27 protein-coding genes and 1 tRNA gene (2 of these 28 cut by a window edge) are annotated in these 57671 nt (G+C 59.7%); all 28 read left to right on the top strand.

Annotation, left to right across the window (positions count from 1 at the left end):
- Positions 1-272, top strand: the 3' end of a protein-coding gene (locus VL688_11250; GenBank protein HTL48623.1) for a tetratricopeptide repeat protein. Its footprint begins 856 nt before the window's first position; only the last 272 of its 1128 coding nucleotides appear in the window; its start codon lies off the left edge, out of view; the stop codon is at positions 270-272.
- Entirely contained in the window at positions 254-1213 is a 960-nt protein-coding gene (locus VL688_11245) for a ParB N-terminal domain-containing protein (protein HTL48622.1), read from the top strand. Before VL688_11250 ends, VL688_11245 begins: the two co-directional genes overlap by 19 nt.
- 51 nt (positions 1214-1264) lie before the next feature.
- Positions 1265-3205: a BatD family protein gene (locus VL688_11240; protein ID HTL48621.1), complete on the top strand. Its 1941-nt coding sequence runs from the start codon at positions 1265-1267 to the stop codon at positions 3203-3205.
- Complete coding sequence (locus VL688_11235) at positions 3196-3984, top strand: tetratricopeptide repeat protein (GenBank protein HTL48620.1); 789 nt, start codon at positions 3196-3198, stop codon at positions 3982-3984. Before VL688_11240 ends, VL688_11235 begins: the two co-directional genes overlap by 10 nt.
- Positions 3985-3994: 10 nt before the next feature.
- Positions 3995-5224: a tryptophan synthase subunit beta gene (trpB, locus tag VL688_11230; GenBank protein HTL48619.1), complete on the top strand. Its 1230-nt coding sequence runs from the start codon at positions 3995-3997 to the stop codon at positions 5222-5224.
- Entirely contained in the window at positions 5224-6015 is a 792-nt protein-coding gene (gene trpA / locus VL688_11225) for a tryptophan synthase subunit alpha (protein HTL48618.1), read from the top strand. Before trpB ends, trpA begins: the two co-directional genes overlap by 1 nt.
- A gap of 1 nt (position 6016) precedes the next feature.
- Complete coding sequence (ruvX, locus tag VL688_11220; GenBank protein ID HTL48617.1) at positions 6017-6442, top strand: Holliday junction resolvase RuvX; 426 nt, start codon at positions 6017-6019, stop codon at positions 6440-6442.
- Entirely contained in the window at positions 6439-7731 is a 1293-nt protein-coding gene (locus VL688_11215; protein HTL48616.1) for a pitrilysin family protein, read from the top strand. The genes ruvX and VL688_11215 overlap by 4 nt, the downstream gene beginning before the upstream one ends.
- A 10-nt stretch (positions 7732-7741) precedes the next feature.
- Entirely contained in the window at positions 7742-8383 is a 642-nt protein-coding gene (gene rpe / locus VL688_11210; protein ID HTL48615.1) for a ribulose-phosphate 3-epimerase, read from the top strand.
- Between the two features lie 4 nt (positions 8384-8387).
- The gene (lepA, locus tag VL688_11205; GenBank protein HTL48614.1) at positions 8388-10172 is read left to right on the top strand and encodes a translation elongation factor 4; all 1785 of its coding nucleotides are present in this window, start codon (positions 8388-8390) and stop codon (positions 10170-10172) included.
- Entirely contained in the window at positions 10169-10804 is a 636-nt protein-coding gene (gene lepB, locus VL688_11200; protein ID HTL48613.1) for a signal peptidase I, read from the top strand. The genes lepA and lepB overlap by 4 nt, the downstream gene beginning before the upstream one ends.
- Before the next feature lie 100 nt (positions 10805-10904).
- A complete protein-coding gene (locus tag VL688_11195) occupies positions 10905-12176 on the top strand; it encodes a glycoside hydrolase family 1 protein (GenBank protein ID HTL48612.1) in 1272 nt (423 codons plus the stop codon).
- A 21-nt stretch (positions 12177-12197) separates the two neighbouring features.
- Positions 12198-12854 (top strand): SPOR domain-containing protein, encoded by a 657-nt coding sequence (locus tag VL688_11190; GenBank protein ID HTL48611.1) that lies wholly within the window; start codon positions 12198-12200, stop codon positions 12852-12854.
- Positions 12855-13119: 265 nt separating this feature from the next.
- The gene (locus tag VL688_11185; protein HTL48610.1) at positions 13120-13401 is read left to right on the top strand and encodes a small basic protein; all 282 of its coding nucleotides are present in this window, start codon (positions 13120-13122) and stop codon (positions 13399-13401) included.
- Between the two features lies 1 nt (position 13402).
- Positions 13403-13900, top strand: a complete 498-nt coding sequence (locus VL688_11180; GenBank protein HTL48609.1) for a GNAT family N-acetyltransferase — start codon at positions 13403-13405, stop codon at positions 13898-13900.
- 275 nt (positions 13901-14175) lie between these two features.
- Positions 14176-14937 carry an SPOR domain-containing protein gene (locus tag VL688_11175; GenBank protein HTL48608.1) on the top strand — a complete coding sequence of 254 codons (762 nt, stop codon included), beginning with the start codon at positions 14176-14178 and terminating at the stop codon, positions 14935-14937.
- Positions 14938-14963: 26 nt separating this feature from the next.
- The gene (locus tag VL688_11170) at positions 14964-15329 is read left to right on the top strand and encodes a PilZ domain-containing protein (protein ID HTL48607.1); all 366 of its coding nucleotides are present in this window, start codon (positions 14964-14966) and stop codon (positions 15327-15329) included.
- 9 nt (positions 15330-15338) lie between these two features.
- Complete coding sequence (locus tag VL688_11165; protein HTL48606.1) at positions 15339-15836, top strand: YajQ family cyclic di-GMP-binding protein; 498 nt, start codon at positions 15339-15341, stop codon at positions 15834-15836.
- A 217-nt stretch (positions 15837-16053) separates the two neighbouring features.
- The gene (locus VL688_11160) at positions 16054-16446 is read left to right on the top strand and encodes a PilZ domain-containing protein (protein ID HTL48605.1); all 393 of its coding nucleotides are present in this window, start codon (positions 16054-16056) and stop codon (positions 16444-16446) included.
- Positions 16447-16566: 120 nt separating this feature from the next.
- On the top strand, positions 16567-18600 hold the full coding sequence (locus VL688_11155) for a patatin-like phospholipase family protein (protein HTL48604.1): 2034 nt from the start codon (positions 16567-16569) through the stop codon (positions 18598-18600).
- Positions 18601-18885: 285 nt separating this feature from the next.
- Positions 18886-19464 (top strand): hypothetical protein, encoded by a 579-nt coding sequence (locus VL688_11150; protein HTL48603.1) that lies wholly within the window; start codon positions 18886-18888, stop codon positions 19462-19464.
- A gap of 43 nt (positions 19465-19507) precedes the next feature.
- The gene (locus VL688_11145) at positions 19508-21313 is read left to right on the top strand and encodes a long-chain fatty acid--CoA ligase (GenBank protein HTL48602.1); all 1806 of its coding nucleotides are present in this window, start codon (positions 19508-19510) and stop codon (positions 21311-21313) included.
- Between the two features lie 10 nt (positions 21314-21323).
- Positions 21324-22169 carry a lysophospholipase gene (locus tag VL688_11140; GenBank protein HTL48601.1) on the top strand — a complete coding sequence of 282 codons (846 nt, stop codon included), beginning with the start codon at positions 21324-21326 and terminating at the stop codon, positions 22167-22169.
- A gap of 9 nt (positions 22170-22178) precedes the next feature.
- Positions 22179-22254, top strand: a tRNA-Ala gene (locus tag VL688_11135).
- An 83-nt stretch (positions 22255-22337) separates the two neighbouring features.
- Positions 22338-22703: a response regulator gene (locus tag VL688_11130; GenBank protein HTL48600.1), complete on the top strand. Its 366-nt coding sequence runs from the start codon at positions 22338-22340 to the stop codon at positions 22701-22703.
- A gap of 75 nt (positions 22704-22778) precedes the next feature.
- Positions 22779-24341, top strand: a complete 1563-nt coding sequence (locus VL688_11125; protein ID HTL48599.1) for an ATP-binding protein — start codon at positions 22779-22781, stop codon at positions 24339-24341.
- Between the two features lie 11 nt (positions 24342-24352).
- Positions 24353-24784 (top strand): response regulator, encoded by a 432-nt coding sequence (locus VL688_11120; GenBank protein HTL48598.1) that lies wholly within the window; start codon positions 24353-24355, stop codon positions 24782-24784.
- A gap of 266 nt (positions 24785-25050) precedes the next feature.
- On the top strand, positions 25051-57671 hold the 5' portion of the coding sequence (locus VL688_11115) for a hypothetical protein (protein HTL48597.1). Its footprint extends 39259 nt past the window's final position; only the first 32621 of its 71880 coding nucleotides appear in the window; its start codon is at positions 25051-25053; the stop codon falls past the right edge of the window.

The following is a 57671-nucleotide window of genomic DNA, read 5'->3' as shown; positions in this document are numbered from 1 at the left end:
TCAAGTCCGCGGCCCACGGCGGCAAGCTCATTCCCATGGACCAGCTGCTCTCGCACGGCGGCGCGCTGTCCCTGCAGGACCCGGTCGCGATCAACCTTTTCTACGAACAGTCTTTTCAAGTCGTCAGCTACCTCATCAACCGCTACGGCATGTTCCGCGTCAAACAAGTCCTGGAAGAAATGGCGAAAGGCAAGAACAGCGATGAAGCGCTTCGCGAAGTCCTTCGCATCTCCACTTCCCGGCTGGAGCAGGAATGGAAAGAAACGCTTTGACCCCCGTGGAAGTTGCGGCCCTGCCTCGGGATTTTCCTTATGGCCTGCGTTTCAGCACGGACGATCCCGGCCTCGAGGCTTCGATTGCCCGGCACGGAGTGCTGTATCCGATCGTCCTGCACGCGGCATCCGGGCATGTGATCGCCGGCCATAAACGCCTGGCCGCGGCGCGCAAGGCAAACGTCCGGCAGGTTTCTGCGATGCTCGTGGAAGAAGATCTGGCGCCGCAGGAGCTTTATCTTCTGGCCGTCCTTTCCAACTGGAACCAGAATCTCTCGGACCTTGACCGCGGCTGCGCCGTTCTCCGCGCGCTGCGGGATTTTGGATTCACCGAAGACGCGGTGCGCGCCGAAGTCCTGCCCGCGCTCGGCATTGAATCCGGCGATCCCGTGCTCGCCGAAGCCAAAGCGCTTGCCGGCCTCGATCCCGCGATCCTCGAAGCGGTGAGCGCCGGTAAAATTCCTTTCCGCGGCGTTTCGTCTTTCCTCCGGTTCTCTCCCGCGGATCAAAAAGCGTTCGTGAAGTTAACAGGGGAGTCCCTGCGCTGGACCTCCGGCCAAATGACCCAGGCCCTGGAATGGCTGGCCGACCTGCTGAAAAGCGGGAAGAAGGGGCTCGAGGTTTACTGGCAGGAACCGGCGCTGCAAAAGGCCTTAGCCGGTCCCAAGAACGACTTGCGGGCCGCAGGCGAAAATCTCTTCCAGGCGATCAAGGAATTGCGTTTCCCGAGGCTGGCGGACTGCCGCGGCAAATTCGACCCGGCCGCTCGGGAAATTGAGCGCGCGTATCCGGGCCTGAAGCTGGAACCGCCGCCTTATTTCGAGGATGAGGGGCTGGTTCTCCGTGCCAAAGTCCGGGATGCGCGGGCCTTCGACGAATTGATGGAAGTCCTTAAAAAGAAAAGAAGTTCCGTTCACTCCTTGTTTGAAATCATGCTATAATACCCCCCATTTATCCGGACCTCATCCATCTACCTTAAGACCGACGGGCTTATGAAAAAAATTTTGGGGGGGATGCTGGCAGCCTGCATCATTGCGGGCGGTCTGGCTTTCGCCGAAGACATTCAGGTCACGTCCACGTTTGACAAGCGCTCCGCTCACGTGGGCGAGGAAATCCGTTTGAGCATCCGGATCGACGGCGCCACAGGCAACATCCAGGCGCCCCGCCTTCCTTCGTTCGAGGGCTTCGACACGTTCTACACCGGCCGCGCCTCCCACATCACGTTTGTGAACGGCCGTTCGAGTTCCACCGTGGAATTCAGTTACGTGCTCGTGCCGCGTACGGCAGGAAACTTCACGCTCAATCCCATCGACGTCACGGTCCAGGGCCGCGTTTTCCGGACCGAACCTATCACGATCGACGTGTCGCAGGGACAGGCGCCGCCGCAAATGGGCGCGCAGAACAATCCCATGCTGCAGCCGCTCAACGCGCCGCCGCCGTCCGCCCCGAGGAGTGCGCCGGTTTCCAATGCCGGGCCCCAAGCACCGATCCAGCCGCCCACGCCCACGACCGAAGGCGCGGACGACAACATCTTCGTCCAGGCCTGGGTCGACAAGAACAGCGTGTATCCCAATCAGCAGGTGCTGCTGACTTACTCGCTTTACACGCGCTACGACACGCGCTACGAAGGCTTCGAGCAGGAACCGGAAATCAGCGGCTTCTGGATCGAGGAATTTCCCATGGAGCGCGAAGTGGAAAGGGAAACTGTCACCGTGAACGGCAAGCGCTATGTGAAGGCCGATATCCGCAAGATCGCGCTTTTTCCGACGTCCGCGGCCGATTACACGGTGAAACCCGGCGTGATCCGCGCGTCCATCCGCCAGCAGCCGCAGCAGACCAGCATCTTCGACGATTTCTTCGACGACAGTTTTTTCAGCGGCGGCAGCTTTTTTGCGCGGCGCGAGAACCGGCTGCTCACGCCCCAGCCCATCCAGATCAAGGTGAAGCCGCTTCCCGAGCAGGGAAAGCCCGCGAGCTTTTCCGGCGCCGTGGGCGATTTCAAGATGACCGCGACGCTCGACAAGACTTCGGTGCAGCAGAACGAGCCCGTGACCATGACGCTCGTCCTGGAAGGCCAGGGCAATCTCGAGACCATGAACCGGCCCAACCTTCCGGAGTTTCCGGACTTCAAGGTCTACGACGGCGACGCGTCCACCCAGCTTTACAAAAGCGGCGTCGTGATCGGAGGCAAGAAAACCTTCGAAGTGGTGTTCATCCCGAAAAAAGCGGGCAGCATGACGATCCCGCCCGTGGAGTTCAGCTTCTTCAATCCGCAGGCCCAGCGCTACGTGCCCCTGAAGACGCCGGAATTCAAACTGGACGTCAAGCCTTCGGACAAGCCTTTCGAAATCCCGCGCGAATTGAGCAAACAGGACGTCTTCAAAAAGGACGTGAAGGCCGAAGGCCAGGACATCCGCTACATCCACGAACGCCTGCCGGACGAGCGGACGGAAACGATCGTGTCCGGACTTTACTATCTTATGCTCGGGCTCGACATTCTCATGGCGGCCTGGCTGATCCTGACGTTTCTACAGCACCGGACCGAGCGTATTTACGAAAAAGACAATGCGCTTCGCCGCCGGCGCCAGGCCAAGTCGCAGGCCCTGTCGAAGGCCGGGAAGCTGAGGCCGCTCATGAACGACGCCAAAGACGAAACCGGCCGCGTTTTTTTTCAGGAAGCGGACAAGGTGCTCACACAATACCTCGCCGACAAATTCAATCTGTCCGCGCTCGGAGGCACGCGCATGGAAGTGGAGCGCGAATTGGCCAAGAGGCTGGGCACGCAGGACCCGCTTTATAAAGAAATCATGGATCTCTACAATATCTTCGACGAATCGCGTTTCGGCATGGTCAAGGTGGACAAGGAAATCAAACACCGCGCCTTGGATGTCATCCGCAAGTCGGTCCAGAGGATGGAGAAAATATGCCGCTGAATGCTCCGCGCTTATTCAAGGCCCTTGCCGTGCTCGCGTTCGTTCTCGGCGCCCGCGCGCTGCCCGCGGCGGCGATGGCTTCCGACGACGTGATGCTTTTTGAGCGGGCGAACGAAGCCTTCCGGCAAAACCATTTCAAGGAAGCCGCGGACATGTACCGCAAGCTCCAGCATCAATATCCCACGGCCGCTGTTTTTTCCTACGACCTGGGCAACAGCCTTTTCAAGGACGGCGATCTGGGCGGCGCCATCCTGGCTTACGAAAGAGCCAAGCTCAAAGCGCCGCGAGACCCGGACGTGCGGCACAATCTGGATTACGCCAACAGCCTGCTCGAATACCACGTCGACGACAAGCGCAACTGGTACGTGAAAGCGGGAGAGGAAGTCCTGAATTATTTCCGGGAAAAAGAAACGAACCTTCTGTTGTTTGCCGCGGCTTTCCTGTTTCTTTCGAGTTGGATCTTTTCCCTGAATTACCGCCGCGGCGAGCCGTGGGGCTGGTTCCGGAAAACGCTGCTCGCATTTTTGTCCGTGGGCCTCGTGCTGGCCGGCGGAAAGAGCGTGGAAACCCACATGATGCGCGATGCGATCGTGACGGCCAAGGAAGCCGAGGTGCGCTTCGGGCCTTCGCTGGATTCTCAGGTCTCGTTCCGACTGGGGCAGGGGCTCAAGGCCTACGTCGTGGACACGCGCAAGGATTGGAGCCGCGTCCTTCTCGTGAATCTGGAAAGCGGATGGGTCCAGAACAAAGACATCGAAGAAGTCTCGAAACTTTCATAAAGGAAAATTTATGGCGTTAAAACAAAAAAAATTCGGCGCGGATGCGCAGGGATATTTCGGCGATTACGGCGGCCGCTACGTGCCTGAGACGCTGGTGAAAGCGCTCGAAGAGCTCAAGGCCGCGTATGCGGAACTGAAAAAAGACAAAGCGTACCAGCGCGATCTGACGTATTACTTCAACCATTACGCCGGACGTCCCACGCCGGTTTACGAGGCCCGGAATCTGACACGTCACTTCGGCCGCGCCCGCATTTTTTTCAAGCGGGAAGATCTTTGCCACACAGGGGCGCACAAGATCAACAATACGATTGGGCAGGGGCTGCTGGCTTTGAAACTTGGCAAAAAACGCATTGTCGCGGAAACGGGCGCAGGACAGCATGGGGTCGCCACGGCGACCGCTTGCCGCGTCTTCGGCCTGAAATGCGTCGTGTACATGGGCGCGCTCGACGTGGAACGCCAGGCGCTGAACGTTTATAAAATGAAATTGCTCGGCGCGGAAGTCGTGCCCGTGCATTCCGGTTCCAAGACGCTCAAAGACGCGACCAACGAAGCCATCCGCGACTGGGTGACGAACGTGGACACGACCCATTATCTCTTAGGCTCGGCGGTGGGCCCGCATCCGTATCCTTCCATGGTCCGCGATTTCCAGTCTGTCATCGGCAAAGAGACGCGCGCTTATTTTTTGAAAGAACACAAGAAGCTCCCGGATTATCTCGTGGCCTGCGTGGGCGGCGGCAGCAACGCCATCGGATTTTTTCACGCGTTTCTCGGCGACCGCCGGGTGAAGATCATCGGCGTCGAGGCTTCGGGACAGGGCCTGAACACGCCTTATCACGCGGCCTCCATGACCAAGGGCCGCCCCGGGATTCTGCACGGCATGAAAAGTTACCTGCTGCAGGACAAGGACGGCCAGGTCCAGCTTGCGCATTCCATTTCCGCAGGGCTTGATTATCCGTCCGTGGGTCCGCAGCATTCGTTCCTGAAAGACTCGGGCCGCGTGACTTACGAAACCGCGACCGACAAAGACGCGCTGGAAGGGTTCCAGCTTCTCACGCTCACCGAAGGCATTATGCCCGCGCTCGAGCCGTCGCATGCGATCGGCTTTCTCAAGCGGCTCATGCCGAAAACCAAAAAGAACCAGCGCGTCGTGGTCTGCCTTTCCGGACGGGGAGACAAGGACATCGATACCGTGAAAAAACTTTTGCACGGCGGAAATTCGAATTCCGGGGGGCATCACTAATGAAAAACAGGATGCTTCCGCTGGCGCGCGCCAAAGCTCGCCGGAAAAAAATATTCTGCGCCTTTTTGACGCTGGGCTATCCGAGCCTCGCCAAAACCGAGGCGTTGGTCAAAGACTTCGAGAAAGCCGGAGTCGACATCCTGGAGCTGGGCTTTCCCTTTTCGGACCCCATGGCCGACGGGCCCACGATCCAGTTTTCTTCGGAAGAGGCGCTCAAGCACGGCGTGCGCTTGGAAGACGCGTTCGAGCTCGTCCGCAAGCTGCGCAAAGACAAAGTCTCCCTCCCGATCATTTTCTTTTCGTATTACAACCCGATCTTCAGCCAGGGCACGAAGACTTTTCTGAAAAAGGCCAAAAGCGCGGGCTTTGACGGGGTCATCATCCCGGACCTTCCGCCGGACGCGGAAGCGGATTTTCACCGCCAGGCCGCGCGCGCGGGCTTGGCCGAAATTTTTCTCGTGACGCCGACGACGAGCCCCGAACGCTCGCTGCGCATCGCGAAGCAGTCGCGGGGTTTCATTTATTACGTTTCGCTCAAAGGCGTGACCGGCGCGCGGAAAAGCCTCCCGGCCGACATCCGCGGGCACGTGACGAAAATCCGCCGCAAAGAAAAAAAGCCTGTGCTCATCGGGTTTGGAGTTTCCGGCCCCGAGCAGGCGAAGTCGCTGGCCGCGTTCAGCGACGGCGTGATCGTGGGCAGCGCCATCATCGACGCGATCCGCCACTCGGGGGGGCGCACGGAACCGGCGACCGTCCTCGTGGCGAAAATGATCCGCGCCATCAGGTCCTGAGATGGCCGTCTTCCTCGGACTGGATCTGGGGACAAAGCGTGCCGGCGTGGCCGTCACGGACGAAGCCGGCATCATGGCCCTGCCGCTCAAGACGATCGAGGTGCGCGGCCGCGGCCAGCTGCTTGCCGAATTGAAAGAGCTGGTACGCCAATACCGCGCCTCAGAAATCGTCGTGGGCCTGCCCAAGACGCTGAAAGGCGAGATCGGCATTGCCGCGCAAAAGATTATCGAAGAAGTCGAGTGGCTCAAAACCGGGCTCGACGTGCCGCTGGTGCTTTGGGACGAACGTATGAGTTCCGCGGAAGTGGAGCGCCTCTTGCGGGACGAAGACGTGAATCCCGCGCGGCGTAAGGAAGTGCGGGACCAGCTGGCCGCGCAAAGGATCCTTCAGAATTATCTGGATGCCAAGCGGAGTTCTCCTTCATGAAGTATGAACTGGACTACCGTCAGACGCGGCTTGCGAACGGCCTGAAAGTGGTTACCGTTTCCATGCCCGGCCGCCAGTCGGTTTCGCTGGGCGTGTGGATCCGCGCCGGCTCGCGGCATGAAGCCCCGAAAACGGCGGGTATTTCGCACGTGCTGGAGCATATGCTTTTCAAAGGCACGCGGCGCCGCTCGGCCCGGCGCATCAAAGAGGAAGTGGAGGGCAACGGCGGCGTGCTGAATGCCTTTACGGCCGAAGAGTGCACCTGTTATTTCGCGAAGATCATGAAGGGCCGCCAGGGCAAGGCCATGGATGTCCTCGCGGACATGGTGAAGAACGCCGTGGTTCCGCCGCGGGAGCTGGAAAAAGAAAAGGCCGTGATCATCGACGAGATCAAGATGATCAAGGACGTGCCCGGCGAGCACATCGAAGACGTGATGGGCGAGATGCTGTGGCCCGGCCATCCGCTTGGCAGGCCGATCTCGGGCTCGGAAGAAAGCGTGGGCGCGCTGAAGCGCGGCCAGATTCTCGAGTACAAAGCGCGGCATTACCACCCCGCGGGCATCGTGGTTTCCGCGGCTGGGCCGGTGTCGCACGCGGAAGTGCTGGAATTCGCGAAGCGCCATTTTCCGGCGGGAAACGGGAAGCCGGCGCCGCAGCCTGTTCCCGCGGATGCGGCGCAGAAACAGCCTAAAGCGGTTTTTCTCGGCAAAAAATCCGAGCAGACGCATTTCATGATCGGGATGCACGGATTTTCGCGTTATCATCCGGACCGCTACAAGCTGGCGCTGCTTAGCCTGGTCCTCGGCGGCAATATGTCCAGCCGCTTGTTCGAGGAGCTGCGGGAAAAACGCGGCTTGGCCTACGACATCCGCGCGAGTGCCGCGTTTTACGAGGAAACCGGCTCGTTTGTAATCGCAGCGGGCGTTGAGCCGAAAAAGGCCTGGCAGGCTTTATCGCAGGTCATGAAGGAATTGTCGAAGCTGCGCAAAACGCCGGTGGGACGCGGGGAATTACGGCGCGCCAAAGATTATTTCATGAGCCAGTTTTACCTGTCGCTGGAGGATACGCTGGAAGCCATGCTGTGGGTCGGCGAGGCCTCGGTCTATCGCGACCATGTGCCTTCTCCGGAAGCGATATGCAGGGAAATCGAAAGCGTTACCGCGGACGAGCTCCGGCAAACCGCGGCCGGGCTTTTTCAGACGCCGCGCCTCAATCTGGCGCTGATCGGTCCGGTCACGGCGCGGGACAAAGCGCGGCTTCGCCGGGCCTTGAGCCTGGAAAACGGATAAGGAGAATTGCATGAACGAAAAGCCATGGATCGCGCCCAGCATTCTTTCCGCGGATTTTGCCCGCCTCGGCGAGGAAGTCCGGGACGTTGAAAAGGCCGGGTGCGACTGGATCCACGTGGACGTCATGGACGGGCATTTCGTACCGAACCTCACGATCGGACCGCCGGTCGTGAAGGCGCTCCGCAAGGTGACGAAGCTTCCGCTCGACGTGCATCTCATGATCGATGAGCCTCTGCGCTACATCGAAGACTTCTGCAAGGCCGGTTCGGACTGGGTGACGATTCACGTCGAAGCCACGCAAAAGGCCAAAGAGACGCTCGACGCGATCCAGGCCCGGGGTGCCAAACGCGGCATGTCTCTGCGGCCGAAAACGCCGGTTGAGGCGCTCGAGCCGTATCTGAAGGAACTGGATCTCATCCTGATCATGAGCGTAGAGCCGGGATTCGGCGGCCAGTCGTTCATGCCGGAAATGATGGATAAAGTGCGCTGGCTCAGGCCGCGCTTCAAAGGGCTGATCTCGGTCGACGGCGGCGTGAAAGCGGACAATTCGCGCATGGTGCGCGAAGCCGGCGCGGACATTCTCGTCGCAGGCACGGCTGTGTTCGGCTTTCCCGACCGCGGCGACGCCATCAAGAAACTGAGGGTTGCTTAAGATTATGGATTCTAAGAAGATTCGCAATTTTTCGATCATTGCTCACATCGACCACGGCAAATCCACGCTGGCCGACCGGCTGCTTTTGGCCACCGGCGCCATCTCCCAGCGCGAATTCCGCGACCAGATCCTGGATGACATGGAGCTCGAGCGCGAGCGCGGCATCACGATCAAGGCGCGCGCGGTCCGCATCAAACACGGCGAGTACATGCTGAACCTGATCGACACGCCGGGGCACATCGACTTCACGTACGAAGTCTCGAAAAGCCTCGCTGCCTGCGAGGGCGTGCTGCTGCTCGTCGACGCGGGGCAGGGGATTCAGGCGCAGACGGTCACGAACCTTTATCTCGCGATGGAACGCGACCTCGCCATCATCCCGGTCATCACGAAAATCGACCTTCCCACCGCGGAACCGGAAAAAGTCAAAAAAGAAGTCATGGACTTTCTCGCCGTGCCGGAGGAAGAAATCATCCTGTGCAGCGCGAAAACCGGCGAGGGCGCGGACCAGGTGCTCCAGGCCATCGTCGACCGCATTCCTGCGCCCAAGGGCAGTAAGGATGCGCCGCTCAAGGCGCTTATTTTCGATTCCAAATACGACGTGTACCAGGGCGTGGTCGCTTACATCCGCATCATGGACGGACGGATCACGAAGGAAGACAAATACCTGATGATGCAGACCGGCGCGACTTACGATGTGGAACAGCTCGGCATCCTTAACCCGCATCCGGAGCCGGTGACCGAGATAGCGGTCGGGGAAGTCGGTTACATCTGCGGGAACATCCGCGACATTTCGGAAGTGAAGATCGGCGATACGATCACGCTTGTCAGCGCGCCGGCCTCCGAGCCGCTGGAAGGCTACAAAGAGGTCAAACCCATGGTGTTTTGCGGCCTTTATCCGATCAATCCCGCGGATTTTGTTCCACTGCGCGAGGCGCTCGGAAAATTGCGGCTGAATGACTCTTCTATTATATATGAGCCCGAATCTTCGGCTTCCCTGGGTAATGGCTTCCGCTGCGGCTTCCTCGGTTTGCTTCATATGGATATCGCCAAAGAAAGGCTGGAACGGGAATTCAATCTGGATCTCATCGTGACCGCGCCGAACGTCCTGTACCGCGTGACCTGCACGAACGGAAAAGTGATCGAGCTGGAAAATCCCACGAAGCTGCCGTCGCCGCAGGAAATCGTGAAAGTCGAAGAGCCCTTCATCCGCGCCAACATTATTATTCCTGTTGCCAACATCGGCATCATCATGCAATTATGCCAGGACCGGCGCGGAATTTATAAGAGCACGGAATATCTGGACCAGACGCGTGTCATGCTCATCTACGAAATTCCTTTTGCCGAAGTCGTCATGGATTTTTATGATAAAATCAAATCTGCGACGTCGGGCTACGGCTCGCTGAATTATGATTTCATCAAGCCGCAGGAATCCAAGCTGGTGAAGCTCGACATCTTGATCAATGACGAGCCCGTGGACGCGCTTTCGAGCATCGTGGTCCGGGAAAGGGCCTACCAGCGCGGGAAGATACTGGCCGAGAAATTGAAGGAAGTGATCCCAAGGCAGCTCTTCGAGGTCGTGATCCAGGCCGCAGTCGGCAGCAAGATCATCGCGCGCGAATCGATTGGGCCGCTGAAAAAGAATGTGACCAGCAAGTGCTATGGCGGCGACATCACACGCAAGCGCAAGCTCTGGGAAAAACAAAAGGAAGGCAAGAAGCGGATGAAGAAGGTGGGGCGGATTGATCTGCCTCAGGAAGCCTTTATCACCGTCCTCAAGGTGGACACATGATCATTTGGATTGCTCTGGCGGCCCTGGGTCTTCTCATCCTTTACCGCCACAAACTCGCCGAAGAATGGCGCGGTTTCCAGACGCGCCGGCGAGAATGGCTTTTCGACAAATGGAAGAATTGGGGCGAGCCGTTCCTGGTTGCCGCGGTGCTCGCCGTCCTGATCCGCACGTTCCTGCTCGGTCCCTACAAGATCCCCACGGGATCCATGATTCCCACATTCCTTGTGGGTGACCGCATTTTCGTCGACAAGATCAGCTACCGGTTCCGTCCTCCGGAACGCGGCGACATCATTGTCTTCAAGTACCCGCTCGACAAAAAGAAAGACTTTGTCAAACGGCTCGTCGGACTGCCTGGCGAAGCGGTGGAGATCAAGGACGGCAAGATCGTCATCAACGGCAAGGTCCTCGACGACAAGGTCTTCACCAAGAATTATTATTACAATGTCAAGGAAGGCCGGCTCGGGCTCGAAAACGAAGTCATCCGCGTTCCCGAAGACAGTTATTTCGTCCTGGGCGACAACTCCGCGCATTCCGCGGACAGCCGGAGCTGGGGATTTGTCCCCCGCAACAATCTCGTCGGAAAAGCTTTTCTGATCTGGTGGCCCCCCCAGCGGATCAAAAAAGCGGAATAGCCTTCTCGATCCTTCATTTTTTAAGGCGACCGGCCGAATCTTTACTGGAAGAAATCGGTACGAAACGTCTTTCCTGAATCCTCCAAAAAGAAAACGATCCATGACCGAATCGAAATTATTTCTCTGGGGCGCCGCGACTTCCTCCCACCAGGTGGAAGGCAACAACCGGAACAACGACTGGTGGGCCTTTGAAAAAGCGGGCCGCGTGCGGACCTGCTCGGAACTCGCGTGCAACCAATACGAGCTGTACCGCAAAGACATCGAGATGATCGCCAAGCTCGGGCATAATGCTCACCGCTTTTCCATCGAATGGAGCCGCATCGAACCGGAAGAAGGCCGCTGGGATGAAAGCGCCTTCCACCACTATGAAGACATGATCCTCGAGATGCGTCGTTTCGGGATCGAACCGGTCGTGACGCTCCACCACTTCACCAACCCGATATGGCTCGCGGAGAAGGGCGGCTGGCTTTCTCCGGAAAGTCCCCGTTATTTCAAAAGATACGCCCGCAAAGTGGCCGAAGTCCTGGGCCGCCACGTGACTTACTGGAACACCATCAACGAGCCGGTGGTTTACCTTTTTCATGGGTATTGCACGGGACTGTGGCCCCCGGGAAAAAAAACTTTTCCGGACGCGGTCAAAGTTTTCCGCCATTTGCTCCAGGGGCACGTCGGCGCTTACGAGGCCATGCAGCAGCACTACGAAGAAGCGCTGGGGACCCGGGCCATGATTTCCATCGCCAAGCATTTGTCTGATTTCACTCCCTGCAATCCTTTGAGCGTGAAAGACCGGTGGTTTACGTTTTTGCGCGACTGGTTTTTCAACCATCTTTTTTTGCAGGCGCTGACAAATGGCTTCCTGTTTTTCCCCGGGCTTTTCTGCGAATTCATTTCGTCACGGAGCACGTTGGACTACATCGGCGTGAATTATTACACGCGCCATTTCGTCAGGGCGGGCGGGGACGCACCCACGCCGCTGGGTTCAGATTGCAATGAAAAGCATCATCCGGGCGAATCCAAGGAAATCAATGCCATGGGCTGGGAAGTCTATCCCGAGGGATTTTACCGCATTCTCATGAGCCTGAAGCAGTACGGGCTTCCGGTTCTGGTTTGCGAAAACGGCATCTGCGCGCACGAGGACGAACAGCGCCAGGCGTTCATCAAATCCCATTTGGGCGCGCTGGAACGGGCGGGCAAGGACGGATTGGACGTCATGGGCTTTTTCTACTGGTCGCTTCTGGATAATTTCGAATGGGCAGACGGATTCAAGCCCCGTTTTGGCCTCGTCGAAGTCGATTACGCTACCCAGGCAAGAAAAGTGCGGCAAAGCGCTCATGTCCTGGCGGAATTGTGCCGTAACATAAAGGCGTTCTAATCATTCCTACTGGGAGGCCTTATGTTTCAAGCAGACTTATTTAAAATTCCGGCATCGGTATCCACGATAACCCCTGTTACACGTCCGGCATTCCTCGAAAAATACCGGTTCACCATCCGCCTGGACCAGGCACTCATCGTCATGATCGCCATGCTGGTGTTCAGCTCGGTCGTTTTCTGCATGGGCGTGGAAAAAGGGAAGCAGTTCGCGGGGCGTGAGATCCACCCTCGGTATGCTGAGCCCGCCAAGACGGTGCTTCCGGAAGGGCAGCAGACCGTTATTATCGACGCCACGCAAATTCCGAATCCTCCGGCCGCCGTCGTGACGGCTGCGCCGGCCATCGAAGCGTCTGCTCCCACTGCCAAAGCCGAACCCGAAGCTCCGACGGCCGCCGTTGCCGAAGCTGCGCCTGCGGCAGCCGCTTCCGCGCCGGCCGCAAAGCCCGATGGCAAATACACGATTCAGGTCGTCACCTATAAAAGCCAGTCCCAGGCGCAAAAGCATATCGAAAAGCTGGCCACCAAAGGCTACCAGGGATTTGTCATTCCCAGCGGCAAGAGCCTGCAAGTCTGCGTGAATGCTTTCGAGAGCCGGTCCGCGGCAACCTCTCTGCTCAAAAATTTAAAGGTGCAAAACCTGGTCCCTCAGGACGCGTACGTCCGGAACATGCCGCATTGATCTCCGGCCGTCCTTAGCCGGTTCGTCACTAGCAATTTCACTCTTTAGCGTCAAATGACCCCATCCGGAGTAACTTTCGAGAGCCGGGAAGACGGTTTGGGAGTATCAATTTCATCTAGCCAAAGGTGCAGGGATTGAGTATAATCCTCGATATTTCAGAGGGATGCGAAGTCCCGGGCGGTTCCCGATTTGCGGCCGAGCCGCGGAAATGCCAACCCGTACTCATGGCTGCTATTAGCCAAATTTTTTAGTCTAAGGAGAGTTCATGTCACAGCATCCGAGTCTTAAAGTCGACAGCGTCGGCGTCAAGCACCGCAACGTGCTGAAGAAATACGAGCGCATCAAAAAAATGGAAGCGGACGGAAAATGGAGCGGAGAGGCTTCCGTTTACGGCCTGCCAAAGTACAAATCCATCAAGATTAAAGTGAAGAAATCTGCCGGCGGTCCGAAAGAAGCTGCCGCGGGTGAGAAGGGTGCTGCGCCTGCTGCCGGAGCCCCTGCTGAAAAAGCCAAAGCCGCCGCGCCGGCCGAAAAAGCCAAGAAATAATATGAGCCAACCGGTCAGCATTCGGCGTTTTCGCGAAGATGACAAGGAAGCGATTAAAGGCCTGATCACCGCCATCATGGCGCGCGAGTTTAAGGAAGATCAGGGCGCGTATCCGATCACGGATATCGAGCAGATCGAAAAGGCCTACGGCAATATCGGCGATATTTTTTTCATTGCCGAAGACGGCAACAAAGTCATCGGCACGGTCGCCATCAAAAAAGAAGACGAACGCATCGCGCTTCTCCGGCGCCTTTTCGTTTCGTTGGATTACCGCAAGAAGCAGATCGGGCAGAAGCTCCTCGAGCGCGCTTTGAAATTTTGCCAGGAAGTGGGCTATCAGGAACTCGTCTTCAAGACGACGTCGCGCATGCAGGGCGCTATTCTCCTTTGCCAAAAGAAGGGTTTCGTGCAGCGCGCCAAGATTCAACTGGGGGACATCGAGCTTCTCAAGTTTACCCTTTCCTTGAGGGACGGCCATAAATCAGGGGAATCTTTCTAAAAGGACGGTCTTTCTTTATGGGGTTGTTCAATAAGGGCAAGAAAAGCAACGGCAGTTTACGCACTTTAAGCGAGAACGACATTCAGAAAAAGCTCTACGGGGAACTTCGCCCGCCGATGCTGCCGTCCACACCGCCTCAAAACAAACCCATGCAACGGCTTGGGTTTTCCCAGAAAAGCGCGACGTTAGAACAGCCTTCCAAAGATCTTTTTTCAGGGCCGGCTCCGCAGACTCAAAGGCCGGAAAATAAAGAGCCGAAGGGCGATCACAACCGCATGGCCCGCCTTGAAGAGCTCGCAGAAGCGGAAAAATCCAAGCAGCAAAAGGCGGCGAATAAGCCGCAGTCCTCAAAGCCGCCTTTCAAAATGCCTTCGATCCCTCAATCCTTTTGGACTAATCTCTCGGCGTTCGCGCTATCCGTCGGAAAATTTCTTTTGAAAGCGGCCATCGTCCTTTTCACGTCGCTGTGGAAGGTGGTCAAACTCGTCGACTTTCGCCGTCCCGCCATACGGCGTGCGTTTTTTGGCGTCGTCGGCGCAGCCCTGCTGATTTCTGTTTTCGCCGGAATTCATGTGCTGAATGTGAATCGTGAAAGAGCCATGAAAAACCCGGGAAAGACCGTTACGAAACAGGCTGCAAAGCCCGCCAAGGCTTCCCGCGCAGAGCGCGCCCGCGGGGAAGAAGAACGCTCTTCCGCACAGGAAACGCCCGCGCCCGCCGCAGCTCCTGCGGTGGAAAATGCCGCGCAGGCTGAGCCGAATGCTCCGAAAGCCGAGGCTGAAACAGGCAAGCGCTACGTCGTGCAAGTCGCCACATATGCGACGGCACAAGATGCGGAACGCGTTGTTCAGGATATTAAAGACAGCGGCGCCCCGGCATTTGTCAAAGCCCTTTCGAGCCGCAGCGGCCGCGTCTATCATTCGGTTTTTTTGGGAAGGTTTTCCGACGCGGACGAGGCTCAGACCTATTTGGAAAAATTCCGGAAAGGCAATGCCTCGAAATCATTCCAGGATGCTTTTGTCAGGACCCTGGATTAAAAGCCTTTTGAGAGGACCCGGCGCTCATGTGGGACGGCTTTGATCAAAGAAAATTTCCCCGGATGAATTTGCATTGCGAAATTCAAATTCGTTCCGACGAAGAGGGCGTTCCTCTCAGCTCCATGACGGAGAACGTGGGCGTCGGCGGCGTTGCGGTGATCCTTAACCGTTCGCTGGAACGTTTCAGCCGCTGCATGGTCCGCCTTGATCTCGGGAGCAAAAAAGAAGTCATCGAGTGTAAGGGGAAGGTTGTCTGGATCGTTCCGGTAGGCAACTCGCGTAACCGCAAGGTTCGCTATGATGTCGGCATTGAGTTCGAAGACATGGACACCGACAACCAGAATCTCCTGAAAAAACAGATCGAATCCTTCGCCAAGAAAAACGTTCCGTAAAGCTCCGCTATGCCTTCGCAGTTTTCCTTCGATATTGTTTCCTCGGTTGACTTCCAAGAGGTCGACAATGCCGTCAATCAGGCCGTCAAAGAGCTCCGTAACCGGTTCGATTTCCGGGGCAGCAAGAGTACCATTGAGTTTTTGAAGGTTGAAAAAAAAATCCGCCTGATCGCCGATGACGATTTGAAATTAAAAAACCTCCAGGACATTTTGAAGACCCGCATGGCGGCACGCCGGATCTCTGTGAAAGCCCTGCAATTCCAAGAACCCGAAAAAGCTTTCGAGGGCACCCTGAGGCAGGAAGCGACTATCGTAAACGGTATCCCGCAGGACAAAGCAAAAATCATCATCAAGAAGATCAAAGACGGCAACTACAAGGTGCAGGCGAGCATCCAGGGAGAAGAAATCCGGGTAACCTCCAAAAGCAAAGACGAATTACAGGCTGTTATTCATAGCTTATCCACGGACACCGCTGACATTCCGTTGCAATTTACGAATTTTAGATGATTTCTGGAAACTCTTTCCCCGCTCTGTAAGTCCCTTCCATTCTTCGAGTTAAAGCTCCAAGATTTTTTTTTGGTGCTCTTGTAAACGAAAAATTCATGTGTTATATTTGGATTGATTTTGGAAACGCTATTCGTAAGCCCAGTTTTTTTAACGACTTATAAAAGTCTATCTCGATCAAATGGAGAACCTCAGGATGACAAACAACAAGGAGGAGCTCATGGAAAAAGAGCGGAGAAAATTTAAAAGATTCGATGCTTACATGAGCGTTAAATTCAAAACTCCCGGCAGCGAAGAAGTTCAGGGCATCAGCTTAAGCAAAGACCTGTCCCGCGAGGGAATCAAGATGAATTCCAATGTCCATCTCAAACAGGGGACTCTGGTAGACCTGGAAATCGACATTCCGGATGATCCCAAGCCGGTCCGTACCTCCGGAACGGTGATGTGGTCCTGCCCGGCAGAAGGCCGTAATCAGGGCTATGATCAGGGCGTCCGCTTCCTGATGATGGATCCCGTGGATAAGTTCCGCGTTCTGGACTATGCTTACAATCACTGGCTTGAAACCAAGGTCAATGATTTCAATGATCCAGAGGAAGTTCCCGGCATAAGCTAAGATTCCGCTTGCCTTAGATCCCGTACCATTCCGGACTCATCCTTGGGTCCCGTCTTCCCCGCGGCTATCTTCCTCATTGGCGTTCAATCCAATCCTCTTAACAGCCGATAATAGAGGCCTATGGGATTTTTTCAATTCGGGCGCAAAATGGACATTGGGCTGGAGATTTCCTTAGAGGATATCCCCATCTTTTCGTCCCTCACACCAGCAGAACAAAAAATCATCGAAAAAAAAGCGCGCCTTCTGGAATACAAGAGGGGCGATATCGTTTATGAAGAGGGAACCGAAGCGGATGCCTTCTATGTTGTGAGCGCCGGCCGGTTTCGTCTTTTCAACCGCCCCAGGGGCGACCGTCCCGAACAGACGCTCCTCAATTTTTACCGCGGGGACCACTTCGGAGAAACCTCGCTTCTGACCGGGCGTCCGCACAGCGCCACTGTCGAAGCCAAAAGCGACGGTCTGATCCTCAAGCTGGAAAAAAAAGACTTTCTCAGGCTGGTCAACGAAATGCCCGCGATTTCGCTGCATCTCAACCGGTCTTTGGGACATCGTCTGACCATGAGCGCGGGGGGAACTCGACGGCGCGAAGTCAAAATTTCCGCGCTTTATGCGAAAGGCAGGAATTCCCAGGACGGCCATCTGTGGTTTGACTTTGCCCGCAATCTCATGGAGGTGGGCCGCGGCGACGTGGTGCTCATCGATTTTGTTTCGCCGGTTTCTCCCTTAGTTTCGGAACAGCTGAAAAAGGGAAACATTCCGGCCTATCAGCTCTCTACGATGGAGCCTTCCCGGGAATCGGACCTCCGGAATTTTCTGATCCCGCATCCGTCCGGATTTCACTACCTGCATGTCGGCTTTGAAAATGCGGGAGACCGGGAGGAGAAAAGGCTTTCCGCGCTTCTCAGCTCGCTCACTGCGCGCTATGACCATCTATTGCTGCAGCTTCCCTGGGACAACACGCACCTTTCTTTCCGCGCGCTCAAACAATCCGACGAGATCTACCTTTATTCAAGGCCGGAAGTTCAGGACCTCGTGGAAACTTCCCGGCTCGTGGGGGAATTCGAAAAGGCCTTCGGATTCAGCCGCAGCGAAATCAAGGTTCTGGTTCCCGAAGATGACAACGGAAACAGGGAAATTACTTTTGAAGAAAAGGAAAGACTTCTGGGGCAGCGCATTTTTTCTCTGGTGCCGGACCGCCATCGTCAAGCCGACCGTTATGATGCCAATCTGCGTTATCTCGCCAAGGAGCTTTCTGGCAATCTGACCGGGCTGGCCCTGGGAAGCGGCGCGGCCTACGGTCTGGCGCATATCGGAGTCTTGCGCGTGCTCGAACAGGAGAACATTCAAATCGACGTGGTGGCGGGATCGAGCATCGGCGCGCTTGTCGGTGCGATCTGGGCGGCCGGATACAATGCGGATCAGCTCGAAGAATTTGCTTTCGGCATCGACAAGAAAACGGCCTTTTTCAAAATCTTCGGGTTTGCGGATTTGTCGATCGCTCATCATGGCTTTTTCAAAGGACAGAAGCTGCACCATTTTTTGGCGCCCTATCTGGGCGACAAGACGTTTCAGGACCTCAAAATTCCGCTGCGGGTCACGGCAACGAACTTATTTACGGCTGAAGAAGTCATTTTCCGGGCGGGCAAAGTCACGGATGCGATCCGCGCCAGCGTTTCGATTCCCGGCATCTTCAGGCCGTTCCAGCACGAAGGCCAGCTTTTGATCGACGGTGGGGTGATCGACCCGTTACCCGTGCGCGTTTTGAGCAAATTAGGCGTCAAAAAAATCATCGGCGTGAACGTGCTGCCCAGCCCGATGGATTGGGCGGAAAAGCACAAAATTCAGCAGGAAAAGTACCGCAAGCGCATGGAGATGGTGGCCAATAAGAATTTCTGGGACAAAGCGGTTACTAACCAGGTCGACCGCTTTCACAAACGCTATTCCGATAACATTTTCAACGTCATCATGAATACGATCCAATTCATGGAATTCGAGATGGCTGAAGTCTGGGGCAAGAAGGCGGACATCCTCCTGCATCCCATGGTTCCGGATGCTCACTGGGCCCAGTTCTATTATCCTCAGAAATTCATCAAGGCCGGGGAAGAAGTGGCGCGTGCGCAAATTAATGAAATTAAACAACTTTTGGCTGAATGATGATAGTTTTGGCTCCTTTTTGATGGTTGGATGACAAATTTAAGTTTCCATGCTAGTATTTGAGTGCACAGCTCTTAATCCTTAAGATAAAAGGCCGATAACTTTTAGCAACATCTGCGGCCCCCGTTTCATGACGCGGGGAATAGGCTCGAAAGGGGAAATATGCTTCACCGGCAGTTCCTTGTTGTAACTCTCTCGGTGTGTTTGAGTTTGGGTTTTACTTTCGGGAAAAAACAGGAAAAGCAGAAATCCGATTCCCTGTCCCAGTCTTCCAGCAGCCTTTCGATGCCTTCCGATGATGCCGAATTGACCCGCCCGAATGTTTTGGAGATGACGACCGAAGACATGAAACAGCAGGTTACATCCGACGATTTCCAACTTCCGGATGCCGTGGCCGAGGACGAAGCACCGCGGTCGGCTCCTGATAAAATGAAGGCCGCGCCGAAAGGCGTCACCGAATCGCAGAAAGCGGCCGCTCTTCCGCCGGCATCCGTCAATGCAGCTCCCGCGTCGGGAGGAGGGGGAGGGGGAAGCAATGTTTTCCGCGACCTCCAGGTGATCCGGATTCAAAAGCAGATCAGCGAAATCATCCGCGCGAATGAGAAAATCAAGCAAGCCCGCCAAGCGCAAATTGCCCAAATCGAACAAATAACAGACCAGGCTAAGATCCACCGCAAATTACTCGAGGAGATCCAAGAAAAGAAGAAGGACGCGGGTGAGGTCAAATCTGAGGATGTGGATGAGATTCTGCGGCAGGAAAAAATGCGTCTGATCGGACAAGAAACCGAAAAGAACAAGGCAACCGTCGATTCGTTCGACCAGGGCCCCTCCGAAGAATCTCAGGATCAAGAACAGCCCCTTTAGCCCCGCCAGTCCGCGGCCAGCAACAGTATCTTCCGGAGGTCCGATGGACAATCAGGAGTTGTCATCCAACCTGGTCCAGCTTTACCTCGCGCGGGTGGACCGGTTCCGGGACAGAAAAGCGCTCTTCTATAAGACCCGTCCCTCAGGCGATTACGTGGGCTGGACCTGGAAGGAATGGGCTGCCAAAGTCGAGGCGGCGGCCTTCGCGCTTCATGCGGCCAGCGTGCGCCGAGGGGACCGCGTCGGAATCCTTTCCGAAAACCGGCCTGAATGGACTGTCGCCGATCTCGGTATTTTGTCGCTTGGAGCCGTCACGGTTCCCATTTATCCCACCTCCTCCTGCAAAGACATCCGTTACATCCTGGAAAATGCCGGTATCGAGGTCCTGTTTGTCTCCACGCAAGAACAGCAGGCGCGCATTCAGGAGGCATTGTCGGGCTACCAGGCGCTCCGGATGCTCGTCCTCTTCGACGGGCCCGGATTCGACGGTTTTCTGAAAAAAGGAGAAGAAGAAAAAAAACGCTCGCCCGACACGGTGCGCCAGGAAATAGACAAGACGTCGCCCGAAGATCTTGCGACGCTAATCTATACTTCCGGCACCACGGGCCCTCCGAAAGGAGTCATGCTGACCCACCGGAATTTCGTGGCGAATTACCTCGGCGCCAGCGAAGTCATCGAAGTCCGGGAAGACGATGTCGCGCTTTCTTTTCTGCCCTTGAGCCACGTCTTCGAGCGCCTTGCCGGCTATTATTTCATGATTTTTCACGGCGCTGCCATTGCCTACGCGGAAAGTATGCAGAGCGTTCCCGACGACATGATGAAAGTGCGACCGACGATTGCGGCCAGCGTCCCGCGCCTCTACGAAAAAATGCATGCGCGTATCATGGAAAAGATCGAGCATGCCTCGCCGCTCCGCAAAGCTCTGTTTGCCTGGGCCGTGAAAACGGGGCGGGAGTACGCAGCCGTCAACCTGCGTAAGAAACAGCCTTCGCCTGCTTTGAAATTCAAAAGAGGCATTGCCGCGCTTCTGGTTTTCAATAAACTGCGCGGCAAGCTCGGAGGGCGTATCCGGTTTTTTATTTCGGGCGGGGCCCCGCTTTCCAAAGAGCTCGCGGAATTTTTTTACGCAGCCGGCGTCGTTATTTTGGAAGGATACGGACTCACCGAAACCTCCCCGGTCATTGCGGTGAACTGTCCCAATGCGCTCAAATTGGGAACCGTAGGGAAGCCGCTTCCCAACGTGGAAGTCAAAATCGCGGAGGACGGCGAAATCCTCACCAAGGGACCGTGCGTCATGAAAGGTTATTACAAGAATCCCGAGGCCACGCGGCAGGTGTTTGACGGAGACTGGTTTCGTACCGGAGATATCGGAGAAATCGATGCGGAAGGTTTTTTGAAAATCACAGATCGGAAAAAAGACATCATCGTAACCTCGGGCGGGAAGAATATCTCCCCGCAGAACATCGAAAACACACTGACCGCAGACCGCATCTTCCTCCAGGCCGTGGTGGTCGGCGACAAGCGGAACTATCTTGTGGCCCTGATCGTCCCTAACCGCACCGAATTCGAGGGGCATGCCGCCGCTCTGGGACTGCAGCGGCCGTGGGCGGAACTCCTCAAAGATCCCCAGATCCTGCAGTGGGCCGAGGAGCATATTAAGGCCAAGACGGCGAATCTCGCGCGGTATGAACAGATCAAATATTTCACGCTTCTCGAAAAGGACCTGACCGTCGAAGGGGGAGAGCTGACGCCTACCCTGAAAATCAAACGGAAGGCGGTTTTGGAAAAGTTCCAATCGGTGGTCGAAGCCATGTATCAAAAAGGAGAGTCTTTCAGGACCGTTTCCTGAAAGCAGCGGCATGGAAGAGCAGGATTTTTTTCAAGCGCAGGACGGGACAAAATTATTTTACCGCTATTACGCTAATCCCGACGCCAAGAGGACCATGATCATCGTCCATGGACACGGCGAGCACTGCGGCCGGTATCATAAATTTGTCCGTCATCTCGAAACGCAGAAGATATCCCTGGCCATGTACGACGCGCGGGGTATGGGGCGTTCAGGGGGACGCGAGGTTTATATTGATTCGCTCGACCGGTTTGTGGACGACCTCACCGCGTTCCGGGATTTTTTGAGAAAACGCCACGGTGTGAACGGTAAGATCATTCTGTTCGGGCACAGCCTCGGCGGGCTTGTCGCGGTCCATTGGGCGAAGCGGTTTCCGGAAGAAATTGCGTGCTTGATTTTATCGTCACCGTGCCTGGGGCTCAAGCTGTCTTCCTTTCTGATCGCATTCAACGCGATGCTCAACCGGATTCACCCGAGGCTCGTGTATGCCAATCCCGTCTACCCGCCGCACTTGTCGCATAATCCCGAAGAGATCGAGGCCTACAAAAAGGACCCGCTCATTAAGCGAAAAATTTCTGTTCGATTGCTGGCGGAAATGATAACATATGGCCGCAAAATTGATGCCGAACCGGCATTTGATTTCCCTTTTCCCGTTTACATCCTGATGTCTGGGCTTGAAAAAGTCGTGGACCGGGAAAAAACGAAGGCTTTCTTTGACAAAGTGAAGTCACCCCACAAAGAGATGCAAATCTTCGAGGGGTTTTATCATGAAATTTTTAATGAATTAGGCCAGGAAAAGGTCTTTGAAGTGCTCCGCCAGTTTCTTAACGCGTCGGAATCCTTTTCGCGTCTGGACTAAAAATTCAATGGGCCTGTAGCTCAGCTGGGAGAGCGCATCGTTCGCAACGATGAGGTCAGGAGTTCGATCCTCCTCAGGTCCACCATCTTCGCTTAATTTTCCCTGGAGAGAGGCCGATATTTTAGGGGCCGACATCGGGCCCTCTCCCGGCGAAGGCATTGAGGATGAATGTCAAAAAAAATCCTAGTCATTGACGACGACCCCCACATCGTGGAACTGCTGAAGAACCGTTTGGTGGCGTGTTCCTATCAGGTAGTGACGGCTCATGACGGGGAAGAAGGCCTCCTGCAAGTCCAAAAAGAACATCCCGATCTCATCATCGTCGATGTTCTCATGCCCAAGATGGACGGCTACACTTTCGTAAGGACGCTCAAGCGCAATGAGGCCATCAAGGCGACTCCCGTGATTGTCCTGACTGCCAAGGATAAGATGAAAGACCTGTTCGAGCTCGAAGGCGTCAAGGACTACATGGTGAAGCCCTACCGCCCGGAAGACCTGCTAAAAAAAGTGCGAAGCAATCTTGGGGAAGAGTAATCCTCGCTTCCTACGTCCCGCGCCCCAACATTTCCTTCCTGAATCTGGTTTATTCCCGAAGACCGGTGTGTCGTCATGAAGGTCCTTCTCATCGAAAACAATGCCCAGGATGCCGACTTTTTGGAAGGGCTGCTGGAATCGCAGAAAATAGCGAGCCTGCAGATTTATAGAGCGGCGGACCTCGAAGAGGGCTTGTCGAAGATCCGCGGTTTTTTGCCTTCCATCATTCTGGTCAATTTCGATTTTTTTTCCGGACGTCCCGATCGCGTTGAAAAATTCTCTTCCGAGTCCAAACAAATCCCTGTTCTTGCGCTCATCCGCAACAATGATGAGCGGGCGGCCGCCCAGGCCCTGCAGATGGGATTTGCCGATTATCTTCCCAAGGCGAGCCTGGACGCGGAGCTTCTGGCGCATTGGCTTAAGAATGCCGCTTCCAAGAAAGATCTCCAGATCGCGCTCCTGAGCAGCCAGCTGAGGAAGGCTTTGATCGTGAATGCCGTGACCGAAGGAATCGTGGAGACGGACCTGAACGGCAGGGCTGTTCAAACGAATGCTTCTGCGTGCCGGATGCTCGGACGGAGCGTGAAGGAGATTCTCGGCCACAGCCTCGAGGAGATCCTGATGCCGGATACAGGCCTTTCACCGCCGGCTTTGAATCCAGGGAAAGAAATGTTGGAAACCCTCCGCGACGGACAACTGCGCGCCGCCGATCAGGTCTCTTTTTATGACAAAAAGGGCGGGACCTTGACGGTGAACTTCGTTGTCCATCCGGTGTTTGACAACAACACGCTTGCCGGCCTGATGCTTTTTTTTCGGGAGATCTCGGACCAGGTCAAGGTCGAGGAAAAGCTCAAAGACGCCATTCAGGAGCAATTAAAGAACGAGCAGAAGCTCATCGAAGCCCTGATGGAATTGAAACGGGTCAATGAACGTCTGCGTTCCACCCAGGACCAGCTCATCCAGGCGGAGAAATTGCAATCGGTGGGCCGCTTAGCCGCGGGCGTGGCTCATGAGGTCAAAAACCCCCTGGCGATCCTGCTTCAAGGCGCGGAATATTTACAGCAGACGATGGGTGATGCAGATCAGGAAAAGGCAAGCGTCCTGCAGGACATGATCGACGCGGTGCGCCGGGCCGACGCTGTCATCAAAGGTCTCCTGGATTTTGCCGCTCCCGTGGAACCCATGATGGAAAACGTGGATTTGCATTCAGTCATGGATGAATCGCTGAATCTGGTCAAGCACCTGCTGATGAATAATAAAGTCCAAACTTCCAAGAAATACGATTCGGGCGTTTCTCCGCTGCCGCTCGACAAAAACAGGATGATGCAGGTTTTTGTTAACCTGTTCTCCAATGCCATTCACGCGATGCCTCAGGGAGGCGACCTTATTTTGACGACGCGTCGCCTGGATCCTCCTGCTGGAGAATTTCGCGTCGTGGTCGAAATAGAAGATACAGGAACGGGCATCCCTGCGGAGATTCTAGACAAGATTTTTGACCCGTTCATTACGACGCGCCGCGGACTCGGCGGCACCGGTTTGGGCCTTTCGGTCGTTCGAAGCATCGTCGAAATGCACAAAGGGGAAATAAAAATCGAAAACCGAAAGAAAAACGGCGCCAAAGTCACGCTGAAATTTTAACAGGAGGAATCATGGCAGACCCGGCAAAGAAAAAAATCCTTGTTATCGACGATGAAGAAAAATTCGCAAGCATGATCAAAAAAAACCTGGAAGCCCTCGGAAAGTTCGAGGTCCGCGTGGAGACCAAAGGCGCCCAGGGGCTGCAGGCGGCCAAAGACTTCAAACCCGACCTCATTCTTCTGGACGTGATTATGCCGGACAAGCGTGGTACGGAGGTGGCCATCGAAATCCGAGAAACGGAAAAGATCAATAACACCCCCATCGTTTTTCTTACCGCTACCGTGGGCAAGGGGCAAAGCGAAGCCTTCGGCGGAGTGGTAGGGGGGCGGCCGTTTACCATTAAACCTGCCCTTTCTAAGCCGGTCAGTACCAAGGACCTGGTCAAATGCATCGAAGATAACCTCGCCCCGAAGAAGACCCCGGAAGACGATCCCGAAGAATAAACCCCTTATTGTAGGGGCTTTCCTTAAAACCAGGCTAAACTCCCTTTCTGCCTAAAGTTCCGATTGACAATTTAGAAAGTGGCGGCTATACTTACTTCATAAAAACTTTTATCAAGTATTTAACTTACAATTATTTCGGTCTATACTATTGTGAGTTTAAAAACTTTGATATATAGTTTAAATATAACAATATAAATCAATTTTTTAAGTAGTCGGTAAGTTAGCACGTCAATTTGGCCAGCAAAACATAGGGACGGCAAATCCTCATGATAGATTGGCAAACGCGTAGAGCGAAACCATGGCTCCGCACTGTTGCGCTCCTGGTCGCCCTGATCTTCATCGTACATGATGTGGTATGGGCGGACGGCGGGGGGCTGGTGCAAAGCCTTGCCAACCGGAATAAAGTCGACGTTGCTGTTCCTTCTTCTTACGATTGGCCTACCCGCGCCAAGCTCGATGCCGTGGCCCTTCCCGAGGCGCTCGGCGAAATCAAGAAAAACTTCCAGGGTTCCCGCGACCGCATCGTCATCCACATCCAGGACGCTCATGCAAATGAAGAGGCCCAGCGCAACATCGCGGGCATCCTTGATTATTTCGCCAAAAATTACGGTCTTAAACTGATCAACCTGGAAGGCGCCGAGGGCGAACTCTTCACCGAACTCTTTTCGTTTTTTCCGAACAAAGAAGCCCGCAAAAATGTCGCGGATTACTTTTTGAAAGAAGCCCGTTTGACGGGGCCCGAATACCTCGCGATCGTCGACCGGCCGGAACTGAACCTGTACGGCGTGGAAGACCGCCAGATCTATGAAGAAAACAGGCGCGCTTATCTCGACGCCCTGCAATACAAAGACCGAGACGAAAAAGTTCTGGCGGACCTCGGAAAGCTGATGGACGATGTTTCCCGGTTCGTTTTCTCCGATGATCTGCGGGACATGCTGCATTACCGGCAGGCCTTCCAGTCCGGCGGCAACGAACTCGTGAGTTACGTCCGCCATCTCGTGGAAACGGCCCGCAAAGAAAACATCGCCCTTTACGATTATCCGGGCATGCACTCGCTTCTCTCGCTCATCGATCTCGAAAAAGAAATCGATTTCGACAAAGCCGAAAAAAGCATCGAAGACCTGATCAACGACCTGAAAAACGTCCTCACGCGTGAAAAACTCTCCGAGTTTCTGACCAACACGGTCCAGTTCCGCATGAAGAAGATGAAGCGCGCGGACTATTACGGCTATCTCCAGGTCGAAATCCAGAACATGCAGTCGACGCAGGGGGCCGGGCAGGAAGAGCTGGCCCAGAAGTACGACGAGGTCCTGCGCTACCTTAAATATATGAGGCTCTACGATTCGATCGACGTCGCGATCTTCAGCGAGATCGAGGCGCTCGAGCGGGACATCAAGAACAAGCTGTTCCGCAACGAAGAGGAAGTGCAGCTGGACCGGCTGTTCCGCATTTTCGAGATTTACCAGAAGATGTTCAATTTCACCCTGACCAAGCAGGACGCAGACTTTTTCTACACATACCGCGACGAATTCAAGGCAGAGACATTCCGTAATTTCCTCGTACCGCTCTTAAAGCAACATCAGTTCTCCAATGGATTGCCGTCCCTTTTGGAGATCCTTGATCAGGATCTTGGCCGCGTGGAGCGTTATTATTCCGCAGCTCTCAAACGCGACAAGATCCTGATCGAGAGAGCGGTCGGGGAAATGGAATCCGGGAAGCAGCAGATCATGGCGATCATTACCGGTGGTTTCCATACGCCCGGCATCGAGGCCTATCTCAAGGAAAACGATTATTCTTTCCTTGTGATCGCGCCGCGGATCCACGGCCAGATCGACGACACCAAGGAAACGCAGCTTTACGTGGACGCCCTCAGCCAGAAGCCGATGCCGCTCGAAACGCGGCTGGTGGAGACTTTCCTCCCGCCCCAGCAGCAAAGCCTGAGCGACCCGCGCTTCCAGCTCGCGGCCTGGCACATGGTCATCGAAAAATCGCCCAAGGCGCGCGAATTTCTGAATGCGGCGAGCCTGGGTCTCCGCCAGGAAGCCGCCGATTTCATCGCCCGCGATCCTGAATACGCGCACGCCTTTTTCCTCATGACCCTGACGATCGTCGAAAGCATCTTCGAAAGCAATACTCCTGAGCAGGCGCTCGAGGAAATGCGTAAGAAAATCGCCGCGGAAATTCCTGCGGAATACCAGCAGGGTCTCCTCGCGATCGTCAACCGTTTCGGCGGCGTGCTGGAGCGGAAAGGTCCGAACCAGTTTTTGTGGCAGACGGGCGAAGACAAGACACAGGCGCTGCGCCTTTTTGCGAAGGTGCTTCGCAGCCAGGATTCGGAAGCCCGCGGGCTTTTCAAACAGCCCGACCGTTTGAACCGGCTGGAGCTCGGCGACAGCAACTATTATTCCGGGCCCGTGGATGCGCACTTGGTCAGGGATCCGGCCGTCACGGAAGCGCTCGGCAAGGTGCAGCCCGGCCAGATCAGCGTCGTCGTTACCGACCTCGGCCAGGCCGCGTTGAAAGGCGAATTGCGGTTCCAGGAAGGCGCTGTGGAGCGCCCGCGTCCGGAAATCGAAAAGCGCCGCTACGATCTCTCGAGAAACCGGTTCATGGGGCTTCAGCGGTGGAACTCCGAGCTTACGTCGTGGACGAAGCAGGAAAAGAACGCGCTCATTCATTTCCTGATGCATCTGGACCGGCTGCAAGTCCAGCCGGGAGACCCGATGAGCCTCACCGTTCCGCGCACGGCCACGGAAAAGAAAGTCACGGATTATTCGGTCCAGGTACAGCGTTGGATCCTCGATAAATTGCCGCAGGCGTGGACTTCCCAAATCCAGCGGGAAGAGGCGGCCGGGCAGTTGCAGCAGGCGCTGCGCGACCAGATCGAATTGATCCGCCGGTCGGACGAAGCGGCTTGGAACGCGCTCGGCGGCCAGCAGCGGAACGCCGTCCTGGATTTGCTTGAGGAAGCATCGCTGCGCCAGCATAACAAGGCCTTCCCGGAAGCGGCCATGAGCAATGAGGACCTTTGGAAAGAAGACCGCGCCGCGAACATGCCCAAGGTTTCGGATACGACGGGCATTACGTATGACCATCACGCGATTCTGTTTGCCGCGCGCCAGATTCAGGCCGGCACGATCGCTCTCGCAATGGCGGACCTGCGCGACTACATTATTAAGAAGCTCTCTTACGAAGACAAGGCCACGGGGACAGAAGGGAATCTGCTCTACAATAATATCCAGCATGCCCTCGATGTTTCGCTGACGCCCGAGCTCGATCCGGAGATGGTCCCGGAACCAGTCGCCGAAATTGCCAAGACTCTCGAAGCCCTGCCTCCTGAAATCCGCGATCTTCCCGGCATCGCGCGTGCGCTCGAGCGGGCCCGCCAACCCGTGCAGCAGCCCGCGGCGGTCGATGCCAAGAAAGCGATCGCGGAAGCGGGACAGACGCTGGCGGGACTCAAGCAGACTCCGTCGGCGGGAGCGGTCCGAAAAATCCTGGCCCTGATCGGCGAACTGCTCGGCCGGCCCGATGCCTATTTTGCGGGTCTCGGAAGCGAAGGACGCAGCCAGCTTCTCGCAAGCTTGAATGGGAATGCCCGCCAGATGCCCCAGCTTGCTGTCGGCCTGCGCGCGGAATTGAGGACGACGGAAGAACCCGAAGACCTTCTCCGCGAGCTCGACGATTCCCTGAAGAGGGTGACCGAAGACGCCCAGGCCGGGATCCGGGAACTGACGCGTAAAATCCAACTCACGGAAAAACGCGTTTTGGCCTTGAAGGGCGAAGTCACCGCAGCCCGCGCTTTCTACGAAACGGAAGAGACGAGGCTGATCCGCAGCCTCGAAGTCGCCGAAAGCCTCATGAACGTCCCGAACCTCACCGAAGAAACGACTAGCATCTTCGACACGATCCGGCTCCAGATCGGGAAAATCCGGGAGGAAGCGGATAGGACGCTCGCGCAGTTCGACGCGAAGGTAGATGCCTTCGGAAAAAATCCGGACGCCGTGGATCCCGGCGTGCGAAGCGAAATTGAATTTTTGAAATCCAGAAGGCAGGCGCTTGCCGCGGTTATTGCGCGCGGCGCCGCTTCCCTGGGCAAGCTCGACGACCTGCAGGTGCAAAAAGTCACGGCCGCCATCGAGACGAAAGTCTCGGTTCCGGTCGGCACGCCCGCGGAAGTCAACCGGCTGGTCGATCTCCTACCCGCGAATCTCAAAGACCGCGTCCGCGCCGCCGCGGACGAGAAGATCCGGCAAATCGCGGAATATAACATGGGCGTGCTGACGCGCCGTTTGAACACAATCGAACGCGAAACGGACCAGGAGCTCGGGCACACCGCTTCCTATATATCAGAGCTTGAGGCCCAGCTGCAGCAGCCCGCGGGGCAATTCCCGCTGGTGCGTGAAGCGGCCGGGGTCATCGAAAACGAACAGTACACCCTGTGGCGGCTTCGGGACGTGGTCATGGAGCAGCTGGCTGCCTTGTCACGGGAATCTTATTATGAAGGCACTGAAATCCAGACCCGGGCCGAGGCGCTGCGCGTGCGTTTCACCGAACGCATCCAGCAGCTCGATGAAGCGCTCGGAAGCCTGGATGAGAAATTGCGGGCGGCCCAAGACAACGCGGTCCAGGCCATCGGTGTGGCCTACCGCGATATTTATTCGAAGCTGAGCGAAGGCTATCAGGACGGCGCGAACTTCGTGCAGGGACTCCACAGCCTTCGCGACACCCTGGAAACCTTACGCCTTGCCAGCGAAGAAGAATTGTCCAGCGAACAGACCGCGCGCCAGCTTCTGGCCGTCCAGGAAAAACTCGCCCAGCTCCCGGCGCTCATCCGCGCGCTTTTCGAGGCGCTGAAACAGCAGTCGACGACCGATGCGGATGAAACCGCGCAAGGCAGAAAGCAGGCGCTTTTCGAGATGGCCGTGCAGACGCGTACGGAAGTCATCAAGCTCGTCCTCCAGGAATACAAAGACATTGCGCATCTGTATTCGCTCGTGGTCCAGTCAGTTCCCGCGGCCGAAGTGGCCGAAGAACAGCCCAAGCCCGTGCCACAGCCGGAAGAACAGGCCCGCGAAACCGCGGTCGAACAACTCGAAGCCGTGCCGGTCGACCAGGCGCGTCAGGCCCGTGAACAGAAAAGACAGCGTGACCTTGCCGAAAGCCGCGAACAGCGGAGCCGGCAGAGAATGGATAGTGCCGTGGAAGACCTTGTCCGGCAAATCGGGGAAATCGACGCGCGCGAGGTGTCGGTGCGCGACGTCTCGGCTTTTGTCCAACAGGGGCTGCGGCTGCTGGGATTTGCGCCTGGCCGCGCTTACCGGGACCAGATCGAACAGGCCGCGGCCGCGCAGCAGGAGAAGGTGGCGCAGAACGTCGTCGAGCGTCTGGCCGGAGTCAAAAATGAAGACGAGCTTGCCGCTCAGAGCGAACGGACCCGCGGCTACCGCGGAAATCTGCGCACGGATCTCACGGCCGGCGTCAAGGCGGTCCATGATCGTTTCCAGGCGGCGAGCGACTCCGCCTTTATCGACGGATTGGTTGCCGAGATCGGCGCTCTTCCGGTCGAGACCTCTACCGTGCCTCAGGTCAACGCCGTCATGTTCCGTCTTCCCGAAGATATGGCCCTCCGCCTTCCGGAAGACGTCCTCAAAAGGCTGAGCAGCAAGGTGGAGGAGATGACCCGCGCGATCACGGCCCGTGAGCAGAAAGACGAAGCGATGAAAACGCAGACGATCGCCGCCATCACGAGCATGGTGATCGGGCAAGCGGCCTCCCAGGACGTGGAAGCCGCGATCACTGCGCTTCCGCTGCGGCTCCAAGACGCCGTGCGCGGGGACAAACAGGTCGTGGAAGTGCTGGATCTCATGGCCCTGCAGGAAACTGAAGACGCGGCGAGCGTGCAGGACGTTCTGGGGAAACTGAGCAAGATCGATCCGAAGACCGCGAAGGAAGAAGACGTGAACGCCGTGGCCGCGACTTTGCGGGAACCTCTCCAGACGCGCATTGCCGCAGAAGCCGAGACCGTGCGCCAGGCCATCCGCGACAGGATCCGCAAAGACGATGAGATTGCCGTAGGCGTGATGGAAGCGATCGAGGGCCTCGACCTTACGACTGCCCAGATCAGCGACGCGGAAATGCTTTATCAGCGGGTCAATCAGATCCAGAACAAAGGCGTGCGTCAGGCGTGGCAGGGCGAAGTCGGCCGCGTGATCGGCAGCCTCATTGACAACATCCAGGAAACGCTGACCGCGATGGACGAAACCGCGGCCGTCAGCGCGGTCGAGGCGCAGGAAAGGCGTTTCAATCCCGCGGCCCAGCCGTGGCTCCAGGCGCTGGCGGGACAGAAAAAGAAAGCCATCCAGGAAGCCGTGGCGCAGGAAGAAACCCTGGCCAGGACCGTACGTGACGCGCTCGCGAATTTGAATGTGAAAGCGGCGACGGCCACGCTGGCGGAAGCGGAAGCCGTGCTGAAGGACGTGGCGCGCGTCCGCAATCAAGGCCTGCGCACGACGCTCGAAGGGGAAGTCGAACAAACCGCGCTTGCCATCGAATCCAATATCCGGACCCAGGTCACGAGCACTTATGACACAGGCGTCCTCGACCTCCAGGAAAAAAGGCTGGAAGGCGCCGCTGAAAGCACTCGCACGCGCGCGCTGGCCGGACTCATCGCCGAGCATCGGGCACTTGTCGCGGACCGCGAAGCCTCGGTGCGCCGCATCCAGAGCCTGCTGACAGGCGCGCAGCGCGCCGCAACGGCATCCGAAGCCGAGGAAATGATCCGAGAAGCCGAAGACCTTGCAGGCCGCGTCCAATTTCAGGGGAATGAACAGCGGCAGTACACCGATGCGCTCGGGCTTGCACGCGAAGCCGCGCAGCGTCTCAAGACGGACGAAGATGCGGAAGCCGAACGTTCGGGAAAAGTCCGGCACCTGATGGCTCTTTTGGCCGTGGAGCCGACCTCGTCGACGCAGGCGGAAGCCACGATCGCGACCGTCACGGCACTGCGCAGCCAGGTCACATTTGCCGGCCAGGAAGAAGCCCGTTATACCGAAGCCCTCGAAGCCCTGCGCGTAAAGCAGCGCGACTTGAAGCGAGCCGAACAAGAGCAGGTAACGCGCCGAGGCAATGTTGTTTCGCTGGTCGGATTGCTTGCCGCAGCCCAGGCTGCGGACACAGCGGCCGAGGCGCAGCAGAAACTTGATGAAGCGGAACGGCTTGTGACGGGGGTGACGTTCGCCGGGGATGAAAGAAGCGCCTACGACGTGATTTTGGCAGGGGCTCAACGGCGGCGGGATGACTTAAAGCGGGGCGAAGAAGACACGGCGCTTCGCGGGCCCCTTGCCGCGGATCTCGGACGGATCGTGCCGGCGGCCGCGAACATCAAAGACGCGGAAGCGCTGCTCGAGCGCGCCGCAAAGATTCAGGACCAGACCGCGCGGACGACCGTGGAAGGCGAAATCAACGCGGTCGTGACGCGGATCGTCGCGGACATCGAAGGAAAGTTGAACGCCTTGACGGACGAAAGCACGGCCGACCAGGTGACGGCCCAGACGGCGCGGCTCGAAGGCGCGGTGACGCCGGAAGCGGCCCGGCTGCGGGAGCTGGCAGGCCAAAAGTCTCAGGCCATCTCCGGCCGCGGCGAATCCGACACGCTCGCAGTGAGCGGCGCCAGGCAGGCGATCGCGGCGCTCAATCTGGACACGGCCACGGTGGACGAAGTGGAAGCCCTCCGCAATGGGGTGCCCCAGCGGGTGCGCGAGCAGGTGAAGACCGAAGCGGACGCGGCCATTGCCACGATCCGCGACCGCACGCGGGGCGACGGAGAAAAAGCCGCGGCGATTCGTTCGGACCTGCAGGGTATCGCCGCCGCGACGGCCAAGCTCACGGATTCGGAAGCGCTGCTTCCCCGCGCGGCGCAGATCAAAGATGCGGTGCTGCGTCCGGCCGTGGAAGGCGAGATCAATGCCAAGACCGGCCAGATCGCCGCGGACATCGAAACGAAGCTGACGCCCTTGACGGAACTCAGCACGGCCCAAGAAGTGACGGCCCAGACGTCGCGGCTTGAAGGCGCGGTGACGCCGGAAGCGGCCCGGCTGCGGGAGTTGGCGGAGCAGAAATCCAGGGCCATTCAAAACCGGATCGACGCGGACGAACGCGCCGTGCGCGAAGCCAAGCAGGCGATCGCGGCGCTCAATCTGGACACGGCCGCGGTGGACGACGTAGAAGCCCTTCGCAATCGCGTGCCCGAACGGGTGCGTGATCAGGTCAAGGCCGAAGCGGATGCCGCGGCCGCCACGATTCGCGAACGCACGCAGGGCGATACCGAAAAGGCGGCGGCCATCCGGGGTGACCTCGGAGCGATTGCCAATACGGCGGCGATCAAAGACGCGGAAGCGCTGCTGACCCGCGCCGGGCAGATCAAAGACGGAACGCTGCGCTCCGCGGTCGAAGGCGAGATCAATCAGAAAGTCAAAGCGATCGTTGCGGACATCGAAGGGAAATTGAATGCCGTGACGGACCAGAACGAGCCCGCCAGCGTGACGGCGATTACGCCGAGGCTGGAAGACGCGGCCACGTCCGAAGCGGGCCGGCTGCGCACGCTTGCGGAAGAAAAATCGGCCGCCATCGAGAGAAGGATCCGGGCGGACGAGCTCGCCGTAAGCCAGGCGAAGCAGGCGATCACGAGCCTTAATATAAATGAAGCCGCGGCCACCGATGTCGAAGCCGTCGTGAACGGTCTTGCTGAACGTCTGCGCGGCCAGGTGAGCACCGAAGCGCAGGCGGCCCTGCTTGCGATCCGCCAGCGCATCGAAACCGACGGACAAAAAGCGCAAAGCATTCGTGAGCGGCTTGGACTGCTGCCGGTTGAAACGGCCGCTGTCAAAGAAGCCGAAGCCCTTTTGACGGAGACCGCGGACATCAAGAACCCCGCTCTGAGAGAAACCGTGCGGGATGAAATCAACGCGAAAGTGGGCGGGATCGTCCAAAACATCCGCGGAAAACTGGAAGCCTTGACCGAGTTGAGCGCGGCGGCCGAAGTCGACACGCAGGTCCAGCGCCTCGAAGACGCGCTTACCTCGGAAGCCGCAGGCCTTCGCGATCTGGCGCGCGGCAAGATGGACGCCATCACGAGGCGCATCGCCGCGGACCGCGAAGCCGTCACGGCGGCCAAACAGGACCTCGGCCAGCTCGATCCCGAAACCGCGACGCCTGCCCAGGTCCAAGCCATCGAGACGCGCGTGCCCGAACGCGTGCGTGACCAGATTGCGGAAGATGTCGCGGCGGCGCTCTCGGCCATCCGCGAACGTTTGAGAAGCGACGATGAAAAAGCAGTAGCGATCCGCGGCGATCTTGCGGCCCTCCTTCCGGGCGATGCCAACGTGCACGCCGCCGAAGCCTTGTTGCCGCGGGCGAAACAGATCAAGGGAGAAACCTTGAGGAGCGCGATCGAGGGCGAAATCAACGCCCGCGTTACCGCGATTGTCGCGGACATCGAAGGCAAGTTGAACGCCATGACGGAACTGAATGCGCTGGCTGACCCGGATGCCCAGGCTGCGCGGCTCGAAGGCGCCGCCGCTGCCGATGCCGGACGCCTGCGCGATCTGGCGGGACAGAAAAAACAGGCGATCAGCGACAGGCTCGGGGCCGATGCCCGGGCTATAGTCGAAGCCAAGCGCCAGATCGACGACATTGATGTGAACACGGCGGCGGAAGACGCCGTTGAAGCCATTCGCAGCGGGCTGCCGGCCCGCCTGCGTGATCATGTGCGCGACGAAGCGGATGCCAAGATTGCCGCGATCCGCGAGCGCGGCCGCAGCGACAACGAAAAAGCCGGCGCCATCCTTTCGGATCTCGGGCAGGTTCAGCCTGAAAGCGCCACGATCGAAAACGCGGAAGCCCTGCTGACGCGCGCCGCGCAGATCCAGAACGCGACGCTTCGCGGCAGTGTCGAAAGCCAGATCAACGGCAAAGTCGGGCAGATCGTCGCCGACATCGAAAGCAAATTGAATGCCCTCACCGAACTCAACACTCCCGAATCGGTGGTGACGCAGACCGCACGCCTCGAAGATGCCAAGACTCCCGAAGCAGCGCGGCTGCGGGAATTGGCGGAAGCCAAACGCGCAGCCATCGAGGCGAGAATCGAAGCGGACGGCCGCGCGGTCGCTGAGGCCAAGCGCGCGATCGGAGCCCTGGATTTGGAAACGGCCACGGAAGATCAGCTCGCCGCCATTGTGAACGGTCTGGAGGAACGTCTCCGCATCCAGGTGAAAGACCAGGCGGATGCCGCCGTGGAACAGATTCGCGACCGGCTGCGGGGTGACGAGGATAAAGCGCGCGATATCCGGACACAGCTCGGACAGATCGATGCCGCTGCCGCGAAAATAAGCGACGCCGAAGCTCTTCTGCCTCTGGCGGCCGGCATCAAAGACGGGGCCGCTCGCGGGGCGGTGGAAGATGAAATCCGCGGCAAAGTCACGCAAATCGTGGCGGACATCGAAGGCAAGTTGACGGCATTGACCGACGCCAGCACGATCGAAGAGGTGGCCGCGCAGACGGCGCGTCTGGAAGGAGCTCAGACGACGGAAGCGGCGAGGCTCGCCGGAGTCGCGGAAGGCAAGAGGACGGCGATCCAGGCGGCGCGCCTTGCAGCCGCGAGAAGTACGGTCGCCACGGCCACGCAGTCGGCGCAGATTACCGACGCGGTGCTCGCGGATCTCGAAAACGACGGCGAGCGGGACCAGGCCCGGGAAAAGCGCGACGCTCTCAAGAAGATCGAGGATGCGCGCGCAGCCGTCGCAGCAGCCCGGCGGTCGGCCGATATTACCGAAGCTGTGATCAATGATCTGCCCGCGGCGGAGCAGGACGGCGCGCGCGCGAGAAAGACCGAACTGGAAAGACGGGAAGAGACGGCCCGCGTCTGGAGAAACCGCATTCTGCTCGGCCTGGGAGTTCTCACCGGCGCCGGCGTGGCGGTTTACGGCGTTTACGAACTTTATCAGTATTTGGCGGAACAAGCAGGAGGCGTCACGGTCAACGCGCCCAATCTTACCGGGCCCGCTTTAATCGCAGCGGGTCTCGCGGCCGGAGCCGGAGCCATTTGGGGAGTGATCAAATGGCGCGGCACGGAAAAATCCCGCTTCGGCCGGCTGGCCAAGCAAATCAACCGCGCGGACTCCTTCGAGCGTCTGGCCGCCATCACGTGGGACACCACGAAATTTTCTCCTGAAAATAACGACGCCCTGAACGTCCTGAAGCTGGCCCGGGCGTTTCAACTGATCCAGACCACGACGGCGCAGGCCATGAGCCCGCAGATCCTGGTAGACACGTACGCGCAGCGCGGCGCGGCCTCCGAAGCGGACAGGCCCCAGATTCCGGGCATCATTGCCGCGCGCGGACAAACCCTCCTGCAAGGCGCGCTGCAGCCCCACATGGGGGATGTGGCCGCGAATTTCGACGCCATCCTGGCGGTCATTGCCTTTTTCGAAGTGCTGCCCGGCGAAGTTCGTACGCCGCAGGTCGATAACACGATCAAGTTCCGCGACATTGCCCAGCGTCTCGAGCAGACCCGCGGCGATCCGCACGAAAATTACCAGAGCCTCCAGGGCCTGGGCCAGGAAGCCGCGGCGCTTGCCGGAACGGCCGACAGTCCCGCGCCTCTTGTCTCGGAACTTCAATCGCGCATCGGCGCCCGCCTCAGCACGACTGAAGCCGCCCTCGCCGAGTACGAATCGCGGCTCATCTCGGCCATGGCGGCACAGCTCGACAAGCCGGACCAGATCGTGCCCGAAGCCGCGGCCATGCTGACTTCCACGGAAATGCCGCCCCTGGACCAGAAGAGTTCCTACGAATTCGTCCGCGCGCTGAAAGAATACCAGGAGGCCGGAGCCGCGGCGGAACAAACCGCCTACGCGCGCGCGAAAAAGAACCTCCTGGCTCAAACCGAATCGACCCCCAGCCTTCACGCGCTCCTTCTTTTCGTGTTCCCGCGGCTCGAGGCCAAGCGGACTCAGATGGAAGCCCAGATTTACGATTACTACCAGCGAACAATGGAACGGCTGGTCGGCGACGTGACGGGCTTTGGCGTAGACGGCGTGCCGCTCGGAGTCATCGAATCTTATGCCGAGCGGGCAGAAGCCGTACCTTATGAGGATTTGAAAACAGGAGCGAGGCCGCAGATCGAGGCCAAGCGCGTTGCCGTGGTGCAGAACATCCGGGAACGAATCGCCGCCGCGGAAGACGTCAACGACATCCGCGCCCAGGAAGACCGGCTGAAGAACGCCAAATCGCCCGAAGTTGAAGGATTGCGGCAAGCGGCTTTGGCGCGCCGCGATTTCCTGCGGGAACGTGAAGAAGAAGATTCGAGACTGATCCGGGACGCGCAGGCGGCCATGAACGCGCTCGCCGCCAACGAACAGAGCACGGAAGCGGACGTCGATGCGGCCGTGGCGCGGCTGCCCGAAGAACGGCAGCGTCAGCGCATCGGAGGTTTCGCCGCCGACATCAAGACGCGCATCCGCGACCGCGGACGCCGCGACGAAGAAACCGCGCGGGAAATCCTCGGCGGCCTTCCCAAAACGCCGGCCACGGCAACGGTGAAGCCGTTTGAGACCGCGAAAGCCCGGGCGCAGGGAATCGTGACCGTGGCCATTCGCGACAGGACTGTTGCCGCGATCGAGCAGTCGCGCGGGCTTGTAGCGGCCGACATCCGGGGAAAACTGGAAGCGCTCACGGAATTGAACGAAGAAAAGGACGTTGCCGCGCAGGAAGCGCGGATGCAGGAAGCGGAATCGGTTCCCGAGCTGTTTGATCTTGCCACGCAGAAAAGAACCGCGATCCAGGAACGGATCCGGCAGGACGGCGCGATCGACCAGGACGTGCGCGGGGCGCTTCAGGGCCTTGACACGGAAACGGCCGCGCTGCAGGACGTCGAAGCCGTCACGGAAAAACTGGCCGGCTTGAAGAACGCGAAAATGCGCGGCCCTCTCGAGGCGCTCATCGAACGCAAAATGGTGCTTGTCGCCGCTCACATCGACGAGTCTCTCGACCGGCTCGGCGAACTCAGCACCGAAGAGGAAGTCGAGGCGCAGCGCCGCCGTTTCGTCAATGCGAAGACCGAGCGCGCCAACCGCCTCGCGCAAAAAGCCAATGACATCAGCGGCGCGATCCAGCGCCGCATCCAGGCCGATGACACGGCCGCCGCCGCGGTGCGCCTGAGAATTACGGAAACGGCCGCGATCGACGGCGTTTATGTCCGCACCATGCAGGACCTTGCCGACCAGGCGGATCAGATCGCGGGCGCCGTACTGAGAGACAAGGTGAAAGGCGAGATCGACGCGGCCGCGGAAAAGATCATGGATGCGATCGAACCGCAGATCGCGCAGCTCACTGACCGCAGCGACCTTACCGCCGCGCAGGGCTTGCGGGCGCGCGTGACCGGCGCCCGGGGCGAACGGGCGGCGCGTCTTTTGCGCGAGGTGGAAGCCAAGGAAGAGGCCATCACGCAGCGCGAGAGCCTCGACCGCGACCTGATGGCGGATATCAAGATCCAGCTCCGCCGGGTCAAAAACGAATCGGACGTGCAGGCTCAGGAAGCGCGTGTCGCGGACCGGGAAGATCTCAAAGAATCGCTCAAAGAAGAATTCGAAGCCGCTCGGCAGTCGATCGGGGATCGTTCGCGCTCGAACAACGACATCGCGGCGGACGTACGCAGGCTCCTGGGAGACCTCCGCAAGAATGTTGCCGCGGCGCAGGTTTCGGATGCCGAAGCGCTGCTCAGCCGCGCGGACCAGATTAAGGAAGACACGGAACTGCAGGCGGCTTTGAAGCGGGAAATCGGGGAAGTCGTGGGCCTGATCGTAGCGGACATTACGCCCAAAGTCGATGCGCTGACCCCACTCAATGCGTTTTCGGACGTCACACCGCTGGAAAACCGGCTGAACGGCGCGCAGGACGCCGCGGCCCGGCTGCAACAGGCCCGGCTCGCCGAAAAGAACGAGGCCATCCGGACGCGGGTTGCCGCGGATGAGGAGGCGGCGTTCGAAGCCATTAGCAAGATCACAGCCCTGGACCCCAGAACCGTCGCGGAAGCCGATGTCGAAGGGGAAGCGGCCAAGATTTTGACGGATGCGCGGCTGCGGCAGCGTGCCGACGTCCAGGAAGCCATACGGGCCAAGAAAGAAAAGATCGCGGCCAAGGATAAGAGGGATGAGCAGCGGCTCCGGCAATTTATCCAGGACTTGCAGAAGGCGGACATCAACATCCTCAGCATCGCCATCGTCGACGAAAACGTCGAGAGCGCCAAAGAAGAAACCACGCCGCGCGTTTATCAGCGCTTCGAAGACGAGATCGGCCGCGCGGCCGATGCCAAGAAGCTGCAGATTACCCAGCGCATCCAGGAAGACCGGCGCCGTTACATGCCGGTGCGGGCGGCAGTCGACGCGCTGACGCTGAATTCAAGCGCGGGGGAGTTGGCGGCGGTCGAAGGCCAGATCGAAGCGCTTCCGGAGCGGATCAGGCCTTGGGTAAGAGATGATTTTGACGCGAAAAAGAGAGCTATCGAAGGCAAGGCTACGGGTTTTACGACCTGGGCTTACACGGCTCCCGCAGTGTACCGCATCAATAAACCGCTGGCGGACCAGAACAACGAAGACGCCATTCTCAACCTGCCGGACCGGGGCCTCATCGCGGTGGCGGACGGTGCCGGAGGGCAGCCGGACGGGCGGCAGGCCGCGCTTATCGTGATCGCCGCCATCGAGAAGGAAGCCACCCGGGAAAAGCTGCTCGCGGCGCAAACGCCCGAGGCCGCCTTGAAAGTCCTCGAGGACGCGGTCGATGCGGCCAATGAAGCTTTGTCCGAGGCCAAACGGGCCCGGCAGATTCATTCGCGGGCCATGACCACCCTCACGATCCGTCTTGTCTGGGAATACCCGGAAACACGGCAGATTGCCGATCCGGATAAGAAAAAATACGCGGGCTTGGGTCTCGATTACGGCGACAGCACCGGCATTTTCATTCTCCCGGACGGCAAGGTGGAGGCCAAAGATTTCGGCGAGACGCTTCCGCGCTTCACAACGCAGGAGAACCTGGAGCTTTATCTGGGCGTCCGCCACAAGCACGACGAATTCCTTTCCGGAGATGCTCTTCTGCTGGGCAGCAACAACCGCACCCAGGTGGACGTGCCTCCCGGAACGCGGGCGCTGGTTTATTCCGACGGCGGCGACAAGAGCACGCCTGCCGGTTTGAGCACGATACGGACGACGACACTCGCCAACAAACCCGGCAAGCCGCTGGCCACGATCTCGGTCGTGGGCCGCGTGATGCCGATCCCGGGCATGGAAGAACTGGTTGAGATGACGCGCACCCTGCCTTTGGATCAGACCGTGCACGCGCTGGCCAAGGCCGCGCGGGACGCCTCCTCGATCCCCGGAGACGGGTTGGAAAAGAGGCTGGAACGCGCGAATCCTTTTGCCGACGACGATGACGTTTCTTTCGTGGGACTGCAGACGCCCGGAAAAGTGGCGCCTCCATCGGCCGCGGCCCCGACGGAAGAGGATATCCGGCTGGCCAAAATCCAGGAAGTGCTCTCGCTTCTCGATCAAGCCAAGGCCCAGCCGGGACGCGATTATCCGACGGCCGAAGGCAAGATCAAGAGCGCGGACGCGCTGCGCCAGGAGCTCACCCTCAAAGCCGATGAAGCCGCGGCGATTTTCAAGGCCACGACCGCCGCAGTCCAGAGCTGGATGAAAAACATCAGCGAGAAGAAAAATGCCGTGGTCACGGTCGAGCGCATGCTCCTCCTGCTCAAGAACGTGCCCGCGGACTTGAAAACCCAGGTGGTCACGGTCCTCGCACCCCAAAAACGCAATGCCATCGCGGACAATGTCCGCCAGTACCTGAAAGACATCCAGGGCGACGCGACCGGGAAAAAGCTGGAAGAGACGACCGGCGACGCCCTGAAGGCCGCGGCCATGCGGGCCTCGACCAGCGGCAAGGGCTTTGACGACATGCCGGCCGACATCCGCGACCTTTATCATGTTCTGATCTCGAAAAAAGTGGTGGCGGAATTGACCGCGCTGCACATGGACAACGAGGCGCTCCAGGACATGACCCCGGCCAGGCTCGACGAGATCGCGCTGCAGGCCTCGCTGGACGGAACCGCGAAAACCCTCAGGCCTGAAGTGAGCGGGATGCTGGCGCAGGTCCAGGGCGACATGCACGGCACCGTCGAGGCGGAACTGTCGCGGCTCACCGACATTATCGGGAACAAGGGAATCGTGGATTTCCTGCGCACGCATCCGGACCAGGAAGCGGCGATGGAAGAACTGCTTGCCGGCAATCTGGCCCGGATCAAATCGCAGCCCGATAAAAAAGGCCACCTGCATAGCGCGCTGACCCGCATTCAGAGCCGGATCCGGAATCTCAACGACCTTCCCTCGAAAACCGACGATCCCACGGAAGTCGACCGGGTCCTCGAAAAGTTCTTCGAAGGACTCGCAGCGGACCACCCCTACGCGGCCCAGGACGAAAGCGGCCTCGTTACGGTGCGCGAAAATTATAAACCTCTCGACGAAGCTTACCGCGCCCTTCAGCAGGAAATCCTCTCGGAACTCGGCGTCTTGCGCGAGGCGGCCGGCCGCGTGAAACGCGCCATCGCAGAAGCGGCGTCGCAAAAAACGCTTGTGGGAACCGTTCTTCCCGCGGGGAAAGTTCTCGCCGAAGGGCCGGGCATGAACCGGCTCATCGAAGCCAACCGCGTCAACGGCCTCCTGGACGTGGCGCGCGGCAGATTGTCGGACGGGCTGGTGCAGCTGCGGACGCAGTTCCAGGCCACGCACGGCAAAAAGCCCACGCCGGCCAAGGCGATCATGGCCCGGTTCTATGGACAGCCCCTTGCCGCGGGAGAAGACGTGACCGTGGCCCGCCTCAAACAATTTGTCGCCGCTCAAAATCTTGTCATCGACGAATTCGGCCCGCAGATCGGCGCGGACGCCCAGCGCCACCTGGTGCCGCTGCGCCTGGAAGCGCTCGTCACGGCCAAACGCTATATTAATGAAGAAGGCACGGACACGTCGATTCCGGACGCGCTCATGTCGGTGCAGGTGCCGGACTTCGACAAGGATCTCGACCGGCAGATTGCGGCGCTGGTCCCTGCCGCCGTCGGTTATTTCCTGGAACGCATCGACAACGAACTCTTGAATACGGAAGTCCTCGAAGCGCGGATCGCGTCCATGGAGCACATCGACGATTTCGATTTCACCGAGCATCTCGAGTCCATCCGGACCGCGGCCGCTTCCATGCGCGAAAATTACGGCGAGGCCTTTACCGTCGAGCATTACCAGCAGATCCAGGGACGGTTGAATGCCTTTGCCACCGACAACAACCGCTTCAAACATCTGGACGCGCTTTATGTGGCCAAGCAGGAAGAGCTTACCGGCCTCAAGGCGGAAATGCGTGAGAGCCAGCAGCGCCGCTCCGAACTGCGCATGACGCCGCCGGAAGAGGATCCGATCGCGGCCGCGCTTGCCGCCCGCCGCGCCAAAGACGCGAGCTTCAAGAAACTGGTGCTGCGCACGGTCCGCGGCTTCCGCGCGGAGCTGGACGAGGCGCTCGACCGCCAGGCGCTGCTGGACCAGATCCAGACCATGGCTTCGCTCGATGATTTCGACCTGACGCAGCATCTCGAACAAATCGACGCGCGCCGGAAAGCGATCGAGAGAAAGTTCGGGCGCTTGTACGAGGCGGCGGACCGCGAGGCCGTGAACCGGCAGATCGCCGATTACGTGTCGCACCTGGGCGAACTCGAAGGGCCTTACGAAACCAGAAGGGAATTCATCACCAAGTCCGAGGCCGAGGGCGGCATGTCCCTGGCCATGTCGAGCACGATCGCGGACCTCAAACAGCAGATCACGAACATGACTCCGGACACGGCCGCGGGCGTTCTTGCCGCCGTTGCCGCGAGCGGGCTCCCGACGGAAACGCAGGAAAGCCTGGAACGCATGGCCCGGGCCCAGGCCGACATCGTCGGCGAAGCGGGCGAAGTGGCGCCCGTTGCGGCGGTGACCCCCGAAATGCCGGTGGCCGTGCCTGCCGTGGTCACGGAAAACGAAGAAGAACTCCTGCCGGAACCGGGCGAAGCCGAAGACACGCTGCCGGCGGCCCCGGAGGAAAAGCCCGGCGCTTTGATGCCCATGCAGGTGGAGCTGCTGCGGCTGACGGCGAACGGAAAATCGGGACAGGTCAAGAAGGGCCTTATTCTCAGCGAGCCCGTGGCCGAGACCCTGCTGCGCGAAGGCAATCTCGATACGGCCATTCATGACGCGGATGCCAATGTGGCGCGCGTCCGCCTCAATTGGGGTAAAGTGAACGTGAGGACGCTCACCGACCATCTTTTCCAGGTGTTGAAGATGACGCCCGACAAGGTCAAGGACGATATCGACCGGTACTTGCAGGAAAACATCGAAGACGAAGCCGAGCAGGACGAAGTGCGCGCGAAGATCGTCGAGATGATCCAGAAGCACAATCCCGAAGACGCGTCGTGGAACGCGAAATACCGCGCGCATTTCATTGCCTTCATCGTGAAGTACGCGAAAGTCTACCCCTACAAGGGCAAGCTCTACACCCTCAACGATTTTCTGACGCGCTTCAGCAGCGAATATTACGGGCCCAAGACCCGGGTTCCCATCACCCGGATCGTCATCCGTTCCAGCAATGACGGAGACAAGAAGGCCCGTGCCCGCATGGTCCGCGAAGAGGGGACGCTGAAGACCATCATCACGCTCAACATCGCGAACCTGAGCTTGACCGACATCTTTGTCCGCCACATCGAGGAAGTCGGCCATGCGATCTTCAACGAAATGCACCGCACGCTGACCGGCCCGCGCACTCCGGACCAGCTTTATGCCACGGAAGCGCTGGCCAACGATTTCGTCTATGCGGCACTCAAAACCCTTCAGCGGGAAACGGCGACCGGCAATGTCGTGCTGGACGTGACCTTCCCCGCGCTGTCAGAGCAGAAGCGCAGCCTCCACGCCACGAAATTGAAGAGAAAAATCGAAGAGGGTGCGCCGGAATCCGCGGAATATCATTACGGGCCCGTCCTCATGGACTTCATGCGCCGCAAGCTGGGCCATGATCTCTGGAAAGAATTCATTAAGGACGGTCTTGTGCGGGTTTGGAGAAAGCAGGCCACGCTGGAAAGCGTCGTCGATGAATACCTCGCGCGCGCGGCAGGCGTCACTCCGCCGACGCCGAGCCGTCCGAGCACGCCTCCTCCGGGCGTAGTGGCCGAAGAAACCGGCATCGGGCTGAGCGCGGCCGCTGACGAAACACTGCAGGCCGAGGACGCGCTGATCGCGTCCTTCCGCGGCCGCATCGCGGCCGTGACCGTGGCCAATCTCGCGGTGCTGGACGGCATCCTGGACGAAGTCCGCAAGAGCGCGCTTTCGACAGGCGCCCAGCAGGAACTGGAAGAAGAAATCAACATCCACCGTAAGACCAAAAACCTGGAAAAGAAAATCGAAGGCGCGACGCTCGACAACATCACCGCCGTGCTCAAAGAAATCCGGGCGGCCAAGCTTCCGGCGGAAGTCGAGGAGCGCCTCGTGCAGCAGGCCCAGGCCCGCCAGCGCGCTCTCGAAGACCAGAAACGGCAGGAGGACGACACCCGCACCGCGCTGGTACGCCAATTCACCGACCGCATCACCTCGGCCGCGACGCCGGCCGACGTCGACGGCATCCTCGCGGACCTGGACAAGACGGAAAATAAAAAAATCCTGGGCGACATGGCGGCCGAGCTCAAGGAACTCGCGGGAAAGAAAAAGATCGAAGTCGAAAAGAAGAACTTTCCGGATGTCCTGCAGTCGCGCCTGGAAGCCGCGGGCGCGGTCTGGAGCGAACGGAACAAATTGGCCAACGTTCAGGCCGTCATTGCGGCCAAAGACGAAGCCGCGCTGCGCACCTATCTGGACGAATTCCTGCAGGCCTTCCTCGACATCGACGACATCCTCCGCCAGCAGGCACGCATGCTCGCGCGTTTGTCCGTGCCTCAGCGGGAACGGTTTGATGGAAACCGCGCAAACTGGGAAGGCACGGGACGCGACCTCTCGGCCCGGCGCCTGCGCGAACTCGTCATTGCCTACGCCAATCTCGTGAAAGGCGACCGGCCGAAACTCGAGCACGCGGAAAACGTCCTCAATAAGATCGAAGGCGCGCTGAACAATGCCATCAAGGAAGAGCGCGGCAACAACGCGCCGCTTCCCGCGGAAGTCGTGGCCATCCTCCGTCAGGTGGCAGCGACCTTGCCGGTCAGCATCAAGTCCGGGTTCCACGCCAAGCTGAGCGCCGACGACGAAGCCCATCCGACGAAAGTGACCAAAGAATACGAGGCCGTCAGCCTCGACGACACGAAGGCGCGCCTCAGTCTCGCCAACCAGGCCGTGCTGGGCGAATTCTTCGTTCCGACGCGGCAGGTTTCCGAGGAACCGGGCAAGCTTACCGTGGAACAGGATTACAAGGGCCCGGACATGGCCCGCATCCTCCAGGCTGTCGCCGCGAGCGGGGATATCGAACCCGCTCAGAAGACCGCGGTTTTCCAGGCCGTCTTCCAGGCGGACGTGCGCCGCCACCGCGCTCTTGCCGCGACCGTCAAACTGAGAAACGACAAACGCATCGTGGATATCGATGACGTCTGGCGCAATCTCATCCTGGACGACGACGGAAAGCTCAAAAGCATCGACCCCGGCGCGGTCAGCGGCATTGCCCGCCCTGAATTGCGCGCCGAGACTTCGTCGCACCGCCTGGGCGGGAACTTCCTCTTTTCGGAACTCTATGCCATGTGGTTCATCAAAGTGCGGGATCTGCGCGCCATGGAAGCCCAGGTCCCCGGCCTCGAAGCCATGTACCTGCAGGCGCTGCGCGAGCAGGGTTTTATGCCGCAGCTTTTCGCGGATACGGCGGAAGCGGCCGACCAGCGCGCGACCCTCTACGAACATTACGAGACTTATTACAACCTGGCGCGGGCGCTCGGCGACAAGGAAGGAACCGCGGAGCCCATCGAAGATCATGAGCGGGCCGCGGTGAACGAAGCGGCCGATGCGGTCAACAACATGATCGCCCTTTTCGAGCTTGCCGAGGAGTCGCAGACGATCTTCGCGAAGCTGCCGCGCCTCGAGCAGCCGGACCATCCTCTGACCGCGCGCATCGACGAGATCAGGACGACGCGTGAGCAGATCCACCGCAACATCGGCGTGGCCAAGCAAAAGGAAGCGGAAGTTAAAAAAGGACGGGTGCGCGAGGTTACACAGATCCTGATGGAAAAAGCGGTGAAGCCGTACAACAAGCTTCTGGCCGAGCACAAGGCCTTGATCGAAGATGAAGACATGGAACTCGACGAGGAAGATTATCCCGAGCACCTGCAGGCCATCGAGGACGCGAAGACCGCGATCGAGGCCGGCATCAAGGAGTTCGAGGAAACGGCCCGCGACGAGGGAATTCCGATCCATCCCAAAGCCGCGGACAAGATCGAAGCCATCCGGCACGGGCTCGAGTACATGGCCCGATCGACCAAGGAAAGGCAGGCGGCGGACGAAGCCGCGGCCAAGCGCCAGCGGGGAGTCAACCGCCGCAACATCATCATCGCGGGCGCCGTCGTGGGCGTCGCGGCCGTGATCGCGGGCGGCTACATCTGGAATAAGGAGCGCGCCAAGCGCGCGGCCCAGCAGGCCGCAACGCCCACGCCGGGACAGCCGGGAGACGTGGAACCCGATCTCCTTGATTTTGATCCGGACATCATGCTGCGCCCGGGCCCGATCGACCCGAATGCGCCGCCGCTGGAATTCGATCCGTCGCTCGACGAACTCCTTCGTCCGCGCCCGATCGAGCCGCCTCCGCTGCCGGACATCATGCTGCCGGAGATCGATCCGGAACTTTTGATGCCGCGTTTTGATCTTCTTCCGCCGCCGCCGGGCCTGGGCTTTTTGCGCCCGGAACCGAGGCGTGAGCCGGAAACGGCACGCGAGCAATTCCTTGCCAACCGCTCGCCGGAAACGCCGGTGACAGCCACGGCCGTGCGCCAGGTCAGCCACATGCCCACGCTGCCGGAGGCGGGACGCGTCAATCACTGGATCACGCAGGGGAACAACCGCCGGAGCTTCACCGTGGAGGCCGACGATACTTTCACCCAGACCGCGGATCTTATCGAACTCAACCTCGTCCGCCAGTTCCTGAAGGAGTTTTACCTGGACGATGACAAGTCGGTCTATCCGACCGCGATCGACCCCATCCGTAATTTCCCGGTCTTCCGCAACGAAGACGGCCGCAACCCGGAACAGAACCTGCTCCGCGCTTTAGGCGTGATTCCGAGCGGCGTGACCGGAGCTCCGGCCAACCGCATCCGTCTCGAGAGCCGGCAATTGCGTACACGCCTGCTGCGGCATGAAGCGGACAACCAGGACAAAGTGGCCGCGCTGCACCGGAACGATCCGCGCAGCTTCGACGAATACGACTGGCTCAAGAAAACATTCGAAGGCCTGTTCGCCCGCATGAACCTTTCCGCCGACAATGCCACGGACATCACGCGCAACCAGCGCGTGGGACGCATCCTGCTCCTGCAGTCGATGGTCGCGTCCGCCAAAGGGCGCGATGGCCGCAATCTGCGGACGGTTCTCCGCCGCCTGAACGAAACGGATTTCCAGTCTTTCCGCCGGATCTTCCTGAGTGACCTGGAAAGCGACAAGGACGAGCGCGGCCAGCTCGACCAGCAGTGGGAAGTCCTGAACCTCGCTTCCAAGGTTTCGCGCTCCAGCTACATGGGCTTTATCCTGAGCGAAGCCGTCAGAGACCTCGCCGGGCAAAGGGCCCAGAGGATCCGCGACGTGATCATGTCCGAAGTCACCGAAACGCCGGTCGCCGCGCTCCTGCCGTGGTGGCATCTGTCGGGAGCGGACACGTTCTACCGGGCTTATCAGGTCCGGAGCCTGGCCGTGCACGGCGCCCCGCGCGTCACGCGTTATTCCACGTTCATCAATTCCGCGCAGCTGGGTTCCTCGACGGTGTACTACCGCGCGCCCCAGGAAGCCGCGCGCATCGAGTCGGAACAATCACTCGTCGACTTCCTGCGCGAAGAAGCTTACAGGGTGGCCATGACCCGGATGGTGTACGCGAACCACGACCTGGACTTCCTTAATACTTATAAGCTGGCCAGCCTCGCGTCCCTGCGGGTGCGCGGCGGCGCCCGCGACTCGCTGTACGACACGCCGACGCGCAACAAGGCCCTGCAGATCATTGCCTCGAACCAGTACGAACTCTTCCAGAGAAACGACGTGCCTTACATCCGGCCTTCGCCCGAAATCATCCTGGGCCTCACGCTTTTCCAGCCGCAGGATGAAGAAGCGATCGCCCGCGACGCGGCCATCGGCTTCAAGGCCGCCGTGGACCAGCTGAAAGACCAGCTCAAGCCGAACCTTCTTTTGAACGTCGCAGGCAACCTTGCCAGGACGGCTTATTCTTACATCGATCGGGACACGTTCATCTCCAGCCTCGCGGAAAACCGCGCCGTGATCGTGTGGAATACGTCGGGCCAGAATCTCACGATCCTCGGGCCGCAGGGCCGCGAAACGCTTACCACCACGACGTACCAGCAGCTTCAGCAGAATTACCGCACGGGCCTGGAAGCCATAGGCCGCGAACCCGGCCAGTCGCAGATCACGCGCCTGCGCCAGGTCTTCCACATGTTCCGCGGGCGCGCGACACCGCCGCCCACAACAGCCACCGCGCTGCAGCCGCACGAACAGCAGTTCAAGACGCTGCTCGAACAGCTCGGTCAGGACCAGCCGCGCCTGTACAATTTCAGCGAAGGCTGGGTCGCCACGCCGTATCCGCCGCCGCAGCCTGTCGCCGCGCGCGTGGACCAGACCAAGGAGCCGCTTTACAACCAGATGAGCAAAAAACTCGGGGACATGCTGTTCCTGACCCCCGAATACAGCCGCGCTAAAAACATCCGCAATCTGGCGGAAAGAGACGCGGCCCTGCGCCAGACCAACGCGGACTTCTTCGACCTCTACCGGGCCCAGCTTCCTGACCAGCAGCCGCGCGACGGACGGCCGGCGCCGTACGACATCAGCAACGACGGGTTCGCTCAGATGTACGAAAACGTCTTCGGCCGCGAATTCTTCGAATTGTACGTGCCGCAATTCATGACCGGCAATGCCCAGACCATTTTTACGATCGACCGCGGCGGCCAGCTCATTCCCAACAACGTCCAGGCGCAGAACCAGTACAACGCGCTGGAAGCGTGGCTGCGCGAGCGCGTCCGTGTCGGCAGGCTCCCGCATCCGTTTGGGGCCGAAATCGGAAGAACCCTTCAGCTGCTCGACATGATCGAACGCGGCAATGCCGGCGACCGCCGCGCGTTCGAAGCCGCGCTCGCCATCGTCGAAAGCCAGGGCGCGCAGTATTTTCCGATCCTGGGCGAGGCGGGCCTGCTCGAAAAAGACCTGCTCGACATCCTGAGCGGCAACAACGAAAGGGTCCGCCGCGTCACGCGCCGTCTGCGCGGCGACCTGGTGCAGTGGACGAGCCAGATGGTTCTTCAGTACTGGGTCAACATGCGCATGGCGTGGGTGATCAGCACGCGCGAGATCGCCGACAAGCGGAACATCCCGGTTTTCGAAGGCGAGGGCGGGGACCGCCGCGTCACGCAGGCGTTCAAAGACTTCTTCCACGGCCGCCTGCGCAACATCCGCGAGATGCTCCCGGACCTCGAGCGTCTTTACGGCCGCAGGCTGAACATCGCCGACCCGTATTTCCGCGACCAGTCGATCGTCTCCAGGATCGAAGAAGATTTCTCGGCGCTCGGCTACGACTACAACACGATGAAGCTCGACCTGCGCATCGCGCACGAATTGCAGAACGACGAGCTGGCCCAGCGCTACATCTACCGCCTGCGGACAAGCGGCGACGAAGAATGGACGAACTGGTCGGATGTTCCCGAAGAGGAACGCGTCCTGCGCGTCGAACGCAATCCGCGCCTCGACCCCACCAAGAAAAAGGAGCGCGAACTCATCAAGGAACAGATGGAAGCGGCGCCGTTCAACATGGGCATGCTGCTCGCCCTGGCCGCGGACGTGATCCGCGAAACGCCCGCGGACACCAACAACCGCGACGCCGTCGTGAATTTCCGCAAACGCCTGCAGGCGGCCGTCGATTACATCGAAGCCGACCCCGAGAGGATCAAGACGGATCCCTCGAGCGGGAAAAACCATTTGAACCAGCTGCTGAACGCGGTCGCTTCGCTGGCCAACATCCGCAACCGCGCGCTCGGGCTGCGTCAGCCGGTCCTGCCGGACGAACCGTCCTTCGACGAATTGCCGCAGATCACCAAAGGTGAAGTGAGCGCGCTTCTGAACGCCATCATCGAAAGGGCGCGGCTCATCACGGGCGCCGACGGGGCCGCGAGAAACCAGCGCATCTCCGCGGCAAGAGCCGACCACCGCAACGAACTCGGCCGCGTCGCGCTGCTGAAAGACATTTTCATCGACTACGGCCGCCGCGCGCGTGTTCCCGCGGATGGCGCCGCGAATCCGACGCGCTTCAACCGCGCGGACGCGACGCAGCCCCGCCAGCTCCTTTTCGAACTGCGTAACCCGCAGAACGACACCCTGCAGACCAAGCACGCGTTCGACTGGGCCCGTGAATTGTCGCGCGGCTTCTACCGGACGCTTTTCCCGACCGACCCGAACATCCCGGAAAACATCACGCCGGAGATGTATTACTCGAACCCGCGCGTCCGCGCTTACGTGAACTCGATCTTGACGCTCGGCTACCGCTCCGACCAGCGGGACCGTAACGTGGGCGAAGTGCTGCGCGAAGGCCTGGAGATGGTGCGCGCGATCAACCGCATCGGACGCCGCGCCGACATCGCCGACCTGCGCGAACGTTTCATGCGCCGCGCCTTCCGCCGCCTCAAAGCGCTGCAGGGCGTGAATGTCGAAAACCCCGACGGCTCTTTCGTCCGTCCCGAATTCCAGACCGAGTACGACCAGTTCAAGGCCGAACTTCCGGACAACAGCTATTACCAGGGCCTTTACTTCAGCTTCTGGCGCGACGAATACGAAAGGATTTACGAGCAGACCCTCGAGCAGGAACGCAACATGGAAAAGAAGGGCATGGGGATGGGCATGGGGGCGCTGTGGTTCGGCAAGAACGCCCTTGAAATGGCCCAGGCCGGAGATTTCGGCCGCCGCGAATTTTTGCAGGGCATCTTTACCGGCATGCGTTCCGGCCTTCGCGTCAACGAGACGATGCCGCGCGCGGAACTGCGGACGCAGTCGGCCGCGCTCGAAACCGCGATCCAGGCTGTCCTTCGCCGCTACGAGCGCAAGCCGCCCGACATCCAGGGCATGCTCAAGCTCGGCGTGAATCCGGACCGGGAACGGATCATTTTGCGCATCCGCGCGGAATTCGGCTACTCGGAAGAAGACTTGAAAGACCTGGCGCGCGCCACGGGCTTCGATTACAACGATCCGGACGTGAAGAAGTGGCAGTTCATCTACTCGGAGCTTGAAAAAGAATTCGAAGCGCATTACAAACGCGCGGACCAGCAGCCGCACGAAGGCCCGGATGAGCAGCCCAAGACGTTCTGGGGCAGATTCCTGTACCGGGGATACCGCATCGCGCGCTGGTTTGTCATGGCCGGCCCGCACCTCCTGGACCAGTTCTTCTACGGTTATTTCCGCCGCGCGATCATTTTCGGATTTTTCCGCGGCGGGCTCACGATCCGCGGCTATACGATCATCAGCGCGGTCGAAGCCATGGACCGTTCTTCGTCGATCCACGCGCTGGCCGGCGCCATGCTTGCCGCCAACAAGGCGGGTTACGACCGCCAGTTCACGGACTGGCGCAAAGGCGGCCTGGCCGAGAAGGGGATTTACCACCTGTTCCTGCGCTGGAAGCCGGTGGTGTCCGTCCTGAACGGACTCCAGTACGGCAATCGCTGGTACAACACGGTTTACCGCGTCGTCCAAAAATTGATTTTGAAGCCGCTCGTCTTCCCGGCCCTGACATTCATCCAGAAGAGGACCATGATGGCCCTCATCGGCGCGCTCGGCCTCGCCCTGATTTCCTTTGCCCTTCCCGCGGGCATCGCGGGCGCGAGCCTCCTGGGTTTTGTCGGCTCGTATCTTACGGTCAGCACGGCGGGCATTCCGATCATCGGCATCGCGGTGCAGGCGTTTGTCCATGCCTTCACGGTTTCCGGCTTCCTTAATACGGCTTTCCTGTCCATGGTCCTCACGATTCCGAATTTCGCGCGGTCCTTCTCGAACCAGTACCTGGACGGCCTCCTGCTCGCGCAGATGCCCGCGCTCAAAGGATTGGAATCGCTCGATTACGGCGCGGTGCGGAATTTCATGCTGAAGGCGTCGCAGGACGACAGCGGCATCTCCACGGAACAGAAGGCGGACATCTACCGTTCGCTCGAAGCGCTCGAACCGTTCATCCGTTACAGCGTGGACTCGGAAATGCGCGTTCTTCGCGCGCTGCTCGGCATGGCCGACGAACCTCGGCCCGTCGAGGCGGTGCCGCCTGCCGCGCCCCGCGCGCCTCCGACCGTAATCATTCCGACGCTCGCACAGCGCTTCGCGTACGCGCCTGCCATTGGCTTGTTCCGGACCCTGTCATCCGGAAAGTTCTGGCTGCAATTCATCCGTACCTTCGGCATGATGCTGACGGTCGGCGCGGAAATCGCGGTGCTGGCCGGCGGTCATCCCGACGCCCAGGGCAATGTCCACGATTACGGCCTCGCGCAATACATCGGCAAGGGCACTTCCTGGGTCTTCACGCAGATCCGCGGCGATAACGTCGACGTCACCAACGCCGTTGCTTCGCCCGTCACGTTCGTCGAGCATCACGCGATCAACGTCGGCCATGACATCCTGGGCTGGGCTCAGGACAAAACCGGAATCACGGTGGCGGACTCGGTGATGCGCTTCAGCGCGACTGTTCTCGGCGTCGTCGGCGTGCATACCGAAGTCGGCGACCTCTCGCGGTCCGGATGGAGCTCGAAGGAAATCCAGGTTTATCAGTCCATGAGCGCGAGCGTCGACCGTCTGGACGCGGGGGCAGACCGGGACGCCGCCGAACGCGTTCTGGCGCAGGCCCGCAACGCGCGCGCGCCGGAAGACCGCCTGCGCGATTTCGGCAGGGCCCAATCGCTCGTCATGATGGGCAACGTCTCCCATGCCACGGACCGCATGGAAGAAAACGGCGAAGACGTTTCCACGATCAAACCCTCAGTCGTCGCGCTCCGCGGCGTGCTCAACTCCGGCCGGGAAATGCCGCCGGAACTGACGACCGCCGCGATTCACGAACTCGCCCGCCAGGTGGACGTGGATCCCATGACAGGCGTCAGGGCCGCGCCGATTCTCGCGCCGCTCCGCCCGCCGGTGCAGGATGCAGGCTCGGCCGGCATGATGGCGCTTCCTTTAGTCTTGTTGATCTTTGGACAGATGGATACGGACACGGGGCCCGCGGGACCCGCAGGCCCGGCTGGACCGGCTCCCGATGCCGCGGACGTGCAGCGACTGGTGGATCAGTTCGACGACGTCCTCGATGCCCGCAGCGGCGACCGCTCCATGGTCATCGATCCCAGGACCGGTTTCCCGTATTCAGTTTACGGCCCGGACCAGACCGCGCCGCGTCAGACCACGCAGCCCACCGAAATCGGCGCGCTTCTCGAATATTACGGCCACGTCCAGGCGCGCGACGTGAACAGCCGCGTGGCGCCCGAAGACCGCGCCCGTGCGGCCGCGCAATCCCGGCTCATTTTGCAAACGCTTGTCCGCCTGCAGGGCAACCCGCAGTCGAGCTGGAACGGGCTGATCCCCGGGCTTCACCTCGACCGCGCGGACCCGCGCCCGCAAAGCGGCGACATCTCGTTCGTCGACAATGCCCACCTCACCGCGTCGCTCGCGCGCTATGCCGGCAGTCTGATCCGCGAAATCGCCCGCCTGCGCGCCGCGGGCGAAGAAATCCCGCGCGAATTGACCGACCTGCGCGACCAGGCGATCGCGGCGATCAACGCCCAGCGGGAAGGCTACCGCGCCATGCTGAACGGCGACCGGCACCTGTTCCACACTTCGGCGCGCGTGACGTTCATGCCGCGCGCGGACCTTCAGCGCGTCACGCTGAGCGAGAATCTCCGCACCGATCTTTTCGCCGAAGATTCCGCCGACATCGCGCTCATCGTGACGCTCTTCGACGTCGACTCGCGCGCTTTCACGGGGCTGACGCCCACGTTCACGGCCTCGGATTACCGTTTCGCCGGAGGCTCGACCGCGCGCGTCGCGACGACATCCACCGGCGGCGCGTCCGGCATGAGCTACAACGCCCCGATCTGGGCGCAGATGAACATTCCGGGATTCCGCGAAATGCAGGCCAATTATTTCCGCGCCATGATGGACGACGCAAGGCAGAACGGGCGCCCTGGCGTTTTCAGCCCGTCCGCGGTTTCCGGTCCGTTCGGCGCTTTCGATCCGAACATGGGCAACAGCGCGTTCCGCTCGCAATCGGGCACTCCGCGCATGGACCATCTGACCGTCACGCCGGTCGCGGCATTCGCGAGCCAGCATCCCGAAGCCGTCGCCACGTGGATCCGCAATTTCCAGGGCCAGGGACCCAACGGGCCTTTTGATTCGCAGGACGGCGGCGGCACGGCCGTACGCACGTACGTGATGGCCAATCACCTGAGGAGCCTGAACGGCCTGATCGGCCGCCAGGGCGAATCGCAAATGGCCTTTTTGCGCGAACGGTCGCGGCTGGACGCTTTCGCCATGCTGCACCGCGACGCGCTTTCCGCCTGGCGCACGGCCAACCGCATTCCGCCGGGCGCGGACGTCGAAGTCCGCGGCGTCGTTGCCGCTCCGCCCGCGAGGGCAGGGGCGCCGTTCGGAGGGGCGCCTCAGATCGCGCCTCCGCCGACCACCGCGGACGGCCCTGAACTGCGCCTGCCGTCCCTGACGCTGGAAGCTTCGGAATCGCGCACGCGCCAGATCGACTATTATCTCGCCAACAACGACCGCCTCGTCACCGCGCTCCGCAACGCCCAGCAGTACTATGAAGCGATTCTCGGCGCGGACGCGTTCGGCGAAGGCAAACTGCCGCGCCTGACCGGTTACATCGGCAAAGACGGACGCGTCGACCGCCGTCTTTTCTCGGACCAGCAGGCGAGCGGCCTCCTGAACGGTTTCCTTGCCGGCGCCGCGCTTGAAGCCCGCGTCCAGCCGGGCTGGAACAACGCGCAGATCCAGCGGCATTGGGACGAACTCTTCACGCGTTACATGGAAAAGGTGCGCCTGCGCGTTCCCCGGCTGCAGTGGGTGTTCCGCGATCCGACGCGCCGCGCCGAAGCTCTCCGCGAGGCCGACCGGCTCCTGAATTTCCGCCTCGAAGGCCGCGGCGACAACCGGCTCACGGTCGGTGAAAATTTTGCCAGCGATCCCCGCACGCTCGGCGCGGTGCTCGGCTGGGTGCAGTTCCGCACGGAATATCTCGTCGATTACCAGGCGAGCTGGCGCGCGACGAGCGGCATTGTCGACGACGTCCTGCGCGTCCTGCCCGCCATCGACGCCAATCCGTCCGCGCGCCTTGATTTCTACCGCACGGTCGGGCAGCTGCAGCTCTTCAACGATACCGGCGACGCGGCCGCGGCCCGCACGCGCGGCGCTTCCATCACGGGACTGAACAGCTTTTACCGCTCGGACGACGGCTGGAACTTCCTCATCGGTTATACCGCGTTTCTGTCCATCGAAGCGCGCAAGGAGAACTTCGTGACGACGGGAGCGCCGCTTTCCGACGTGCAGCGGTTCACGGCGCATACTCGCAATCTGGCGCACATGATCTTCAACCTGCGCCCGCAGCTGGTGCAGTATTACCAGGGCATCAACCTCGGCACGCTGGTCGCTCCTTTTGCTTCGGACGCCGCGCTGCGCGCCATGAGCCCCGCCGACCGCGGCCGCATGTGGGGCCTTTTCGATTCCCGCGTGCGCATGATCGAGGAAGTCAACCGCAGGATCGACCTCCCGGCCGCGGACATCACGCAGACCATGACCGATCTTCTCCGCGTCCAGAGCGCCGCGCGCGATCATTGGCCCGGACGCGGCAACGGCGGCCTGACCGACGGTGAGGTCAAGTACTTCTACCTTTATTATTACCGCACTTATCAGATCCCCGAAGAGGGGACGGACCGCTCCTACGCCCAGCTTCTCGGCACCCGCTTCACGATCGAGGATTTCTTCAAGCTCGTCCAGTTCGCCCAGAACGTCCGGCGCCTCTCGGCCCAGAACGATTCCGGCTTCACGACGCGGCCCGGCCTGGTCACCGAGCTGCAGGCCTGGCGCGCCGGCACCGCGCCGCGCCCGGCGTGGGTGACCGACGACGACCTGGTAGGCTCCGCCGAAAACCCCAGCCTGGTCGACCTGATCCTCGGCAATCCGGACCGCGACATTCGGGAAGGTCTCAGCCAGCAAATGGTGCTGCCCGGCGACGCCGTGCAGCTCGCCACGCAGTTCCTGCGCGACCAGCGCGGCCAGATGCGCAGCTACAGCCTTTCCGGCCAGCCATTCCAGTTCGCGGACATCGACCAGGCGCGGCAGTTCTTCATGGACCGCGGCCGCACGGAAATGCTGCTGCAGGCCGTGTACATGCGCTATCACCGCCAGGGCGGCGTGCACCAGCGCCTGGAACTCGCCGACCTCTCGTCGTGGATCACGCTCGTCCGTTCCCGGATCGTTTCCGACAGCGAAGAAGCCAGCGTCCACATCATCGCCGGCCTCCTGCGCGACGACGGCTTCGTCATGGAGCAGGAAAGGCTGGCCATCGAGGAAATCCGCCGCACCTACGGGGATGCGGCCGCCGACCAGTTCCCGGTCATGGACCCGTGGCAGCGCCTCGGTTTTGTCGTGCGCATGCACGAGCTCGGCCGCGACCGCCAGTGGATCGTCGAATATTTCCAGGACGTGCTCAACATCCAGAAGGCTTCTTACGAATACCTGCACGTCTTCATCGACGCGCTCAACATCAGCTCGGCCGTGCAGCGTTTCCGCCGCGAAGGCGAGGGCAGGGCCGCCAGCGAGCCCATGAACCCCGTGCAGATTTTCCAGATGCGGCGCTTCTTCGAAGTCGTGGCGCGCGGCGACTCCAGCTACCGCGACCTCGGGCCGCAGGGCAACATGGAGCGCCGCCTGCTGTGGACCTGGGCCAACATCTTCCATGAAGTGCCGGACCAGGCCACGACCGACCGCGTGTCCGCGGCCTGGACGCGCATCATGCGGATGCCCGGATTCCAGGCGCTGTCGCCGAACTACCGCGAGGCCGCGCAGCGCGAACTCATCGCGCGTCTCAGCATGGCGGACCAGACCTTTGCCTCGGGATTCGGCCACCAGGTGTACCTGCAATTCGGCCCGGACCAGGAAGTCTCGCAGTACGTCCGTCCGGGCCGCGGGGAAATTTTCAACCTGCTGCTTGAGCCGCGCCTTTCCACCAACGGGCCGCTCCTCGACTTGATTGCGCGCATGCCGCAGCGTCAGCGCGAGGCGGAGGTTCTGCGCAACAGAACCTACCGCGAAACGCAGGCCGTCCGCGACCTTTGGACATTGCGCGCGGACCAGCGCACGGCGCTGCGCGGCCGCATTCCGGCGGGAGAGACTCCGGAAACCTTAGCCCAGAAGATCCAGGAATCGTACCAGCGCTACCTGCAGCGCCCCGACATCCGCGACCGCGGCTACCCGGCTTCGCTCGGTCAATTCGACGTCAGCTACTACGTGAACGTCATGATCGAACAGGGCCGCTCCGTCGACGACGTCGTGATGCAATACGTCACCATCCAGAACGA

This window comes from Verrucomicrobiia bacterium (genome assembly GCA_035495615.1).
Classification (GTDB): Bacteria; Omnitrophota; Omnitrophia; order Omnitrophales; family Aquincolibacteriaceae; genus DATJFP01.
The sequence above is the reverse complement of the archived record's forward strand: the minus strand, read 5'-3'. Positions and strand labels throughout refer to the sequence as shown.

What these genes read in the sequence shown, in the direction of transcription:
- VL688_11190 (HTL48611.1), top strand. Translation starts at nt 12,198, where the DNA reads ATGTTTCAAGCAGACTTATTTAAAATTCCGGCATCGGTATCCACGATA.
- rpe (HTL48615.1), top strand. Translation starts at nt 7,742, where the DNA reads ATGAACGAAAAGCCATGGATCGCGCCCAGCATTCTTTCCGCGGATTTT.
- lepB (HTL48613.1), top strand. Translation starts at nt 10,169, where the DNA reads ATGATCATTTGGATTGCTCTGGCGGCCCTGGGTCTTCTCATCCTTTAC.
- VL688_11120 (HTL48598.1), top strand. Translation starts at nt 24,353, where the DNA reads ATGGCAGACCCGGCAAAGAAAAAAATCCTTGTTATCGACGATGAAGAA.
- VL688_11215 (HTL48616.1), top strand. Translation starts at nt 6,439, where the DNA reads ATGAAGTATGAACTGGACTACCGTCAGACGCGGCTTGCGAACGGCCTG.
- VL688_11150 (HTL48603.1), top strand. Translation starts at nt 18,886, where the DNA reads ATGCCTTCCGATGATGCCGAATTGACCCGCCCGAATGTTTTGGAGATG.
- VL688_11155 (HTL48604.1), top strand. Translation starts at nt 16,567, where the DNA reads ATGGGATTTTTTCAATTCGGGCGCAAAATGGACATTGGGCTGGAGATT.
- trpB (HTL48619.1), top strand. Translation starts at nt 3,995, where the DNA reads ATGGCGTTAAAACAAAAAAAATTCGGCGCGGATGCGCAGGGATATTTC.
- VL688_11170 (HTL48607.1), top strand. Translation starts at nt 14,964, where the DNA reads ATGTGGGACGGCTTTGATCAAAGAAAATTTCCCCGGATGAATTTGCAT.
- ruvX (HTL48617.1), top strand. Translation starts at nt 6,017, where the DNA reads ATGGCCGTCTTCCTCGGACTGGATCTGGGGACAAAGCGTGCCGGCGTG.
- VL688_11245 (HTL48622.1), top strand. Translation starts at nt 254, where the DNA reads ATGGAAAGAAACGCTTTGACCCCCGTGGAAGTTGCGGCCCTGCCTCGG.
- VL688_11145 (HTL48602.1), top strand. Translation starts at nt 19,508, where the DNA reads ATGGACAATCAGGAGTTGTCATCCAACCTGGTCCAGCTTTACCTCGCG.
- VL688_11175 (HTL48608.1), top strand. Translation starts at nt 14,176, where the DNA reads ATGGCCCGCCTTGAAGAGCTCGCAGAAGCGGAAAAATCCAAGCAGCAA.
- lepA (HTL48614.1), top strand. Translation starts at nt 8,388, where the DNA reads ATGGATTCTAAGAAGATTCGCAATTTTTCGATCATTGCTCACATCGAC.
- VL688_11235 (HTL48620.1), top strand. Translation starts at nt 3,196, where the DNA reads ATGCCGCTGAATGCTCCGCGCTTATTCAAGGCCCTTGCCGTGCTCGCG.
- VL688_11240 (HTL48621.1), top strand. Translation starts at nt 1,265, where the DNA reads ATGAAAAAAATTTTGGGGGGGATGCTGGCAGCCTGCATCATTGCGGGC.
- VL688_11130 (HTL48600.1), top strand. Translation starts at nt 22,338, where the DNA reads ATGTCAAAAAAAATCCTAGTCATTGACGACGACCCCCACATCGTGGAA.
- VL688_11125 (HTL48599.1), top strand. Translation starts at nt 22,779, where the DNA reads ATGAAGGTCCTTCTCATCGAAAACAATGCCCAGGATGCCGACTTTTTG.
- VL688_11160 (HTL48605.1), top strand. Translation starts at nt 16,054, where the DNA reads ATGGAAAAAGAGCGGAGAAAATTTAAAAGATTCGATGCTTACATGAGC.
- VL688_11140 (HTL48601.1), top strand. Translation starts at nt 21,324, where the DNA reads ATGGAAGAGCAGGATTTTTTTCAAGCGCAGGACGGGACAAAATTATTT.
- trpA (HTL48618.1), top strand. Translation starts at nt 5,224, where the DNA reads ATGAAAAACAGGATGCTTCCGCTGGCGCGCGCCAAAGCTCGCCGGAAA.
- VL688_11165 (HTL48606.1), top strand. Translation starts at nt 15,339, where the DNA reads ATGCCTTCGCAGTTTTCCTTCGATATTGTTTCCTCGGTTGACTTCCAA.
- VL688_11180 (HTL48609.1), top strand. Translation starts at nt 13,403, where the DNA reads ATGAGCCAACCGGTCAGCATTCGGCGTTTTCGCGAAGATGACAAGGAA.
- VL688_11195 (HTL48612.1), top strand. Translation starts at nt 10,905, where the DNA reads ATGACCGAATCGAAATTATTTCTCTGGGGCGCCGCGACTTCCTCCCAC.
- VL688_11185 (HTL48610.1), top strand. Translation starts at nt 13,120, where the DNA reads ATGTCACAGCATCCGAGTCTTAAAGTCGACAGCGTCGGCGTCAAGCAC.